Source organism: Stenotrophomonas sp. PD6 (assembly GCF_049199305.1).
GTDB lineage: Bacteria > Pseudomonadota > Gammaproteobacteria > Xanthomonadales > Xanthomonadaceae > Stenotrophomonas.
Map to the genome: position 1 here is coordinate 92,621 of NZ_JBLZQD010000005.1, position 51,734 is coordinate 144,354.

51 protein-coding genes and 1 riboswitch are annotated in these 51,734 nt (G+C 67.6%); of the genes, 28 read left to right on the forward strand and 23 right to left on the reverse strand.

Features of this window, described 5'->3' with window-relative positions; translation table 11 throughout:
• Positions 1-105: 105 nt before the first annotated feature.
• Positions 106-357, reverse strand: a complete 252-nt coding sequence (locus ACOZHM_RS09835; RefSeq protein ID WP_421569068.1) for a DUF3297 family protein — start codon at positions 355-357, stop codon at positions 106-108.
• Positions 358-493: 136 nt separating this feature from the next.
• Here ACOZHM_RS09835 and ACOZHM_RS09840 point away from each other — a divergent pair, with 136 nt between their 5' ends.
• Complete coding sequence (locus tag ACOZHM_RS09840; protein WP_421569069.1) at positions 494-1,036, forward strand: DUF6630 family protein; 543 nt, start codon at positions 494-496, stop codon at positions 1,034-1,036.
• Between the two features lie 126 nt (positions 1,037-1,162).
• Here the strand turns inward: ACOZHM_RS09840 and ACOZHM_RS09845 are convergent, their stop codons facing one another.
• From ACOZHM_RS09845 to msrB (ACOZHM_RS09865), 5 genes are all read right to left on the reverse strand, one after another.
• Positions 1,163-1,438, reverse strand: coding sequence for a DUF4031 domain-containing protein (locus ACOZHM_RS09845; RefSeq protein WP_421569070.1), 276 nt, complete (start codon positions 1,436-1,438; stop codon positions 1,163-1,165).
• Positions 1,439-1,452: 14 nt separating this feature from the next.
• A complete protein-coding gene (locus tag ACOZHM_RS09850) occupies positions 1,453-1,962 on the reverse strand; it encodes a hypothetical protein (RefSeq protein WP_421569071.1) in 510 nt (169 codons plus the stop codon).
• A gap of 55 nt (positions 1,963-2,017) precedes the next feature.
• On the reverse strand, positions 2,018-3,010 hold the full coding sequence (gene motB / locus ACOZHM_RS09855) for a flagellar motor protein MotB (RefSeq protein WP_421569072.1): 993 nt from the start codon (positions 3,008-3,010) through the stop codon (positions 2,018-2,020).
• 9 nt (positions 3,011-3,019) lie between these two features.
• Complete coding sequence (motA, locus tag ACOZHM_RS09860) at positions 3,020-3,874, reverse strand: flagellar motor stator protein MotA (RefSeq protein WP_421569073.1); 855 nt, start codon at positions 3,872-3,874, stop codon at positions 3,020-3,022.
• 134 nt (positions 3,875-4,008) lie between these two features.
• Positions 4,009-4,476 (reverse strand): peptide-methionine (R)-S-oxide reductase MsrB, encoded by a 468-nt coding sequence (msrB, locus tag ACOZHM_RS09865; RefSeq protein WP_421569074.1) that lies wholly within the window; start codon positions 4,474-4,476, stop codon positions 4,009-4,011.
• 129 nt (positions 4,477-4,605) lie between these two features.
• Here msrB (ACOZHM_RS09865) and ACOZHM_RS09870 point away from each other — a divergent pair, with 129 nt between their 5' ends.
• Positions 4,606-4,989, forward strand: a complete 384-nt coding sequence (locus tag ACOZHM_RS09870; RefSeq protein WP_421569075.1) for a classical arabinogalactan protein 4 — start codon at positions 4,606-4,608, stop codon at positions 4,987-4,989.
• A gap of 144 nt (positions 4,990-5,133) precedes the next feature.
• Positions 5,134-5,298 carry a hypothetical protein gene (locus tag ACOZHM_RS09875; RefSeq protein WP_421569076.1) on the forward strand — a complete coding sequence of 55 codons (165 nt, stop codon included), beginning with the start codon at positions 5,134-5,136 and terminating at the stop codon, positions 5,296-5,298.
• 64 nt (positions 5,299-5,362) lie between these two features.
• Here ACOZHM_RS09875 and ACOZHM_RS09880 read toward each other — a convergent pair whose 3' ends face one another.
• Positions 5,363-5,842 carry an Lrp/AsnC ligand binding domain-containing protein gene (locus ACOZHM_RS09880; protein ID WP_421569077.1) on the reverse strand — a complete coding sequence of 160 codons (480 nt, stop codon included), beginning with the start codon at positions 5,840-5,842 and terminating at the stop codon, positions 5,363-5,365.
• Positions 5,843-5,991: 149 nt separating this feature from the next.
• On the opposite strand from ACOZHM_RS09880, the gene ACOZHM_RS09885 reads away from it, so the two are divergent.
• Together ACOZHM_RS09885 and alr are read left to right on the forward strand one after the other, a co-directional pair.
• On the forward strand, positions 5,992-7,305 hold the full coding sequence (locus ACOZHM_RS09885) for a D-amino acid dehydrogenase (RefSeq protein ID WP_421569078.1): 1,314 nt from the start codon (positions 5,992-5,994) through the stop codon (positions 7,303-7,305).
• On the forward strand, positions 7,284-8,360 hold the full coding sequence (gene alr, locus ACOZHM_RS09890) for an alanine racemase (RefSeq protein ID WP_421569079.1): 1,077 nt from the start codon (positions 7,284-7,286) through the stop codon (positions 8,358-8,360). The genes ACOZHM_RS09885 and alr overlap by 22 nt, the downstream gene beginning before the upstream one ends.
• On the opposite strand, the gene ACOZHM_RS09895 is transcribed toward alr, so the two are convergent.
• Entirely contained in the window at positions 8,347-8,907 is a 561-nt protein-coding gene (locus ACOZHM_RS09895; protein ID WP_421569080.1) for a DUF3016 domain-containing protein, read from the reverse strand. The two genes, alr and ACOZHM_RS09895, sit on opposite strands and share 14 nt — an antisense overlap.
• A gap of 222 nt (positions 8,908-9,129) precedes the next feature.
• Between ACOZHM_RS09895 and ACOZHM_RS09900 the strand changes: the two genes are divergently transcribed.
• Positions 9,130-11,142 carry an ATP-binding protein gene (locus ACOZHM_RS09900; RefSeq protein WP_421569201.1) on the forward strand — a complete coding sequence of 671 codons (2,013 nt, stop codon included), beginning with the start codon at positions 9,130-9,132 and terminating at the stop codon, positions 11,140-11,142.
• Positions 11,143-11,314: 172 nt separating this feature from the next.
• Positions 11,315-11,620, forward strand: coding sequence for a DUF3247 family protein (locus tag ACOZHM_RS09905; RefSeq protein ID WP_421569081.1), 306 nt, complete (start codon positions 11,315-11,317; stop codon positions 11,618-11,620).
• 52 nt (positions 11,621-11,672) lie between these two features.
• Here the strand turns inward: ACOZHM_RS09905 and ACOZHM_RS09910 are convergent, their stop codons facing one another.
• The gene (locus ACOZHM_RS09910; RefSeq protein ID WP_421569082.1) at positions 11,673-11,936 is read right to left on the reverse strand and encodes a hypothetical protein; all 264 of its coding nucleotides are present in this window, start codon (positions 11,934-11,936) and stop codon (positions 11,673-11,675) included.
• A 153-nt stretch (positions 11,937-12,089) separates the two neighbouring features.
• On the opposite strand from ACOZHM_RS09910, the gene ACOZHM_RS09915 reads away from it, so the two are divergent.
• Genes ACOZHM_RS09915 through ACOZHM_RS09925 form a run of 3 tightly spaced genes read left to right on the forward strand, consistent with a single transcriptional unit; the run spans position 12,090 to position 14,604 of the window.
• On the forward strand, positions 12,090-13,208 hold the full coding sequence (locus ACOZHM_RS09915; RefSeq protein WP_421569083.1) for a class I SAM-dependent methyltransferase: 1,119 nt from the start codon (positions 12,090-12,092) through the stop codon (positions 13,206-13,208).
• On the forward strand, positions 13,205-13,924 hold the full coding sequence (locus ACOZHM_RS09920; protein WP_421569084.1) for a pseudouridine synthase: 720 nt from the start codon (positions 13,205-13,207) through the stop codon (positions 13,922-13,924). The genes ACOZHM_RS09915 and ACOZHM_RS09920 overlap by 4 nt, the downstream gene beginning before the upstream one ends.
• Positions 13,921-14,604, forward strand: coding sequence for an HAD family hydrolase (locus tag ACOZHM_RS09925; RefSeq protein ID WP_421569085.1), 684 nt, complete (start codon positions 13,921-13,923; stop codon positions 14,602-14,604). The genes ACOZHM_RS09920 and ACOZHM_RS09925 overlap by 4 nt, the downstream gene beginning before the upstream one ends.
• Positions 14,605-14,695: 91 nt before the next feature.
• On the opposite strand, the gene fabB is transcribed toward ACOZHM_RS09925, so the two are convergent.
• The gene (gene fabB / locus ACOZHM_RS09930; RefSeq protein ID WP_421569086.1) at positions 14,696-15,904 is read right to left on the reverse strand and encodes a beta-ketoacyl-ACP synthase I; all 1,209 of its coding nucleotides are present in this window, start codon (positions 15,902-15,904) and stop codon (positions 14,696-14,698) included.
• Positions 15,904-16,419 carry a 3-hydroxyacyl-[acyl-carrier-protein] dehydratase FabA gene (gene fabA / locus ACOZHM_RS09935; RefSeq protein WP_421569087.1) on the reverse strand — a complete coding sequence of 172 codons (516 nt, stop codon included), beginning with the start codon at positions 16,417-16,419 and terminating at the stop codon, positions 15,904-15,906. The genes fabB and fabA overlap by 1 nt, the downstream gene beginning before the upstream one ends.
• Before the next feature lie 242 nt (positions 16,420-16,661).
• Between fabA and dinB the strand changes: the two genes are divergently transcribed.
• A complete protein-coding gene (gene dinB, locus ACOZHM_RS09940; RefSeq protein ID WP_421569088.1) occupies positions 16,662-17,741 on the forward strand; it encodes a DNA polymerase IV in 1,080 nt (359 codons plus the stop codon).
• A 64-nt stretch (positions 17,742-17,805) separates the two neighbouring features.
• On the opposite strand, the gene ACOZHM_RS09945 is transcribed toward dinB, so the two are convergent.
• Positions 17,806-18,444: an NAD(P)-dependent oxidoreductase gene (locus tag ACOZHM_RS09945; protein WP_421569089.1), complete on the reverse strand. Its 639-nt coding sequence runs from the start codon at positions 18,442-18,444 to the stop codon at positions 17,806-17,808.
• 97 nt (positions 18,445-18,541) lie between these two features.
• Between ACOZHM_RS09945 and ACOZHM_RS09950 the strand changes: the two genes are divergently transcribed.
• Entirely contained in the window at positions 18,542-19,444 is a 903-nt protein-coding gene (locus ACOZHM_RS09950) for a LysR family transcriptional regulator (RefSeq protein WP_421569090.1), read from the forward strand.
• Between the two features lie 82 nt (positions 19,445-19,526).
• Complete coding sequence (gene gph / locus ACOZHM_RS09955; protein ID WP_421569091.1) at positions 19,527-20,183, forward strand: phosphoglycolate phosphatase; 657 nt, start codon at positions 19,527-19,529, stop codon at positions 20,181-20,183.
• Between the two features lie 44 nt (positions 20,184-20,227).
• On the opposite strand, the gene btuB is transcribed toward gph, so the two are convergent.
• Positions 20,228-22,069 carry a TonB-dependent vitamin B12 receptor gene (gene btuB / locus ACOZHM_RS09960; protein WP_421569092.1) on the reverse strand — a complete coding sequence of 614 codons (1,842 nt, stop codon included), beginning with the start codon at positions 22,067-22,069 and terminating at the stop codon, positions 20,228-20,230.
• Positions 22,070-22,191: 122 nt separating this feature from the next.
• A riboswitch (cobalamin riboswitch) is annotated at positions 22,192-22,415 on the reverse strand.
• 173 nt (positions 22,416-22,588) lie between these two features.
• Here btuB and ACOZHM_RS09965 point away from each other — a divergent pair.
• Complete coding sequence (locus ACOZHM_RS09965; RefSeq protein ID WP_421569093.1) at positions 22,589-23,179, forward strand: histidine phosphatase family protein; 591 nt, start codon at positions 22,589-22,591, stop codon at positions 23,177-23,179.
• 60 nt (positions 23,180-23,239) lie between these two features.
• Here the strand turns inward: ACOZHM_RS09965 and ACOZHM_RS09970 are convergent, their stop codons facing one another.
• Positions 23,240-23,602 (reverse strand): TfoX/Sxy family protein, encoded by a 363-nt coding sequence (locus ACOZHM_RS09970; RefSeq protein ID WP_421569094.1) that lies wholly within the window; start codon positions 23,600-23,602, stop codon positions 23,240-23,242.
• The gene (locus ACOZHM_RS09975) at positions 23,599-24,081 is read right to left on the reverse strand and encodes a GAF domain-containing protein (RefSeq protein ID WP_421569095.1); all 483 of its coding nucleotides are present in this window, start codon (positions 24,079-24,081) and stop codon (positions 23,599-23,601) included. The genes ACOZHM_RS09970 and ACOZHM_RS09975 overlap by 4 nt, the downstream gene beginning before the upstream one ends.
• Before the next feature lie 119 nt (positions 24,082-24,200).
• On the opposite strand from ACOZHM_RS09975, the gene bioD reads away from it, so the two are divergent.
• The gene (bioD, locus tag ACOZHM_RS09980; RefSeq protein ID WP_421569096.1) at positions 24,201-24,884 is read left to right on the forward strand and encodes a dethiobiotin synthase; all 684 of its coding nucleotides are present in this window, start codon (positions 24,201-24,203) and stop codon (positions 24,882-24,884) included.
• Here bioD and ACOZHM_RS09985 read toward each other — a convergent pair whose 3' ends face one another.
• From ACOZHM_RS09985 to msrB (ACOZHM_RS10000), 4 genes are all read right to left on the reverse strand, one after another.
• Positions 24,885-26,318 carry a PLP-dependent aminotransferase family protein gene (locus ACOZHM_RS09985; RefSeq protein ID WP_421569097.1) on the reverse strand — a complete coding sequence of 478 codons (1,434 nt, stop codon included), beginning with the start codon at positions 26,316-26,318 and terminating at the stop codon, positions 24,885-24,887.
• A gap of 249 nt (positions 26,319-26,567) precedes the next feature.
• Positions 26,568-27,305 (reverse strand): peptide-methionine (S)-S-oxide reductase MsrA, encoded by a 738-nt coding sequence (msrA, locus tag ACOZHM_RS09990; protein ID WP_421569098.1) that lies wholly within the window; start codon positions 27,303-27,305, stop codon positions 26,568-26,570.
• 14 nt (positions 27,306-27,319) lie between these two features.
• Positions 27,320-29,095, reverse strand: coding sequence for a cytochrome c biogenesis protein DipZ (locus ACOZHM_RS09995; RefSeq protein WP_421569099.1), 1,776 nt, complete (start codon positions 29,093-29,095; stop codon positions 27,320-27,322).
• Between the two features lie 123 nt (positions 29,096-29,218).
• Entirely contained in the window at positions 29,219-29,722 is a 504-nt protein-coding gene (msrB, locus tag ACOZHM_RS10000) for a peptide-methionine (R)-S-oxide reductase MsrB (protein WP_421569100.1), read from the reverse strand.
• A gap of 146 nt (positions 29,723-29,868) precedes the next feature.
• Here msrB (ACOZHM_RS10000) and ACOZHM_RS10005 point away from each other — a divergent pair, with 146 nt between their 5' ends.
• The 3 genes from ACOZHM_RS10005 to ACOZHM_RS10015 all read left to right on the forward strand — a co-directional run bounded on the left by ACOZHM_RS10005 (position 29,869) and on the right by ACOZHM_RS10015 (position 33,275).
• A complete protein-coding gene (locus ACOZHM_RS10005; RefSeq protein WP_421569101.1) occupies positions 29,869-30,591 on the forward strand; it encodes a response regulator transcription factor in 723 nt (240 codons plus the stop codon).
• The gene (locus tag ACOZHM_RS10010) at positions 30,588-32,060 is read left to right on the forward strand and encodes a sensor histidine kinase (protein WP_421569102.1); all 1,473 of its coding nucleotides are present in this window, start codon (positions 30,588-30,590) and stop codon (positions 32,058-32,060) included. Before ACOZHM_RS10005 ends, ACOZHM_RS10010 begins: the two co-directional genes overlap by 4 nt.
• Positions 32,061-32,153: 93 nt before the next feature.
• On the forward strand, positions 32,154-33,275 hold the full coding sequence (locus ACOZHM_RS10015; RefSeq protein ID WP_421569103.1) for an alpha/beta fold hydrolase: 1,122 nt from the start codon (positions 32,154-32,156) through the stop codon (positions 33,273-33,275).
• 189 nt (positions 33,276-33,464) lie between these two features.
• Here ACOZHM_RS10015 and queD read toward each other — a convergent pair whose 3' ends face one another.
• Positions 33,465-33,818, reverse strand: a complete 354-nt coding sequence (gene queD / locus ACOZHM_RS10020; RefSeq protein ID WP_421569104.1) for a 6-carboxytetrahydropterin synthase QueD — start codon at positions 33,816-33,818, stop codon at positions 33,465-33,467.
• 152 nt (positions 33,819-33,970) lie between these two features.
• On the opposite strand from queD, the gene ACOZHM_RS10025 reads away from it, so the two are divergent.
• The 5 genes from ACOZHM_RS10025 to ACOZHM_RS10045 all read left to right on the forward strand — a co-directional run bounded on the left by ACOZHM_RS10025 (position 33,971) and on the right by ACOZHM_RS10045 (position 43,640).
• Positions 33,971-36,637, forward strand: a complete 2,667-nt coding sequence (locus ACOZHM_RS10025) for a TonB-dependent receptor plug domain-containing protein (RefSeq protein ID WP_421569105.1) — start codon at positions 33,971-33,973, stop codon at positions 36,635-36,637.
• 30 nt (positions 36,638-36,667) lie between these two features.
• A complete protein-coding gene (locus ACOZHM_RS10030; protein ID WP_421569106.1) occupies positions 36,668-39,232 on the forward strand; it encodes a M14 family zinc carboxypeptidase in 2,565 nt (854 codons plus the stop codon).
• Between the two features lie 295 nt (positions 39,233-39,527).
• The gene (locus tag ACOZHM_RS10035; protein ID WP_421569107.1) at positions 39,528-40,322 is read left to right on the forward strand and encodes a DUF4198 domain-containing protein; all 795 of its coding nucleotides are present in this window, start codon (positions 39,528-39,530) and stop codon (positions 40,320-40,322) included.
• 25 nt (positions 40,323-40,347) lie between these two features.
• Entirely contained in the window at positions 40,348-41,205 is an 858-nt protein-coding gene (locus ACOZHM_RS10040) for an EF-hand domain-containing protein (protein WP_421569108.1), read from the forward strand.
• Positions 41,206-41,336: 131 nt separating this feature from the next.
• Positions 41,337-43,640, forward strand: a complete 2,304-nt coding sequence (locus tag ACOZHM_RS10045; RefSeq protein WP_421569109.1) for a TonB-dependent hemoglobin/transferrin/lactoferrin family receptor — start codon at positions 41,337-41,339, stop codon at positions 43,638-43,640.
• A gap of 55 nt (positions 43,641-43,695) precedes the next feature.
• On the opposite strand, the gene ACOZHM_RS10050 is transcribed toward ACOZHM_RS10045, so the two are convergent.
• Positions 43,696-45,102 carry a DEAD/DEAH box helicase gene (locus ACOZHM_RS10050; protein WP_421569110.1) on the reverse strand — a complete coding sequence of 469 codons (1,407 nt, stop codon included), beginning with the start codon at positions 45,100-45,102 and terminating at the stop codon, positions 43,696-43,698.
• Between the two features lie 411 nt (positions 45,103-45,513).
• On the opposite strand from ACOZHM_RS10050, the gene ACOZHM_RS10055 reads away from it, so the two are divergent.
• Both ACOZHM_RS10055 and maiA read left to right on the forward strand, forming a co-directional pair.
• Entirely contained in the window at positions 45,514-46,503 is a 990-nt protein-coding gene (locus ACOZHM_RS10055) for a fumarylacetoacetate hydrolase family protein (RefSeq protein ID WP_421569111.1), read from the forward strand.
• A gap of 8 nt (positions 46,504-46,511) precedes the next feature.
• Entirely contained in the window at positions 46,512-47,177 is a 666-nt protein-coding gene (gene maiA / locus ACOZHM_RS10060) for a maleylacetoacetate isomerase (protein WP_421569112.1), read from the forward strand.
• A 208-nt stretch (positions 47,178-47,385) separates the two neighbouring features.
• On the opposite strand, the gene ACOZHM_RS10065 is transcribed toward maiA, so the two are convergent.
• Together ACOZHM_RS10065 and ACOZHM_RS10070 are read right to left on the reverse strand one after the other, a co-directional pair.
• Positions 47,386-48,324 (reverse strand): S1 family peptidase, encoded by a 939-nt coding sequence (locus tag ACOZHM_RS10065; protein WP_421569113.1) that lies wholly within the window; start codon positions 48,322-48,324, stop codon positions 47,386-47,388.
• A 75-nt stretch (positions 48,325-48,399) separates the two neighbouring features.
• Entirely contained in the window at positions 48,400-49,530 is a 1,131-nt protein-coding gene (locus ACOZHM_RS10070; protein WP_421569114.1) for a PilT/PilU family type 4a pilus ATPase, read from the reverse strand.
• Positions 49,531-49,628: 98 nt separating this feature from the next.
• Here ACOZHM_RS10070 and ACOZHM_RS10075 point away from each other — a divergent pair, with 98 nt between their 5' ends.
• From ACOZHM_RS10075 to ACOZHM_RS10085, 3 genes are all read left to right on the forward strand, one after another.
• Positions 49,629-50,033, forward strand: a complete 405-nt coding sequence (locus tag ACOZHM_RS10075) for a DUF4398 domain-containing protein (RefSeq protein ID WP_421569115.1) — start codon at positions 49,629-49,631, stop codon at positions 50,031-50,033.
• Positions 50,030-50,926: a hypothetical protein gene (locus ACOZHM_RS10080; RefSeq protein WP_421569116.1), complete on the forward strand. Its 897-nt coding sequence runs from the start codon at positions 50,030-50,032 to the stop codon at positions 50,924-50,926. The genes ACOZHM_RS10075 and ACOZHM_RS10080 overlap by 4 nt, the downstream gene beginning before the upstream one ends.
• A 401-nt stretch (positions 50,927-51,327) precedes the next feature.
• Positions 51,328-51,546: a YdcH family protein gene (locus tag ACOZHM_RS10085; RefSeq protein WP_421569117.1), complete on the forward strand. Its 219-nt coding sequence runs from the start codon at positions 51,328-51,330 to the stop codon at positions 51,544-51,546.
• Positions 51,547-51,734: the final 188 nt, after the last annotated feature.

Below are 51,734 nucleotides of genomic sequence, written 5' to 3' on the forward strand. Positions count from 1 at the left end.
AACCGCGCAACCCTTTTTCCGTTTCCCCCCCCCCTTGGGGGGGGGGGGGGGGCTTTTATCAATTCCCCCCCCCCCTGGGGGGGCCTCTACGCCCTCGGCCCGAAATCAGGCCTCGGGCTTCTGATCCAGGTAATACGCCACCACGGTGCCCTTGACCTTGATGGTCATCGGGTTGCCGCGGCGGTCGCGGGCCTTGCCGGCCTGCACGCGGACCCAGCCTTCGCTGACCGAGTATTCCTCGACGTTGTCGCGCTCGACATCGTTGAAACGGATGCCCACGCCGCGCTCCAGCGCAGCGGCATCGTGGAAGGGGCTGGCCGGGTTGATCGCCAGGTGATCGGGAGGAGTATCGCTCATGGGTGCCGGATGCTGACGGCCACCACGGCCGTCTTCAGGCGCACAGGATAAACCGTAGCGGTGCCGTGGCCGAATTTCGCTTCCTGCCAACGCCCGCGCACGGCAGAATGCCTGCCTGTCTCCAGGAATACCGGCCATGCCCGACAACAGCGATTATTTCGACTTCGAGGAAGACGAGCGCGACTTCGACGAAGACGATTTCGAGGCACGGATCTGGAACCTGTTCGTGCTGATCAACCCCGGCGACGAAGAGCTGGGGCTGCAGCAGTTCAATCGCTGGCGCGAGGCGCTGCTGGAGAATGGCGAGGAGATCGACGAAGAGGCCGACTGGCTGCCGCCGTTGATGGCCGCCATTGCCTGGCAGTCCGGGTTCGAGGTGGACCGTGGCGATACCGATGCGCTGGTGTCGGCCGTGAACGAGCTGGCCGCGCGCTGGAACCTGCAGCTGGACTGGGGTGGCGACCTGGACGATGAGGACTTCGCCGCCGCCGTGGATGCGCCCCGGTTGATGGGCACCGCCTACGACCGCCTGCGCGAGAACAACTACTCGCTGTGGAGCGTGGACACCGGCAACGGTGGCCTGGCCGGCTGGATGGCGCTGCAGCGCGACGACGACGCCATGCTGGCGCTGTGCTCGCTGCTGGGCGTGGAAGTGCGGCCGGGGTCGGACCCGTTTTGATCCGTCATGAACGACTGACACGCGGTTCCGCTGGGGTCTAAACGCCGGTTGGATGTTCGGCGCTGCAATGCATCGGTTCCGGATGTTTGTGCCGCGCTGCGCGCGGTGTCCGGCCAACGGCCGGGGCTACCCGTCGAACTGCGTTCTCGCGTTGGCGATGACCGCCTTCACCAGGGCCCGGTCGGTATGCCTGGAAATCGCCGTCGCGCCCAGCGCGATGGCCTGCAGGCGCAGCGGGGCGGGCACGTCGTAGTGGGCGCCGCTGCGGCGGTTCTGGAACGCCCGCCGGGGAATGCCGAGCTGCGCCGCCATGGCGTGCAGCTCGGGCAGGGTGTCGGCCATCAGATGCGCCCAGCGCTCGCCGCGCCAGGGGTGTACCGCATCGTCGATATAGACCGTCACCGGGTGGCCGTGGCTCAGGCCTGCGGCTTGTCGTCGCTGGCGGCCGGGGCGGCGTCGCCCTCTGCGGCAGCGGCGTCGTCGGCAACCGCGGCGTCTTCGGCGGTGCTGTCGGCGTCGTCGGCGTCGTCGCCTTCCTCACCTTCCACGCCTTCGAACTCGGAAACCAGCTTGGTCAGGTAGTCGTCGGCGGTGGTGCCTTCGTCGGCGGCCAGGTCGTCGATCAGCTGCTGCAGCTGGGTCGAGTATTCCAGGGTGACCTTGCGGCCTTCCTTTTCCTGCACGTTGGAGAGGTGCTTGAGCATGGCCAGCATCGGCACCGGGTTGTCGGCGTTGCCCATGGTCTGGCCGCCGATGGCCAGCAGCCATTCGTTGCCCTGCAGGCCGATCGCGGCGACCACCTGGCCTTCTTCGTTGGTCAGCACGGCATGGTTCTGCACCGACTGCTGGGCGTTGAGGCGGTTGATCGGGCGCTTGGGCTGGAGCTTCTTGCGCTTGTCGCGCTTGGCCTTGGACTGCTTGGACATGGGGTGTGGTCTTTCTGGATAACGGAAAGACCCATTGTAAAGGGCGGCGACCGCCTCAGGGCGAGGCGGCGGCGGGCGCGGCGGCCGGCGCCAGCACGGGCACCGGTACGGCCGGGGCGGCCTGGGTGGCGTGGATGTCCGGGTCCTGGACGGCGGGCGACAGTGCCACCTGCTGCCCCGAACCGGCCAGTGCGGCGGCCTCGGCGGCCTTGGTCATCACCACGATGCTGATGCGGCGGTTGATCGGGTTGTCCGGCTGGGTCTTGTCGAACAGCACCGAGGAGGACAGGCCGACCACGCGGGTGACCTTCTCATCGCTCATGCCGCCATCGAGCAGCGCGCGTCGGGCGGCATTGGCGCGGTCGGCGCTGAGCTCCCAGTTGCTGTAGCCGTGGGTGGCGTTGTAGGCGGTGGTGTCGGTATGGCCGGTGATGCTGATCCGGTTGGGCACGTGGTTGATGAACTGCGACAGCTCGCGCAGGATCTCGCGCGTGTACGGCTTGAGCGCCGCGCTGCCCATGTCGAACATCGGCCGGTTCTGCTTGTCCACGATCTGGATGCGCAGGCCTTCCGGGGTCAGGTCCAGCAGCAGCTGGTCCTTGAACGGCTCCAGCGCCTGGCTCTTGCTGATCGCCTCTTCCAGCTCCTGCTTGAGCACTTCCAGCTGCTTCTTCTCGCGCTCACGCTCGTCTTCCTGCGGCACCGGGCGCTCGGCCTGCTGATTCTGGAAGGGGTCGTTGCTGTTGCCGCGCGACACATCGGTGGCGCCGCCCAGCTTGATCATCGAGGTGCTGGCGCCGCCCGGGCCGGCCATGCCGGGGGCCGGGGTCGAGCTCTGCCCGGACAACGGGCTGGGGTTGCGGAAGTACTCGGAAATGGCCGCGCGTTCGGGCTTGGTGGTGGCCGCCATCAGCCACAGCACCAGGAAGAACGCCATCATGGCGGTCACGAAGTCGGCGTAGGCCACTTTCCACGCACCGCCATGATGGGCGGCGTGGCCGCCCTTCTTGACCCGGCGGACGATGACGGTGGGTTTGTTCTCGGCCATGGCGGTGCCTTACTTGACCGTCTTCAGGTGCGCTTCGAATTCGCTGAAACCCGGACGGACGTGCGACGGCAGGGTCTTGCGCGCGAATTCCAGGGCGATCTTCGGGTTGTAGCCGCGCAGGCAGGCCAGCAGGGCGGTCTTCACCGACTCATAGATGCGGCTGTCCTGTTCGGCACGCGCTTCCACGGCGGCGGCCAGCGGACTGACGAAGCCATAGGCCATCAGGATGCCCAAGAAGGTGCCGACCAGGGCGCCGGCGACGTGTGCGCCCACTTCCTCGATGGCGCCGCCGATCGAGCCCATGGTGATCACGATGCCCAGCACCGCGGCCACGATGCCGAAGCCGGGCAGGCCGTCGGAGACCTTGTTGAGTGCGGCCGAGGGCTGCATGGCCTCGGCGTGGTGCTTTTCCAGCTCCATTTCCAGCAGCGGCTCCAGCTCGTGCGGCTCGATGTTGCTGCCGATCATCAGGCGCAGGCAGTCGGTCATGAAGTCGACCAGGTGGTGGTCGGCCTGGACCTTGGGGTAGTTGGCGAAGATGGCGCTCTCGGCCGGGCGTTCGACATGGTCTTCCAGCGCCATGAAGCCTTCGCGGCGGGCCTTGTTGAGCAGTTCGTAGAGCAGGCTCAGGACATCGATGTAGTCCTGCTGCTTGTAGCGCGGGCCCTTGAACACGCCCACGCTGGCCTGCAGGGTCTGCTTGACGGTCTTGATCGGGGTGCCGACCAGGAACGCACCCAGCGCCGCGCCACCGATGATGACCAGCTCGTAGGGCTGCCACAGGGCGCCCAGCTTGCCGTGCGCGCCGACATAGCCGCCGAGCACGCTGAGGATGACGATGACGAAGCCAACAATGATGAGCATGGGGCCGACGCGGTGGAGGGGGATATCTCCATGTCGGCCCCGCGCGTACATTCTGAAGGGGGCGTTGGTCGGACGTCACAGTTTTGGCCGGCGCGTTGTACCCACCAACGGTGGGTACGCCGTTGCCGCGGCGCTCAGTCCGCCGGCTGGGCCTCGGCCCCGCCGCGCTGCAGCGGATCCGGATAGGCCTGGCCATTCGGGGTGAACGACAGCGACACCGAATTGAGGCAATGGCGCTCGAAGGTGGGCGGCGGGCCATCCGGGAACACATGGCCGAGATGGCTGTCACAGCGGGCGCAAACGATTTCAGTTCTCACCATGCCATGACTGACATCACGGATTTCGTGGACATGGGCCGCGTCGAAGGGCGCGAAGAAGCTCGGCCAGCCGGTGCCGGAGTCGAACTTGGTGTTGGAGCGGAACAGCGGCAGGCCGCACAGCCGGCAGCCGTAAACGCCGTCCTGCTTGTTGTCCAGGAACACCCCGCAGAACGGGGCCTCGGTGCCGTGGTGCAGCAGCACCCGCTGTTCGTCGGCGCTGAGCCCGGCGATCAGCGCCTGGCGCTGGGCGTCGCTGGGCGGGGAGAGGTCGAAGGCGGTCATGGGCAGTCCTCGTAGGGGTAGCGGAGAAATGGGGGCGGCCGGCGATGGGGGCAAGCGGCAGAGGCGTTCATGGTGCTGACACGCGTGCTGGCGCAGGGTGAATGCCTGTCCCGTCGTGAGCCTGCCGCCATGAACCGCCTTCCCTGGCTTGGCCTGTCGCTGCTGGTGCTGCTGCCGTTGGGCGCGGCCGCGCAGATTGCAGCGCCACGCAATCCCACCGATACCCGCCCGGTAAGCAGCCCGGTGGCCAGCCCTGCGCCGACGCCAACGCCCGTACCCACGCCGGCGCAGACCACGCAGCAGCTGCGCACCCACCCGATCCAGAGCCAGGGGCCGGCGCAGGTGGTGCCGCCCACGCCGCCGGCCACCACCGCGCCGCTGAAGGTCTACGACCGCAACGGCCGGATCGTGCCGGGCATGCAGCAGGCCGGTCCGAACCGCGTGCTCGACACGCGCACCGGCCGCTACTACGACGCCGTGCCGAGCGGCGATGGGCAGCGCATCAAACCCTGATGCATGAACGTTTCACAACCAACGCCCGCAGTCATGAGTGTCAACGCCACAACTCACTTCTATTTCGCCTGCGATTAACCGGATTCGGGAGACGCTGTACGTGCGCCGCAACACCGCGCATCCCCAAGCTAAGAAGGTGTAGTCATGTCTAATCAGCAAAAGGGCAATCCCGGCAAGATGCCGCAGGAACAGCAGGGCCAGCAGAACCAGAAGCCAGGCCAGCAGAACCAGCAGCAATGGGATCAGCAGAACCAGAAGGGTGGCAAACAGCAGGACCAGCGCCACCAGGACCAGAAACAGCAGCGTTGATGCGGCTGGTCGGCAGCTACACGGGCGGTGCGCGCAAGCGCGCCGCCTTTTGCGTTTGGGCGCCTTAATCCGGAATGGGCAGCGTCAAGGTTTCCTTGACCTCTTCCATCACGATGTAGCTCTTGGATTCGCGCACATGCGGCAACGTCAGCAGCGTGCTGCCGAGCAGCTTGCGGTACGAGGCCATCTCACTGATGCGCGCCTTCAGCAGGTAGTCGAAATCGCCCGACACCAGATGGCATTCCAATACGTTGGGCAGCTTCAGTGCGGCGCGGCGGAACTCCTCGAAGATGTCGCCGGACTTGTAGGCCAGGCTGATTTCGACGAACACCAGCAGGCTGGCCTTGAGGTAGTGCGGGTCCAGCCGGGCGTAGTAGCCGGTGATCGCGCCATCGCGTTCCAGCCGGCGCACGCGTTCGGTGCACGGGGTGGTGGACAGGCCCACGCGCTCGCCCAGTTCGGTGAAGGAGATGCGCCCTTCGTCCTGCAGGATGCGCAGGATCTTGCGGTCGATCTTGTCCAGCTCGCGGGCTTTCACGGCCATTCGCGTCAACCTGTCGGGGATGTTGCCGGGACAATACCCTGCCTTTGGTTCAAAAAACAGGAAAAACGATTGGTTTGAGCCGCATATACTTCCTCAATTATGGTCCCGGCACGCTCCAGTGCAGGGAATGATCGGGTCGGAGAGGTGAGATGCGCGTTCTAGTCCTTGGCAGTGGGGTGATCGGTACGACCAGTGCCTGGTACCTGCGGCAGGCCGGGTTTGAAGTCACGGTGGTGGACCGCCAGCCCGGTCCGGCGCTGGAAACCAGCTTCGCCAACGCGGGCCAGCTCTCGTTCGGCTACACCTCGCCGTGGGCCGCCCCGGGCGTGCCGCTGAAGGCGGTGAAGTGGCTGTTCTCCGAACACGCCCCGCTGGCGATCCGCCCGGGCCTGGACTGGCACCAGTACCGGTGGCTCGCGCAGATGCTGCGCAACTGCACCCATGAGCGCTATGCGATCAACAAGGCGCGCATGGTGCGCATGTCCGAGTACAGCCGCGACTGCCTGAACGAGCTGCGCGCGGAGACCGGGATCGAATTCGAAGGCCGCGACCTGGGCACCACCCAGCTGTTCCGCACCCAGCAGCAGCTGGACGCCTCCGCGCAGGACATCGAGGTGCTGGCCCAGTACGGCGTGCCGTACGAGGTGCTGGACCGCGCCGGCATCATCGCCCACGAACCGGCGCTGGCCGGCGTGGCCGACACCCTGGTGGGCGCGCTGCGCCTGCCGCGTGACCAGACCGGCGACTGTCAGCTGTTCACCCGCCGCCTGGCGCAGATGGCGATCGATGCCGGGGTCGAGTTCCGCTTCGACCAGGACATCGCCGGCCTGGAAACCGACGGCGACCGCATCACCGGCGTGCGTATCGACGGCAAGCTGGAAACCGCCGACCGCTACGTGGTCGCGCTGGGTAGCTATTCGCCGTCGCTGGTGGCGCCGCTGGGCATGCAGCTGCCGGTGTACCCGCTCAAGGGCTATTCGCTGACGCTGCCGATCACCAACCCGGCGATGGCACCGACCTCGACCATCCTGGACGAGAGCTACAAGGTGGCCGTGACCCGCTTCGACGACCGCATCCGCGTGGGCGGCATGGCCGAAGTAGGCGGGTTCGACCTGTCGCTGTCGCCGCGCCGCCGCGCCACCCTGGAAAAGGTGGTGCGCGACCTCTACCCCGAAGGCGGTGATCTCTCGCGCGCCGAGTTCTGGACCGGGCTGCGCCCGGCCACCCCGGACGGCACGCCGGTGGTGGGTGCCACTCCGTACCGCAACCTGTTCCTCAACACCGGCCACGGCACGCTGGGCTGGACCATGGCCTGCGGCTCGGGCCGCTACCTGGCCGACCTGATGAACGCGCGCCAGCCGCAGATCAGCACCGAAGGCCTGGATATCTTCCGTTACGGCGGCCACCACGCCGCCTCCGTCCAACACAGTGAACCTGCCCCATGCGTCCAGCCCGCGCGTTGATCGACCTGGACGCGTTACGCTCCAATTTCCGCCTGGCCCGTGAACTCGGTGGCGGCCGCAAGACCCTGGCCGCCGTAAAGGCCGATGCCTACGGCCACGGCGCAGTGGTTTGCGCGCGTGCGCTGGAGGGCGAGGCCGACGCGTTCGGCGTGGCCTGCATCGAAGAAGCGCTGGAACTGCGCCAGGCCGGCATCACCACGCCGATCCTGCTGCTGGAAGGCTTCTTCGACGCCGCCGAACTGCCGCTGATCGTGCAGCACAATCTGTGGTTCGCCGTGGCCGCCCCTTGGCAGGTAGACGCCGTGGAGGCCTTCCAGACCGAGGCCACGCTGCAGATATGGCTGAAGCTGGACAGCGGCATGCACCGGCTGGGCCTGTCGCCGGCCGAGTTCCGCGCCGCGCATGCGCGCCTGTCCGCGCTGCCGCAGGTGGCGCCGTTGGTGTTGATGAGCCACATGGCCCGTGCCGACGAGCTGGACAGCCCGCGTACCCGCGAGCAGGCCGCCACCTTTGCCAGCGCCATCGAGGGGCTGGCCGGCGAAACCAGCCTGTGCAATTCGCCCGCCCTGCTGGGCTGGCCGGACGTGCGCAGCGACTGGGTGCGCCCGGGCCTGATGCTGTACGGGGCCAACCCGCTGCAGGCGCATAACGCCTTCACCGAGCGCCTGCGCCCGGTGATGACGATGCAGTCGAAGATCTTCGCCACCCGCGAGATCGCCGCCGGCGAACCGGTAGGCTACGGCGCCCGCTTTGTCGCCGAACGTCCCACCCGGGTAGGCGTGGTGGCGCTGGGGTATGCCGACGGCTACCCGCAGTTCGCCCCGAACGGCACCCCGGTGCAGATCGATGGCCAACCCGGCCATCTGATCGGCCGGGTCTCGATGGACATGCTCACCGTGGACCTCACCGACCTGCCGCAGGCCGGCGTGGGCAGCACCGTGACGCTGTGGGGCGATGCGCCCCGCCTGGACGTGCTGGCCCCGCTGTGCAACGTCAGTGCCTACCAGCTGCCCTGCGCGGTGAAGCGGGTGGCGCGTGAGGTCAGCGGGCAGTAGACGGCAGCAGGCGGCGCAGCCAGTCGTCCAGCATCCGCTTCTCATACCGGAGCGGATCGCTGTCGCTGCGCAGGCCGATGTTGCCCAGGTAGTTCATGTCGATCAGCTTCTGCTCGCCCTCATTGATCACGCCGCCGCTGGCATCGCGCAGCACGAAGGTGAGGGTGATCCGCGGCGGATAGACGTCGCGCATGATCCGGATGTTGTTAGTGCGCGGGCCATGCTGTGGCTCGAAGTCGCCCGCGCGCTTGATGTCGGTGATCTGCACCTCCAGGGTCTGGCCCGGGGCCAGGCGCTTGGCCGCGCTGCTGCGCAGATACGACGCCAGCTCGTAGACCCAGTTGCCGCTTTGAGCCTCAAATCGGTTGGAGCTGCTGCGGATTTCGGTGAACTGGGCCGGATCGGTCCAGGTCACCTGCACCGGGCTCTCACCGGTGAGCGCGCGTGGCGCATCTGGGGCAGTGACCGTTCGCGGGGCTGCCGACGCACAGCCGACAAGCAGCATCAGACAGCCAAGAGCACCAGCCAGCAAGGGTTTGCGGTTCATGGCATTGCCTCGATCGGGGTTGTGGAAAGAAGACGATTTGGAGTGTGATCCTGATCACGCGGCAGAACAATTGCCGAAAACGATAGGCATGAATCGGGTTGGGGAGGAATTCACCTACACATTCAGCCCGCCGGATCCTGAAAGGAGTGCTTGACGCTACGAATACGCGCTCTGGAAGATGCTGTGTCCCTCCGCTCCGCCAGTTGCCCCCACTTGACGCCCTTGCCCAGCCTGCCCGCCTCAACCCTGGATCGCGCCGCCGCGTTTACGGCCCCGGCGCCTGACCCTGTCCTTCACCGCAGCGTGCTGGAAGGGCTCAGCGCGGGCTTCTGCATCATCGAGGTCATCCTCGAGGACGGGGTGGGTGTCGACTACCGCTTCCTGGAAGTCAACGAGGCCTTCGAGCGCAACACCGGTCTGCATGACGCCTCCGGGCGCCTGATGAGCGAGCTGCAGCCTGCGCACGAAGACGAGTGGTACCGCATCTACGGGCAGATCGCCTCGACCGGTCGCCCGCAGCGCTTCGAGCTGGAGGCGCGGGCGCTGAGCCGCTGGTATGCGGTGGAAGCGATGCGCGTGGGCGAGGCGGGCGAACGCCGGGTGGCGGTGCTGTTCTTCGACATCACCAACCGCAAGCAGATCGAAGTGGAGCTGGCCGAGAGCGAGGCGCGCTTCAGTGCCTTGGCCGACGGCCTGCCGATGCCGGTGTGGGTGCTGGACGAACGCGGCCACGCCCGCTTCGTCAACAGCGCCTTTACCGAATTCTATGGCGGCGACGAGCAGCGCGTTCCCGATGATGTGTGGCGCGGGCTGGTACATCCCGATGATGCCTCTGTGTTCGATTACGAGCTGCAGGAAGCCATGAAGGCGCAGCGTTCCATGCGCACGCTGGTGCGCGGCCTGCGTGCCGACGGCGAATGGCGCTGGCTGGAAATGAACGCCCGCCCGCGTTTCTCGCGCGTGGGCCGCTTCATCGGCCTGGCCGGCAGCAGCACCGACGTGACCGAACGCCGCGAAATTGAAATGGCGCGCGAGGAGCTGCTGCAGTCCGAGCGTGCCGCGCGCAGCGCCGCCGAGAACATGGCGCGGCTGAAGGACGAGTTCCTGGCCACGTTGTCGCACGAGCTGCGCACCCCGCTGACCACCATTCTGGGCTGGAGCGAACTGCTGCTGCAGCGCGTGGACGCGACCAGCCCGCTGTACAAGGGCCTGGGCGTGATCGCCAGCAGCGCCATGGCGCAGAAGCGGCTCATCTCGGACATGCTGGACCTGAGCAGCATGCTGCTGGGCAAGGTGCAGCTGGAAGTGGAAGTGCTGGACCTGCGCGCCCAGTTGACCGAGGCCATGCGCGCCCAGGAACTGGTGGCCGAGGGCAAGGCGCTGGATGTCAGCTTGGTCATGCCCGATGTCCCGGCGCTGGTGCTGGGCGATGCCACCCGGTTGCAGCAGGTGCTGTGGAACCTGTTGTCCAATGCGATCAAGTTCACCCCGGCGGCCGGCACGATTTCGGTCACGCTGGATACCGACGGCAACCACTGGTCGGTGACCGTGGCCGATTCGGGCGATGGCATCGCACCGGAATTCCTGCGTCACCTGTTCAGCCGCTTCCGCCAGGCCGACGGCACCACCACCCGCCGCCATGGCGGGTTGGGCCTGGGGCTGGCCATCGTGCAGCAGCTGGTGGAGCTGCATGGCGGCCAGGTCACCGCCAACAGCGAGGGCCAGGGGCGTGGCGCGGCATTCACCGTGCGCCTGCCGGCCTACCAGCCGCAGGCCGATGGGCGCCCGCTGCGCGAAGTGTTCAGCGGCCCGATCAGCGAACAGGTGATCGAGGCGTACCCGTTGAAGGGCCTGCGCCTGATGGCGGTGGAAGACCAGCCCGAAGTGCTGGAGTACCTGCGCCGGCTGCTGGAAGAGCAGGGCGCGCAGGTGACGGCCGCGGCCTCGGCCGGCGAAGCGCTGGAACTGCTGGACCAGGGCGGCCATGAAGGGGTGGACGTGCTGCTGACCGACATCGGCATGCCCGGCATGGATGGTTATGGCCTGGTGCGCACCCTGCGCGAAGACATTGGCGTGGATGAGAATCTGCTGCCGGCCGTCGCGGTTACCGCGCTGGCACGCGCGGACGATCGCAAGCGTGCGCTGGCGTCCGGGTTTCAGGAGCACGTGGCCAAGCCCTATTCGGTTGCGCAGCTGGTTTCGGCGGTCCGCAGCGTTCTTGCCGCGCGCCGCTGACGATTGCCACGCATGGCGTGGCACTACGCCATGCATCCCGTTGCCACGCATGGCGTGGCACTACGCCATGCACCCCGTTGCCACGCATGGCGTGGCACTACGCCATGCATCCGCAACGTCCGTAGAGCCACGCCATGCGTGGCTGCGTATCCCCACCGGCAAAGGAAACCCAATGTCCCGCTACGCCCCCACCATCCACACCGATCCGGCCGATATCGCGGCCCTCGAAGCGCTGCTTCCGCAGCTCAAAGGCCAGACCCAGGTCGAGATCACCCTGGACGACGGCAGCCGCCTGCTCGGCACCGTGGCCGTGCAGCCAACCGTGCAGCAGTATCGCGATGCGGACGAGAACGAAGGCAGCAACGGCCAGCTGCGGCTGGACGACCTGGATACACCCGCGCAGCAGCATGTGCTGTGGCTGGACCGGATCCGTGCGGTGCGTTCGCTGCCGCCGATAGAGCCAACAACCGCCGGCTAGCGCCGGGGCGTGTGCCGACAGGTACCGACCGGCGGCCGGTACCTGGGCTGCCTCAATGCTTGAACGTCTCCGGCGTGGCCTCGAAGCGGCGCGCATAGGCCCGCTCATCGGCTACCCGGGCCACTTCCTCGTCCACCATGCCGGGCGCGCCGTAGACCGCATAGGCCACGGTGCCATCGTCCTGCTTGCCTACCTGGTGCAGCCGGTAGCGCGAGTGACCGCCGCCGGTATCTTCGGGATAGTGCACCGGCGGTTGAGTTCCCTCGATGTCCATTTCGCTGTTGTCGACCACGCCACCGACGAACAATGCGCGCATGAGCTACCTCCGTTCCGAATGAGCCTTCACCCTGACCCACCGCATGTTGCGGTCGCATCAAGACCGCGTTGAATAAACGCAAATCGGGGGCAGAACGGGTGCGATCAGCCGAAACGGTAGAATGGCCGCCTCTTTTCAAGATGTGCCCCCCGCATGGCTGCCCAGCACGACGCCCCCCTGGAAACCCTGTTCCTGCCCTTCGCCGGTGCGCTGTCCTGGCCTGCCGGGCCGGTGCTGTTCCTGCGCGCCCGCGACGGCTGGCCGCTGCGCGAGTACGCGCAGCCGGCCCAGCTGGTCTGCGAACAGAGCTTCCGGCCCTTCGCCGACGCCCTGGAAGCCAGCGGCTGGACCGTGCGCGACGAGCAGCAGCTGGCCGACGCCGACACCCGCTACGCGGTGGTGCTGGTGCTGCCGCCGCGCCAGCGTGAAGAGGCCCGGGCGCTGTTCGCCCGGGCCCTGGCTCTGACCGCCCCGGGCGGCATCGTGGTGGCCTGCCAGCACAACAACGAAGGCGCCCGCTCCGGCGAAGGCGACCTGCAGCAGCTGGCCGGGCTGGGCGGCAAGATGACCAAGAACCACTGCCGCGTGTACTGGACCGCGCCGCTGGACGGCCAGCACGACGCGGCGCTGGCCCCGCGCTGGGCCACGCTGGATGCGCCGCGGCCGATCCTGGGCGGGCGCTTCCAGAGCCGCCCCGGCATCTTCGCCTGGGACCGCATCGACCCGGCCTCCGCGCTGCTGGTCGAACAGCTGCCGGCCGACCTGGCCGGGCGCGGTGCCGATCTGGGCGCCGGTTTCGGCTATCTCTCGGCCGAAGTGCTGGCGCGCTGCCCGGGCGTGACCGGTCTGGATCTGTATGAGGCCGAAGGCCGCGCGCTGGCGCTGGCGCGGGTCAACCTGGCCGCGCTGGGCAAGCCGGCCACGCTGGCCTACCACTGGCAGGACGTCACCGCCGGGATCGAGGCGCAGTACGACTTCATCGTCACCAATCCGCCGTTCCATACCCCGTCGCGCGCCGACCGCCCCGACATCGGCCAGCGCTTCATCGCCGTGGCCGCGCAGGCGCTGCGCCCGGGGGGGCGGATGTGGCTGGTGGCCAACCGCCACCTGCCGTACGAGCAGATCCTCAACGAGAGCTTCGGGCAGGTGCGCGTGGCCGCAGAGCGCGACGGCTTCAAGCTGATCGAGGCCACCAAGGCCAGCAAGAGCGCCACGCCGGCCCGGCCGCCGCGCAGCACCGAGCCCAAGTGGGGCCGCGGGGGTCGCCCGTGAAGCTGGTCAAGCTGCTCGCAAACCTGGGCTATGGCAGCCGCAAGCAGGTGCAGGGGATGTTCCGCGAGGGCCTGGTCACCGACGCCGAGGGCGAGGTGCTGTACGCCGACGACCTGGTCGCGCACGAAGCGATCCGGGTCGAGGGCGAGCCGCTGGACCCGCCGCAGGGGCTGACCCTGATGCTGCACAAGCCGCGCGACTACACCTGTTCGACCAAGGACAAGGGGCGGTTGATCTACGACCTGCTGCCGCCGCGCTTCCGCGAGCGTTCGCCGGTGCTGTCGTCGGTGGGCCGGCTCGACCGCGATACCAGCGGCCTGCTGCTGATGACCGACGACGGTGCGCTGCTGCACCGGATCGTGTCGCCGAAATCGCGCCTGGACAAGGCCTACCAGGTGACCCTGGCCGAAGACCTGCGCGGTGATGAGGCCGCGCGGTTTGCCAGCGGCGGGCTGATGCTGGAATCCGACGACAAGCCGTTGCTGCCGGCCGAGTTGCACGTGCATTCGCCGCGACAGGCCGAGCTGGTGCTGCACGAGGGCCGTTACCACCAGGCCCGGCGCATGTTCGCCGCCGTGGGCAACCACGTGCAGGCGCTGCACCGCAGCCGCATCGGCGGGCTGTCGCTGGGCGACCTGCCGGAAGGCGAGTGGCGCATGCTCGATGCGGCAGACCTGGAGACGCTGTTCACCGGGCACCTCACCGACGCGTCATGACCGCCATCGCCGCACTGCCGTTCCTGCCCGAGGCGGTCATCTTCGACATGGATGGCCTGATGATCGACAGCGAGCGCGTCTCGCTGGCGTGCTGGTCGCAGGAGGCGCAGGAGCTGGCGCTGCCGTTCACCGACGAGTTCTGGCTGGGCATGGTGGGGCTGGGCGACCGCGACTGCGAGCAGCGGCTGCTGCAGCACATCGATGCCGATGCGGTGGCCGCATTGTTCGCGCGCTGCCACGATCTGTACGAGGCGCGCACGCAGCAGGGCCTGCCGCTGCGCCCGGGCATCGTGGAGATCCTGCAGCTGCTGCAGGCGCACGGCATCCCGCGCGCGGTGGCGACGTCCACGCGGCAGCCGCGCGCCTCGCGCAAGCTGGCGGCGAGCGGGCTGCTGGGGTACTTCGACCACGTGGTGACCAGCAGTGATGTCGCCCATCCCAAACCGGCGCCGGACATCTACCTGCTGGCCGCGCAGAAGCTGGGCAAGGCGCCTTCGCGCTGCCTGGCGCTGGAAGATTCCCCGGCGGGCATCCGCGCGGCGGTCGGCGCGGGCATGACCGCGATCCAGGTCCCGGACCTGGTACACCCCGACGACGCGCTACGCGCGCTGGGTCATAGAATCGTGGATTCGCTGCAGGACGCGCAAGCGCTGCTGGTGCCGTTGTTGCGCAGGGCATGAGTGATGGAGCCGACTGGGTCGGCAACCACAGTCGGCATCAACGAAAAAACCCGGCACGTGGCCGGGTTTTTCATGTCAACGCCGCGCGGAATCACACCCGCCCGAACACCAGCGCCGCGTTGGTACCGCCAAAGCCGAAGCTGTTGGACATCACGGTATTCAACTGCACATCCTGGCTTTCGCGCACGATCGGGAAGCCCTCCACCGCCGGATCCAGTTCGCCGATGTTGGCCGAGCCGGCGATGAAACCGTCGCGCATCATCAGCAGGCAGTAAATCGCTTCATGCACGCTCGCCGCACCCAGCGAGTGGCCCGACAGCGCCTTGGTCGAAGACAGCGGCGGAATGGATTCGCCGAACACTTCGCGCACGGCCTTCAGCTCGGTCACGTCGCCCAGCGGGGTGGAGGTGCCGTGCGTGTTGAGGTAGTCGATCGGCCCGCTGACATTCTGCATGGCCATGTTCATGCAGCGCACCGCGCCTTCACCGGACGGGGCCACCATGTCGGCGCCGTCGGAGGTGACGCCGTAGCCGACCAGCTCGGCGTAGATGCGCGCACCGCGCGCCACGGCATGGTCGTAGTCTTCCAGCACCAGCATGCCGCCGCCACCGGCGATGACGAAGCCGTCGCGGTCCTTGTCGTACGGGCGCGATGCAGTGGCCGGGGTCTCGTTGAAGCGGGTGGACAGCGCGCCCATCGCATCGAACATGACGCTCATCGACCAGTGCAGGTCTTCACCGCCACCGGCGAACATCACGTCCTGCGCACCGTGGCGGATCAGGTCCGCGGCGGCGCCGATGCAGTGTGCCGAGGTGGCGCAGGCGGCCGACAGCGAATAGCTCAGGCCCTTGATCTGGAACGCGGTGGCCAGGCAGGCCGACACGGTGGAGCACATCGTGCGCGGCACCATGTACGGGCCCACCTTACGCACGCCACGCGCACGCAGGATGTCGGCCGATTCCACCTGCCACTGGCTGGAACCGCCGCCGGAGCCGGCGATCAGGCCGGTACGCGGGTTGGCGACCTGCGCTTCGTCCAGGCCGGCGTCGGCGATGGCGTCGCGCATGGCGATGTAGGCGTAGGCAGAGGCATCGCTCATGAAGCGCTTGAGCTTGCGGTCGATCTGCGCGTCCAGGTCCAGTTCGACGTTGCCGCCGACGTGGCTGCGCAGGCCGGCTTCGGCATGATCGGGCAGGGCACGGATGCCGGCGCGGCCTTCACGCAGTGCGGCGGACACGGTGTCCAGATCGTTGCCGAGGCACGAGGTGATGCCCATTCCAGTAATGACGACGCGACGCATCAGAAGTTCTCGGTGGAAGTGAACAGACCTACGCGGAGGTCTTTGGCGGTATAGATTTCGCGGCCATCCACCAGCATGCGTGCGTCGGCCTGGGCCATGACGAGCTTGCGGTTGATGACGCGGGTGATGTCGATTTCGTAGCTGACGCGCTGGGCGCTGGGCAGGACCTGGCCGGTGAATTTCACTTCACCGCAGCCGAGCGCGCGGCCGCGGCCGGGTGCACCCAGCCAGGTGAGGTAGAAGCCGGTGAGCTGCCACATGGCGTCCAGTCCCAGGCAGCCGGGCATGACCGGGTCGCCGATGAAGTGGCAGCCGAAGAACCACAGGTCGGGGCGGATATCCAGTTCCGCGCGCACGTAGCCTTTGCCGTGAGGACCGCCTTCATCGCGGATGTCGGTGATGCGATCGAACATCAGCATCGGATCATTGGGCAGGCGACCGCTGCCCGGCCCGAACAGTTCGCCACGGGCGCTGGCCAGCAGCTGTTCGCGCGAGAACGCGTTGAGACGAGTCATGGAAAACGCAATCCTGAAGAGGGTGACATCGGGGGACGCCGGCCGTGGGTCGGCGAATTGTTGCGGTTGAAAGTGCCCAAGAGTGCAGAGTATTTGGCATTCAATCAAACGTTTTAACCGTACGCTGGCGTAGTGTTTTCAGGTTGAAAAACGCATGTCGTTGTTATGAAAAGACCATACTCAAGCGTGTGGCTGTAATCTTGTTCATGTCTCCCCGCCGCTTCACGCCTTGAGCCACCGCCGTGTCCGCACAACGCAAGATCATCCACGTCGACATGGACGCGTTCTACGCGTCGGTGGAGCAGCGCGACAATCCGTCGCTGCGCGGCAAGCCGGTGGTGGTTGCCTGGAAGGGGGCGCGTTCGGTGGTTTGCGCGGCATCGTACGAGGCGCGGGTGTTCGGCATCCGCTCGGCGATGCCGGCGCTGCGCGCGGAGCGCCTGTGCCCGGACGCGGTGTTCGTGCCGCCGGATTTCGTGCGCTACAAGGCGGTGTCACGCCAGGTGCGCGAAATTTTCCTGCGCCACACGGACCTGGTGGAGCCGTTGTCGCTGGACGAGGCGTACCTGGACGTGACGGTGCACAAGGGCGGGATGACGGTGGCGACGGAGATTGCGGCGGTGATCCGCGCGCAGATCCGTGAGGAGACGCAGCTGACGGCGTCGGCGGGCATTGCGCCGAACAAGTTCCTGGCGAAGATCGCGTCGGACTGGCGCAAGCCGGACGGGCAGTTCGTGGTACCGCCGCATCGAATCGAGCAGTTCCTGACGCCGCTGCCGGTGAAGCGGGTGCCGGGGGTGGGCAAGGTGATGGAGGCGAAGCTGGCCGAGCTGGGCATTGCGACGGTAGGCGATCTGCGCGCGCTGCCGCTGGAGGCGCTGGAAACGCGGTTCGGCAGTTTCGGTGCGAGCCTGTACCGGCGCGCGCGCGGGATCGATGAGCGGCCGGTGGAGCCGGATCAACCGGTGCAGTCGATTTCGTCGGAAGACACGTTCGCGGAGGATCTTCCGCTGGACGCGCTGGAGCCGGCGATCGTGGAGCTGGCGGCGAAGACGTGGCACGCGACGCGCAAGACGGACCGGGTCGGGCACACGGTGGTGTTGAAGTTGAAGACGTCGCAGTTCCGCATCATTACGCGCAGTTTCACGCCGGAATCGCCGCCGGAAACACAGGAAGAGCTGCGCGATATCGCGCTGGCGCTGCGTGCGCGCGTGGAGCTGCCGTCTGAAACGCGCTATCGGCTGGTGGGCGTTGGATTGGGCGGATTCCGCGAGCGCGAACAGGTGAGCCAGATGGGGCTGTTTGACGCTTCCGAAGGGTAGAGCCACGCGATGCGTGGCTGTTCTCCGTTCCGGCATCCTGCAGCCACGCACGGCGTGGCTCTACTCAATACGCCACGGTCGCAATCGTCCGCACGTACTGCGGCTTCTCGATCTCGCTCACGAACGCATCGGCGTAATCGGCGTAACTGATCCGGCTGTGGCCATCGGCGCCCACCAGGAACTGCTTGGCCTGGGTGCGGAAACCGCCCTTCTGCGGGCCCGGGCCGATTTCGGCCGCCGGGGAATAGAAGGTCCAGTCGAGGTCGTCCACGTTCTGCAGCAGGTTGAACGCCTGGCGCGCGGCGAGGGCGACGGGCTTGTACGCGTCGGGGAAACCTTCGGTGTCCACGAGCTGCACGCCGGGGGCGACTTCCAGGGTGCCGGCGCCGCCCACCATGAGGAAGCGCGGTACGCCGGCCTGGCGCGCGGCCTTGATCAGTTCGGCGGTGACGGTGGTGACGGTGGCCGGGTCGTCGCCCGGGCGCGGGCCGAAGGCACTGGCCAGGACGTCGTGGCCGGCGATGACGGCGGCCAGGGCGTCGGTGTCGCCCAGGGCGGCAATGGCCAGCTCGGCGCCGTCCAGTTCGGCCGGCAGGCCAGTATCGCGGCGGACGATGGCGGTGACCTGATGGCCACGGGCCAGGGCCTGGCGGGTGATTTCACGGCCGATGTTGCCGGTGGCACCGACGAGGGCGATCTTCATGGGGCGGGTTCCGTTGAGGGAGGAAGGCCAGCTTATGCGCCTGAAAGCGAACGAAAAACCGCGTATAACGGGCTAATTTGTTGCATGGAACGATCAAATGGATCGGCTGACGGCGATGAATGTGTTTGTGGAGGTGGCCGAGCGCGGCAGTCTCACTGCGGCGGCGGAGGCGCTGGATATGTCGCGGGCGATGGTGACGCGCTATCTGGCCGAGGCGGAGCGCTGGCTGGGCGCGCGGCTGCTGCACCGGACGACGCGCAGGATCAGTCTGACCGGGCCCGGCGAAGCCGCGCTGCTGCGCTTCCGGCAAATGCTGGCGATCGGTGATGAGCTGCAGGGCGAGCTGGCCAGCGACAACCCGGAGCCGCATGGCTTGCTGCGGGTGACGGCCAGTGTGTCGTTCGGGCAGCTGCACCTGGCCGCTGCGGTGGCCGAGTTCGTGCGTCGGCATCCGCTGACGCGGGTGGAGCTGCTGCTGGTGGACCGGGTGGTGAACCTGGTGGAAGAGCGGGTGGATGTGGCGGTGCGGATTTCGCGCGCGATCGACCCGAGCCTGATCGCGCGCTGGCTGGCGCCGTGCCGTTCGGTGCTGTGCGCGGCGCCTTCGTACCTGGCCGAGCGTGGCACGCCCACGAGTGCGGATGCGTTGGCGGGACACAACTGCCTGACCCACCACTATGTGGGTAAGAGCGTGTGGCAGCTGCAGCGGCATGGCCGCGCGATCTCGGTGGCGGTGGGGGGCAATATCAGCGCCAATGAGGCGTCGTTGTTGCTGGAAGCGGTGCGTGCGGGGGCGGGCATCGCGATGCTGCCCAGGTACCAGATCGCGCCGCTGCTGCGCTCGGGCGAGCTGGTGGAGGTGCTGCACGAGTACCAGGTGGAGGAGATGGGCATCCACGCGGTGTACGCCTCGCGGCGGCAGCTGCCGGCGCTGATGCGCAGCTTTCTGGATTTTCTGGTGGAGCGGTTTGCGGCGCCGGAGTTTGTGGCGCGGATTTGATGCGGGCCGATGCCGGCATTGCGCGAAGCCACGCATGGCGTGGCTCTACAATGTACTGCCCCCCGTTTGAAGCGAGCTTCCCTTGGCCTACCCCTATCCGCTGGTGATCTTCGACCTGGACGGTACGCTGGTCGACAGCGCCGGCGATATCGCCGAAGCGCTCAACCGCACGCTGGAAGACTGGCAGCTACCGCGCGTGCCCGAAGCCACGGTGCTGACCTGGATCGGTGATGGCGTGCGCCGGCTGGTGGAGCAGGCGTTCACCGCCGCACACAGCGACATCGACCTGGACCGGGTGATGCCCGGCTTCATGCGCCACTACGAGGAATGCCTGCTGCGCAGCCCGCGTCTGTTCGATGGGGTGGTGCCTGCATTGCAGGCGCTGCGCGAGCGCGACGTGGTGATGGCCATCTGCACCAACAAACCCTCCGCGCTGGTGGCGCCCCTGCTGGCACACCTGGGTGTGCAGGACTTCTTCGCGCTGGTGCTGGGCGGCGATTCGTTGCCCGAGCGCAAGCCCAGCGGCGTGCCGCTGCGGCACATCGCCGAGGCGTTCAAGGTTGCGCCGGCGGCGGCGTTGATGGTGGGTGATTCGATCACCGATTACCGCGCCGCGGTGGATGCGGGCATGCCGGTGGCGCTGGTGCGCTACGGGTACCCGCGTGGGTTGGATCTGGATACGGTGGACGCGGTGGCGGTGGTTGATGACCTGCGGGAGCTGATCGCACCCATCCGTTAGCGCCGGCCGTTGGCCGGCACCTCACGATGCCGGCCAACACACGCTTATTTCGGCTGGTAACGCACGCTCAGGCGGTACTCGCGGCCCGGCTGGTTGTACCAGGCCACCGTTTCGTAGTCGCGGTCGAACACGTTGCTCACCCGGCCCAGCAGCGACCAGTCGCGGCTGAGCGCGTATTCCAGGCGCAGGTCCAGCGTGCCGTAACCGGCCAGGCGGACGGTGTTGTCGGCGTTGTCGTAGCGCTTGCCGGCACCGAACGCGGTGACGCCGGCACGGAAATCGCCGAAGCGGCGGTCGATGTCCAGGCGCGCGGTGTCCTGCGCACGGCGCGCCAGCCAGTTGTCGAACTGCGCACTGCCATCGGTACGGTTGCGCGGATCGGTGTGGCTGAGCTGGGCACTGAGGTCGAAGCCGGCCACGGCGAGCGAACCGGTCAGTTCCGCGCCGCGGATACGTGCCTTCTCCACCTGCGTCATCATGAAGGTGGTGGCGTCGTAGGTGATCAGGTCGTCGATGCGGGTCTCGAACACGTCCAGGCCCCAGCGCCAGCCGTCGCCCTGCTGGGCGATGCCCACGTTCGCGCTCTTGGATTTCTCCGGGTCCAGGCCCGGCACGCCACTCCACGGGTCGTACAGGTCGCTGAAGGTCGGTGCCTTGAACGCGGTGCCGTAGCTCGCGTTGAGGCGGAAGCCGCCGCCCAGCTCCATGCCCCAGCCGAGGCTGCCGGTGGTGTGGTTGCCGAACTGCTCGTTGTCGTCGTTGCGTACGCTGGCCTGCAGGTGGTGCGCGCCGAAGCGGCCCTGGTACTGCACGAACACGCCGGTGTTGTCACGGCTGTCGACCAGGTAACCGGCACTGCTGCCGTCCAGGTTGTCCTGGCTCCAGTCGACGCCGGCGCTGAGCAGCTGGCCGTCGGCGATGCCCACATCGGCCTGCACCGAGGCGCTGTCGCGGTGGGTCTGCGCCGCGCCCAGCCAGGTGCTGTCGTTGTAGTTGTCGGACTCGTTGTCGGCACGGCCGACGTTCACCGTGAGGTTGAAGCGTTCGCTGGGCGTGTAGCGCAGCTTGCCGCCCAGCACCTGCTGCAGCGTTTCCGAGTAGTTGTAGTAACCGTCGTAGTGGTTCTCGCCTTCGGCGCGCAGCGCGGTGCCTTCCACGCTCAGCGTGTCGGTCAGGGTGTAGCCGCCGCGCAGGCTCATCGACAGGTTGCGGTAGCCATCGCGGTCGGGCTCGTCGGCGCCGCAGCCGGCGAAGGTGACCGGGTCACCGTTGCAGGCATTGATGCCGTCGGTGTGCTGGTAGGCGATGTCGGTGCCGAACCAGCCGCGTGCGCCGGTACCGCCGAAGCCGCCGCTCGCCTCACGCAGGCCGTTGCTGCCGCCACCCAGCTGCAGGTGCGGCGCGAAGTCGCCCGCGTTGCGGCGGGTGAAGATCTGGATGACGCCGCCGATGGCATCGGCACCGTACAGGCTGGACTGCGGGCCGCGCACGATCTCGATGCGCTCGATCTGCGCCAGCGGCAGGTCCTGGATCATCGCCAGGCCCAGATCGCCCGTGTTGATGCGCACGCCGTCCACCAGCACCAGCGTGTGGGCCGAATTGGTGCCGCGCAGGAACAGCGAGCTCTGCTTGCCCAGCCCGCCGCTGTTGTTGAGGTTGATGCCCGCGCGGCCGCGCAGCAGGTCCTGCAGCGACGGCGCCTGGCTGCGCTCGATCTCGGCACGGTCGATCACCTGTGCGGGCGAAATGCTGTCCTGCAGGGCGATCGGGGTGCGGGTGGCGGTGACCAGGACCTGGTCGAGCGCGGTCGCGTCGTCCTGTGCGGCGGCCACCAGCGGCAATGCCGACAGCACGGCCAGGGAAAGAATGCGGATCTGCAGCTTCATCGTTGACTCCAAACACCGCGCACGCCCGCGCGGCTGGGGTAGGGGCGGCGGTCAACGGGAGCAGGGGACGGTGGGCGGGCGCAGACACGGCGCCGCTTGCCGCCGCCATGCCCGCCGCATCGCAACCAGTCGTCTTCCGGGCCGGTCTCCGGGCTCGCGGGCCGATGGCGGACCATCGCACCAGGCGCCTTCCCATGCACGAGCACAGTGGCGTATTGCCTGGCTTCCACGCTTACCGTTGCGGGGGCAGCGCCGGGCTGGCAGCAGGCAGGACCTGTTGCGTCACCGGCTTCCCGTTTCAACCTGCCGGCTTGCGCCGCAGGTCACCTGAAAGTGCGCGCAGTGTAGAGCAAAGCCTCGCGCCAGGTGCAGCCTGTGGCGGAGCGGCGCAGCCGAGCGGTTAGAATGCGCCTCGTTCTACGCAGTGGTTCGCATGAAACAGACGTGGTTGCAGCACCCTCGCCGGCACACTCGTGAAGATTCGCGGCTGCCCGCGGCCGCATGGCATGGGGTAGCGGCATGATCCTCGACCTGGTCCGGCACGCCAGCACCGGCCGCGATGGCTACCTCGACGGACGCAGCGACCCACCGCTGGAGGCGGGCACTACCGACGCGTTGTGCGAGCGCTACGCCGGGCTGCAGTGGGAACGCGTGCTGAGTTCGCCGCGCCAGCGGGCACTGGCCACCGCCGACGCGCTGGCGCTGCCGCGCGGACTGGAGGTGATCGCCGACGAAGAATGGGAAGAGCTGGATTTCGGCGATTGGGACGGCCAACCGCTGGACGCGCTGCCGATGCAGGCCTTGCAGGCGTTTCACCTGGACCCGCACACCAACCCGCCGCCGCACGGGGAAAGCTGGGGGCACTTCGAGCGCCGCATTTCGCGTGCATTGCATCGGCTGCTGGACGATCCCGAGCCGGTGCCGACGCTGATCGTGAGCCATGGTGGCCCGCTGCGCATGGTGCTGTCGCAGGTGTGCGGGCTGCCGATGGCGATGTGCTGGGCGCTGCGGATCGACCACGGCACGCGGCTGCAGCTGCGGGTGCAGCGGGAGGAGGGGGAGTTGTGGGGGGAACTGCTGGAGCTTCAGCAACCGGCATCGTTGCTGTAGAGCCACCCCATGGGTGGCTGCGCTTCGTTCCGGCACCGCGAAGCCACCCATGGGGTGGCTCTACCCCCGTTCTTCGTCGCTCTCGAACGGCGCTTCGTCGCCGTCGTCATCGTTGGCGACCGTGCGGTCATAGACCGGCCCTGACGCAGGCGGCGCCTTCTTCAGCGGCTTGTCGGCGATGATCGCCTCGTATTCGGCCACCAGCGCCGTGCGGCGCGCCTCGGGCAGTTCCTGCCAATGGCAGTCCAGCAGCGCGCCTTCCAGCGAGTACAGCAGGTTGAGGCTGGGCTTGAAGCCCGCGCGGCGGACCTTGACGAAGGCACCGACCGCACCGATGGCGGTCAGTTCCTCGGGCGTGCGCAGACCGACCTGACGCAGCCAGGCCGCGCTCTTCGGGCCGATGTTGCGCAGCTTGGTGCTCATCCCAGCGCCTCGACGAACACCGCGGCGATCGCTTCCAGGCCGGCCTGGTCCTCTGCGTCGAAACGGGCCAGCGACGGGCTGTCCAGGTCGAACACACCGATCAGGGTGTCGCCCTTGACCAGCGGCACCACCAGCTCCGAACGCGACGCCGAGTCGCAGGCGATATGGCCCGGGAAGGCGTCCACGTCTTCAATGCGCTGGGTGACACGCTGCGAGGCGGCCGCGCCGCACACGCCCTTGTTCAGCGGGATGCGCACGCAGGCCGGCAAGCCCTGGAATGGGCCCACCACCAGTTCGGTGCCGTCGAAGAAGTAGAAGCCCACCCAGTTCAGCTCGGGCAGTGCGTGGTAGACCAGCGCCGCAAGGTTGGCCGCGTTGGCGATCCGGTCGCGCTCGCCGTGCACCAGGGCGCGGGCCTGGGCCAGCAGCTGGCCGTACTGTTCCGGCTTGCTGCCGGTAAGCGTGGAAGTATCGAACATGGCCGCAGTCTAGCAAGCGCAGCCGGCGGCCGGACTGCCCGGCCATGCAACGCTGCGGTGCCGATGCGCCGGCGACCCCCCAGCGCCGATAATGGCGGCCCCTGTCCACCGGTCCGGCCATGTCCCTGCCTGCCTCCCTGCCCGCCGCCTTCTACGTCACCGGCACCGATACCGGCATCGGCAAGACCTTCAGCAGCTGCGCCCTGCTGCACGCGCTGCGCCAGCGCGGGCAGCGCGCGGTGGGCATGAAGCCGGTGGCGAGCGGCTGTGAACGCACGCCCGCCGGCCTGCGCAACGAGGACGCCACCGCGCTGCTGGCCGCCAGCGAGCCCACCCCGGCCTACGCCGACCTCAATCCGTATGCGCTGCCGCTGCCGCTGGCCCCGGAACTGGCTGCGGCGGCGGCGGGCGTAACCCTGGCGCTGGCGCCGATCGAAGCCGCGTTCGCGCGCCTGCAGGCGCAGGCCGACACCGTGGTGGTGGAAGGCGTGGGCGGCTGGCTGGCGCCGCTGTCCACCACGCTGGACCAGTCGCACCTGGTGCAGGCGCTGCAGCTGCCAGTGGTGATGGTGGTGGGGCTGCGGCTGGGCTGCCTGAACCATGCGCGGCTGACCGCGCAGGCGATTGCCGCCAGCGGCGCGACCTGCATCGGCTGGATCGCCAACGAGGTGGACCCGCAGATGGAGCGCATCGACGACAACGTGGCGCTGCTGCGCGCGCGCCTGCCGCTGCCGTTCTGGGGCCGGCTGCCGTACGCGCCGGGCGCCGATCCGGCGCAGCTGGCCCGGCACCTGCTGGGCTGACTACTCTCCGCGCGCCTGCGCCAGCAGCGCGGTGGCCAGCCGCCCGACGCTGGCGATGGCGCCCACGTAGCGCGCGTCCAGGTCCTGGCAGCACGACAGCCGCAGGCAGTGCCGGTAGCGTGCGCCGCGCGAATACACCTGGCCGGGCATGAACACCACGCCCTCGGCCAGCGCCTGTTCGAACAACACGCCGGTATCCACCCCTGCGGGCAACTCGATCCAGAGCAGGAAGCCGCCGCTGGGCTGGGTGGCGCGGGTGCCCGGCGGGAAGTGCTGGGCAACCAGCGCGCGCACGCGGCGCACCTGTTCGCGGTACAGCCGGCGCAGGCCGCGCAGGTGGTGTTCGTAACTGCCCGCTTCGAGAAACGCACCGACCGCCTCGCCCAGCAGCTGCGATTCGGCGCCGGTGGACTGGAACTTGAGCAGCTGGATATCGGCCGCGAAGCGACCGCCGTCGAGCCAGCCGATGCGGTAATCGGGCGCGAGCGTCTTGGAGAAGCCGTTGACCACGATCACCCAGCCGTCCTCGTCGAACGCCTTGAGCAGCGGCGCCAGTGGTTCCTGGTACTGCAGTTCGGCGTAGACCGCATCTTCGATCAGCGGCACGCGGTACCGGTTCACCAGCGCGGCCAGGCGCTGCTTGGCGGCCACCGGCATGGTGCAGCCCAGCGGGTTGTGCACGCTGGGCATGGCCACGATCGCGGCCAGCGCGCCCTGTTCCAGCTGCGCTTCCACCGCATCCACGTCCAGCCCCTCGCGCGGGTCGGTGGGCAGCTCGATCGCCTTCAGGCCCAGGTTGCCGAGGAGCGGGTACAGGTTGAAATACGACGGCGCCTCGATGCCCACCGCATCGCCCGGGCGGGTCACCGCGCGCAGGGCCAACTGCAGTGCCTCCATCGCGCCATGGGTGAGCACCAGCCGCTCCACCGTGGTGTGCAGGCCCAGCCGCGGACCGCGCCGCACGATCTGCTCCAGCAGGCGCTGCGCGCTGTTGGGGCGTGCGTAGGTGCGCACCATGGCCGGCGTGCGGCGCAGCACCTGGGCGGTGGCGCGCGCGAGTTTCGCGGCAGGGTAGAAGCGCTCGCCGCGCGGTCCCGCAAAGGCCAGGTCGACGATGCCCGGTTGCCGCTGTGCGGCCAGCACGCGGGCCATCATCAGCTGCTGGGTCTGGGTGGTGGCCAATGATGGCGCCTGGCGCAAAGAGCGCGTCGGCTCGGGCAGGCGCGCGCTGACCACGAACCCGGCCTTGGGGCGCGGCATCACCAGGCCGGCGTCTTCGAGATGACGGTAGGCGGCGATCACGGTGTTCAGGCTGAGCTGGCGCTGCGCGGCCAGGCCGCGCAGCGAGGGCAGCCGTGCCCCGGCCGGTAAGCGGCCGCTGTGGATGGCGTCGGCCATTTCGTCGGCCAGGGACTGGTAGAGATTGGCGGCCATGCGGGATCTGTAACCCTGAGGAACGCCGATATCGTGCGCTGTACCTGGCATGGCCGCAAGCTGGCGGGCACCGACTGGGTAAAACCGACTGGGTAGAGCCGACTGGGTAGAGCCGACTGGGTAGAGCCGACTGGGTAGAGCCGACTGGGTAGAGCCGACTGTTAGTCGGCTATCGCGCGCAGCGCGATGGTGTTGACGTCGCCGCCAGGAGCAGCCGACTAACAGTCGGCTCTACCCCGTCGTTTCCGCTCACCGCGCCGACAACGTCGACACCAACCGCGGCTTCTCCCGGTACAACTGCGGGTACATCCGCTGCAGCGCCGCCACCTTCGGCTGGTCGTTGATGCGGATGTACAGCGACTCCGGATGCAGGGTCAGGTAGTTCTGGTGATAGCCCTCCGCCGCCACGAACGGCTTGCCACCGTCCACCGTCGTCACCACCGGCGCCGCATACACGCGCGCCTTCTGCAGCTGCGCGATGTAGGCGCGGGTGGCATCCCGCTGCACGGCATCGTCGGCATACACCGCCGAACGATACTGCGTGCCGCGATCCGGGCCCTGGCGGTTGAGCTGGGTCGGGTCGTGCGCCACCGAGAAGAACACCTGCATCAGCTGGCCGTAGCTCACCTGGCTGGGGTCGTAGGTGACCTGCACGGCCTCGGCATGACCCGTGCCACCACCGCTCACGCGGTCGTAGCTGGCGTCGGCACGGCTGCCGCCGATGTAGCCGGACACCGCGTTGTCCACGCCCTTGAGGTGCTGGAACACGCCCTGCACGCCCCAGAAGCAGCCGCCGGCGAACACCACCTGCGCGCGCTTGCCGGGCAGCGCCGGGTTGGCGGGGCCGGTGGGCGCCGGCACCGCGACGACCGCCTCGGCGGCGGCCGCGTGCGCGGGCCCCTCCAGGCTGAACACCCCGCCGACGATCAGGGCGGCGATCGCGGCGGCAATGCCGCCGGCCACCAGTTTGTCGAGTGAAACTCGCATCTGCGTCTCCTGGTTCAACCGAAGGTGAAGGCGTAGGCGTGCACGCCCGGGTCGAGGAATTCGATCTCGAAGGTGCGTTCGCCAACCTCGCCGGACTGGCGGATCAACTGGTACAGCCGGTGTTCGTCCACCGTGCCGCTGCCGTCGGGCGCCACGTCGCCGCCCGCCGCCGCACCCGGTGCCTGGCCATCAATGCGCACGCGGAAACGCACGGGCTTGCCGTCTGCATCCGGCGCCAGCACCAGGTGCAGGTCGCGGGCATGGAAGCGGTAGGCGATGCGGCCGCCGGCCTGCTGCAGCTGCGCGTATTCGTTGCCTACCGTCCAGCGCCCGCCCAGCGCCCATTGATTCAAGGCCATCGTCGTCGGCACGGTGTAGTCGGCCGGCTGGTCGTTGCGCTGCCCGCCCGGCGAGGCGAAGTTCTCCGCCCGCGCGTGGCCCAGGTAGGTCTCCGGCGACTTGAGGTTGCGCATGTCGGCCTGCAGCTCCACCCCGTCGCGCGGGGCGGCGGCCTGCATCGCCATCGCCTGGGCCGGTTCGTCCGGCAGCGCATGGCCGGCCTCACGCAACAGCTGGCGGATGATCTGTTCGGACTGCGCGTAGTTGCCTTCGCCGAAGTGATGGGCGCGGATGCGCCCTTCGGCGTCGATGAAGTAGTGCGCGGGCCAGTAACGGTTGTTGAAGCCGCGCCAGATCGCGAAGTCGTTGTCGATCGCCACCGGGTAGGTGATCTTCAGATCCTTCACCGCGCGCTGCACATTGCCCAGGTCGCGTTCGAAGGCGAATTCCGGTGCGTGCACGCCGATCACCACCAAGCCGTGGTCGCCGTAGCGCTGCTGCCACTCGCGCACATAGGGCAATGCGCGCAGGCAGTTGATGCAGGAGTAGGTCCAGAAATCGACCAGCACCACCTTGCCACGCAGCGCTTCGGCGGTCAGCGGCGGGCTGTTGAGCCAACCGGTGGCGCCTGCCAGCGAGGGCAGCGTGCCTTCCACCGGCAACGGCGCCCCGGCCGGGACATTGGCCGCCATCATCATGGCGCTGCCGGCCGCGGGTTCCTGGCCGGGCAGGGCGTCCAGCAGACCCTGCTCCAGCCGCGCGGTGCTCACCGACGACAAGCGGGTCAGCACGCCGGTGTCCCAGCCCATGGCAATGGCCACCACCGCCAGCAGCGCGGCGATGCCGAGTGCGCGGCGGATCCACTCACCCGTGCCCATGCGCTGCTTGAGCGCGTTGAACACGCGCCCGCCGATCCAGATCGCCAAGCCCAGCGATGTCGCCGCGCCCAGCGCGTAGGCCAGCAGCAGCCCGCTGGTGCCCACACTGGCGCCCTGCAGCGCGGCGCCGGTGAGGATCAGCCCGAGGATCGGGCCCGCGCACGGTGCCCACAGCAGGCCGGTGGCCACGCCGATCAGCAGCGAGGTGCCCACGCCGCCGCGGCCGGCGTCGGTGGCCGCATCGGCCGATGCGCTCAACCGTGCGCCCAGCCGCTGGAACGGCGACAGCAGGCGGTTGGCCAGCGCCGGCCAGAGCAGCGCCAGCGCGAACAGGGCCATCACCACCAGCGCGATCCAGCGCCCGATCTGGTTGGCCTGCGCCACCCACTGGCTGCCCACCGCCGCGAGGCTCGCGACGACCGCGAACATCAGCGCCATGCCGATCAACAGCGGCAGGCCGCTGCGCAGGAACGGACGGTCGGAGCGCGCGAACACGAACGGCAGCACCGGCAGGATGCAGGGGCTGAGGATGGTCAGTACGCCGCCCAGGTAGGCCAACACAAGCAGGAACATGGAGAAATCCTTTCAATGACGATGGAGGGTACGGAACGCCTGCCGGGCAGAGCCCGGCGCTACGGTGGTGTGGAGCCCGGCGCTACGGTGGTGTGGAGCCCGGTGCTACGGTGGTGCGGCGTTTCACGCCGGCGTGAATTGCATCGCCACGCCGTTCATGCAGTAGCGCAGTCCGGTCGGGCGCGGGCCGTCGTCGAACACGTGCCCGAGGTGGCCGCCGCAGCGCCGGCAGTGCGCCTCCACGCGCAGCATGCCCAGCGTGGTATCGCGGTCCTCGGCGACCGCGTCATGCAGCGGTGCCCAGAAGCTCGGCCAGCCGGTGCCGCTGTCGAACTTCGTGGACGAAGAGAACAGCGGCAGCGCACAGCCGGCGCAGGTGAAGGTGCCGCGCCGGTGCTCCTTGTTGAGGGGGCTGCTGAAGGGGCGTTCGGTGCTCTGCTGGCGCAGCACGGCGTACTGCGCCGGGCTGAGCTGTTCGCGCCATTGCGCGTCGGTGCGCATCACTTCGAAGCGGCGCGTGGGGGCCGGCGCGGCGGGCGCCGGGCCACTGCAGGCGGTCAGGCCGAACAGGCCGGCAGCGGCGCCGATGGCGCCCATGCCGAGCAGTCTGCGACGGGTACAACGCATGGCGATCTCCCGGTCTGGATACGATGGGGCCATGCTGCGCCCGGGCCGGTCAACGAATCCTCACGCAGGGTTAAATTTTCCGTGACACATTCAGGTCCGGATCTGGCCACAATGCGATCACTTTCCTGCTGCCCGTCACCGTGCCAATGAGCAGTGCCAAGCGCGTCCTGATCGTCGAAGACGATGTGCACATCGCCAACCTGCTGCGCATGCACCTGCGCGACGAAGGCTATGAGGTCACCCACGCGGCCACCGGCGACGAGGGCCTGGCCCTGCTGGAAGCACAGCCGTGGAGCGCGCTGGTGCTCGACCTGATGCTGCCCGGCGTGGACGGCCTGGAAATCTGCCGGCGCGCACGCGGCATGGCGCGCTACACGCCGATCATCATCACCAGCGCCCGGGCCAGCGAGGTGCACCGCATCCTGGGCCTCGAACTGGGCGCCGATGACTACCTGGCCAAGCCCTTCTCCATGCTGGAGCTGGTGGCACGGGTAAAAGCGCTGCTGCGACGCGTGGAGGCAATGGCGCAGAACGCGCGCATCGACGCCGGCGAGCTGGCCGTGGCCGGGTTGCGCATCGACCCGGTGGCCCGCACCGCACAGGTGGAAGGGCGCGCGCTGGAACTGACCCCGCGCGAATTCGACCTGCTGTACTTCTTCGCGCGCCATCCCGGCCAGGTCTACTCGCGCATGGACCTGCTCAACCAGGTGTGGGGCTACCAGCACGACGGCTACGAACATACGGTCAACACCCACATCAATCGCCTGCGCAACAAGATCGAACGCGACCCGGCCTCGCCGCAGCGCATCCAGACGGTGTGGGGCCGCGGCTACAAGCTGGTCGATGGCAGCGAAGGCGCGCCGGCATGATCCGCCTGACGCTGTCGCAGCGGTTGTCCGTGGCCTTCTTCGCGCTGCTGCTGGTGTGCTGCGGCGCGCTGATGTGGATCCAGATGCGCAGCACCGCGGTTCACGAGCAGGAGACCGTGCAGCGGTTGTCGCGCGGGCTGGCCGAGCACATCGCGCGCAGTGGCGAACTGATGGACGGCGCGGGCATGCGCAACGGCGAAGTGCGTGCGCTGTTCGGCAAGCTGATGGCGGTCAATCCCAGTGTCGAGGTGTACCTGCTGGACGACCAGGGCCGCATCCTCGGCCACGACGCACCCACCGGCCACCTCAAGCGCGACCGCGTGGATCTGGCGCCGGTGCAGGCGCTGCTGCGCGACGAGCCGCTGCCGATCCTGGGCGACGACCCGCGCAGCGCCAACGGCCGCAAGGTGTTCAACGCCGCGCCGCTGTTCGTGCAGGGGCGCCAGGCCGGCTACATCTACGTGGTGCTGGTGGGCGAACAGCGCGAGGCGCTGGCGGCCAACATCGCGGCCAACGCCACGCTGCGCACCACGCTGTGGTCGCTGGCGATCGTGGCGGCGATCGGGCTGCTGGCCGGCGCGGTGGCGTTCCGCTGGGTCACCCGGCCGCTGCGCCAACTTACCCGGCGGGTGCAGTCGTTCGATGTGGACGCGGCCGCGCCGGCACAGGCCGTGCCGCCCACGCCGCTGCGCGAAGGTGAGCGCGACGAACTGGCGATCCTGCAGCACAGCTTCGGGCACATGGGCCAGCGCCTGGGCGAACAGTGGCAGCAGCTGCGCCAGCAGGACCTGCAGCGCCGCGAACTGGTGGCCAACATCTCGCATGACCTGCGCACGCCGCTGTCGTCGTTGCACGGTTACCTGGAAACGCTGGCGCTCAAAGACGCCGCGCTGAGCGCAGAGGAGCGCCAGCGCTACCTGGCCATCGCGCTGTCGCAGAGCCACAAGGTGGGCCGCCTGGCGCAGGCGCTGTTCGAGCTGGCGCGGCTGGAGCACGGCGGGGTGGTGCTGGACCGGCAGGTATTCTCCCTGCCGGACCTGGTCCAGGACGTCTTCCAGAAATTCGAGCTGGCCGCGCAGGCGCGCCGGCAGACGCTGGCGGCGCAGATTCCGCCCGGGCTGCCGGTGGTGGACGCGGACCTGGCGCTGATCGAGCGGGTGCTCACCAACCTGCTGGACAACGCGATCCGGCACACACCGGAAGGCGGCCGCATCACGGTGACGCTGCAGGCGGCGCAGGGCGAGGTGCAGGTCAGCGTGGCCGATACCGGGCCGGGCATCCCGCCGGCGCGGCGCGAGGACCTGTTCCACACGCCGCCGGCATTCGGCAGCCAGCGGCCGGACAGTGGCGGGCTGGGCCTGTTGATCGTGCATCGCATCCTGCAGCTGCACCAGCGCGAGATCCAGCTGCTGGACAGCCGCGAAGGTGCGTTGTTCGTGTTCTCGCTGCCGGCGGCGCGGGCTACCTGACGGTCCCCTGCCCAATGTCATGGCGACAACCGGCACTGGGGTAGCGGAGACCAACTGGCTGTAATGCTTTAGACACCAGCGAGGAGTGAGCACATGGCAATCGCACCGGGTTCTCATGGCCGCCTTCGCGGCGTAGTGTCGCTGCTGCTTGCGTTGGGTATGTCGTGGAGCGCCGCGGCCGCGGAGGTCTGCCCGGACACCGCGGCACTGGAACCGGCACGCGCCGTGGTGCGCGACCTGCAGCGGATCAGCACGCCCAATGGCATCCAGGAGCAGTACGCAACGCCGATCGGCGGCGTGCCGCAGTGGCTGACCATCCACGGCGAGGACCGCGCCAACCCGGTCATCCTGTTCGTGCATGGCGGCCCGGCCAGCCCGGTGACGCCGAGCCTGTGGCAGTTCCAGCGGCCGCTGGAGGAATACTTCACGGTGGTGGACTGGGACCAGCGCGGTGCCGGCAAGACCTACGCGGAGGCGCCGCCGGAGACCATCGCGCCGACGCTGACCATTGACCGCTACGTGGACGATGCCATCGAGGTGGCCGAGCACCTGCGCGCCCACCTGGGCCAGCGCAAGGTGATTCTGATGGCGCACAGCTGGGGCACCATCGTGGCGATGCAGGCGGCGCTGAAGCGCCCGGATCTGTTCCACGCCTACGTGGGCATCGGGCAGATCATCAACCAGGTGGAGAACGAGAAGATCAGTTTCGAGTACGGGCTGGCGCAGGCCAGGGCGCACGGCAACACCCAGGCCATCGCCGAACTGGAGGCCATCGCGCCGTACCCGGGCAACACGCCGATCACGCGCGAGCGGATCATCACCGCGCGCACCTGGCCGCAGTACTACGGCGGGCTGACGGCATACAGGGATGACTCGAAATACTACTTCGGGGCGGCAAAACTCTCACCCGACTACACGGATGCGGACCGCTGCAACATCGACAAGGGCAGCGTGCTGTCGCTGGGGCCGTTGCTGCCGCAGATGCTGAAAGTGGACTTCACTCCCATCACCCGCTTCCCGATTCCGGTGGTGATGTTCATGGGCCGGCACGACTACACCACCCCGACCGCACCGACCGAGCGTTGGTTGAACAACGTAGATGCACCGTTCAAGCAGGGCGTGTGGTTCGAGCATTCGGCGCACATGGTGCCGTGGGAGGAACCGGGCAAGACGCTGCTGAGCCTGGTGAACATCGTGCGGCCGTTGGCGCGGTAGCGGGCAAAAAAAAGACCCGACAGAGGGAGGGTTCTGTCGGGTCTTGGGATTGCGTGGGGGGAGGGACCCACGCAAATTCCGTTTGATGCAATGCAGCATACGCCGATCGTGGTGCATTGCAACAACAAATTGCCGAAATGGTCTGGATTCACGTAAAACCGTTCAGGAACAACCGGTTGGCGCTGGCGCTCAGCCGCGGTAGCGGCAGCCGGAGGTGCAGGTCTCGTGCACCGTCACCTCGCTCAGCGCCGGCAGCGCGGGCTTGAGCTCGTTCCAGATCCAGATCGCCAGGCGTTCGCTGGTCGGGTTCTCCAAGCCGGGGATGTCGTTGAGATAGTGGTGGTCCAGGCGGTCGTAGATCGGCTGGAACGCCGCTTTGACGTCGCCGAAATCCATGATCCAGCCGCTGCGTTCGCCCGGCTCGCCCTCCACCTTCAGCTCCACCCGGAACGAGTGGCCATGCAGGCGCGCGCACTTGTGGCCCGCCGGCACGTTGGGCAGGTGGTGGGCCGCTTCGAGGGTAAAGATTTTGAAGATTTCCATGGGCGCATTGTACGGCCATCCAACGAAAACATATCCATCCGGATGAAGAGATGTTACTTTTCGTTATATCCGCATGAAGCGATGTTATTGGCTCGTTAAGGGCCCGGCATGGACTACTGCGGAACTCGTCGTCCACCACCCCCATAGAGTTCATGCCCAAGCACACCCTTCTTGTGGCGGCCCTTTCCGCCGCTCTGGCTACGCCTTTGTCCGCGTTTGCCCTCGACACCGCCGCCGGCCCCGATGCCAGCCCCGACGCCTCCGCCAGCCGCGACAGCACCACCCTGGCGGCCGTGCGCGTCACCGGTTCCAACATCAAGCGTACCGACACCGAGACCGCCAATCCCGTGCAGGTGATCGGCCGGCAGGAGATCGAAGCGACCGGCAAGGCCACCGTGGCCGACCTGCTGCGCTCGATCTCGGCCAACACCGGCAACGCCAACAACGAGACCACCAACAACGGTTGGGCCTCCGGTTCGGCCGGCATCGGCCTGCGCGGCCTGTCGCAGAAGAACACGCTGGTGCTGCTCAATGGTCGCCGCCTGGCCAACTACGGCTTCCCGGCCGGCGGCCTGTCCGACACCTTCGTCAACCTCAACGCGCTGCCGATGGTCGCCGTCGAGCGCATCGAAGTGCTCAAGGACGGCGCGTCTGCCGTCTACGGTTCCGATGCCGTGGCCGGCGTGGTCAACATCATCACCCGGCAGAACTTCCAGGGCGCCGATCTCGGCGCCAGTGCCGGCACCTCCGACCAGGGTGGGCTGGACGAACAGAACCTGAAGTTCATCGGCGGCATCGGCGATCTCGACACCGACGGCTACAACATCCTGGTCAGCCTGGAAGGCTACAACCGCGAGCGCCTGGACCAGGACCAGCGCGACCTCACCAAGTCCGGCATCTACACCGACCAGCCCGGTGGCCGCTGGAACGGCTGGTCGGCCAAGGGCGCGCGCTTCCTGGTCAACGGCACCTCGGTGCCGATGCTGGACGCCAACGGCCAGTGCCCGGAAAACACCACGCTGGTGGCCAGCGCGCCGATCGATGGCCTGCCGGGCAACACCTGCGGTTACAACCTCGCCCCGTACACCACGCTCATTCCGTCCACCAAGCGCTACCAGGCCTACGTCAACGGCACCTTCAAGGTGAATGACAACGTGGAAGCCTTCGGCGAAGTGATCTACAGCGAGATCAAGGGCGTGTCGTGGTTCGGCAGCAGCCCGTTCTTCACCCTGGAAAGCGGCCGCTTCGCACTCAACGCCGATACCGGCCTGGCCGAGCCGGTGTCGTCCAACCTGCCGGCGAGCAGCCCGTTCAACCCGTATGGCCGCGCGATCCCGATCGAGTACACCTTCTTCAACCTCGGCCCCACCATCAAGACCAATCGCTCCACCGCGTACCGCGGCGTGTTCGGCCTGCGCGGCAGCCTGCAGGACTGGGATTGGGAAGTGGGCGCGTTCGGCGCACGCAGCAGTGAGCGCGAAACCGTCTCCGGCGGCTTCGCCAACCGCTGGACCCTGGCCGATGCGCTGGCCACCGGCAGCTACAACCTGCTCAATCCCTCGGCCACCCCGCAGTCGGTGATCGATGGCATCAACCTGAGCACCCTGCGCCCGGCCGAGTCGGTACTGCAGGGCGTGGACGCCAAGATCTCCGGCGGTCTGGGCAGCACCTGGGCTGGTCCGATCGGCTTCGCCGCCGGGCTGGAATGGCGCCGCGAGAAGCTGGATTCGGAAAACCCGTGGCAGATCGATGCCGGCCTGCAGATCCGCCCGGCCATCGCCGAAGTGCATGGCGAGCGCAAGGTCACCGCCGCCTACGCCGAAGTGAACGTGCCGCTGGCCGAGCGCCTTGAACTGCAGGCCGCCGCGCGCGCCGACCACTACAGCGATTTCGGCGACGCGTTCTCGCCCAAGCTCAGCCTGCGCTGGCAGCCGTTCGACGTCCTGCTGGTGCGCGCGGCGGCATCGAAGGGATTCCGCGCGCCGTCGCTGTCGGAGAACTCCAACAGCACCAGCATCGCCTACGGCAGCGTGATCGATCCGCGTGACCCGGACGTGCCCGGCTCGCGCCAGAACCCGACCTTCTTCACCGTCGGCAACAGCGACCTCAAGCCGGAGCGCACCAAGAGCTACAACCTGGGCGTGGTGCTGTCGCCGTGGACCAACACCAGCTTGAGCGTGGACTACTACCGCATCGAACTGGAGAACCTGGTCGGCACCAACAACACCCAGACCCTGGTCACCAACGACGTGCCGGGCGCGGTCACCCGCGATGAGCGCGGCAAGCTGCTGGCGGTGTTCAACCGCTACCAGAACCTCAGCGAGCTCAAGACCTCCGGCTTCGATGTGGAACTGCGCCAGCGCTTCCCGACCGAGCGTGCAGGCGACTTCGCGCTGTCCACCGCGTTCACCCACGTGCGCGATTACAGCCGTCCCACCGTGGTTGGCGGCCCACTGGTGGATTACGCCGGCAGCAACCTGGGCGCCACACTGCCCAAGAACAAGGCCACCACCACGCTGGACTGGTCCTATGCCGATTTCCGCACCGCGCTGACCTGGTACTACACCAGCGGCTACGACCAGAAGGCCAGCGCGGCGGCCACGGCGGTGCAGGACCGGGTGGATTCCTACAGCCAGTTCGATCTCTACCTGGCCTACACCGGGCTGGAGAAGCTGACCCTGTACGCGAAGATCCAGAACCTTGCCGACGAAGAGCCGCCGTACGACGCCTCGTTCCCCGGCATCCGCGCGCCGTACGACTTCAGCCAGTACGACCTGCGCGGCCGCTACTTCACCGTCGGCTTCGATTACCGCTTCTAAGAGGGGTTTGCTGTGTCCTTGTTCCGTGGTTTGTCGCGTCCCATCACCTGGCTGGTGGGTTCGCTGTGGTTGTTGGCCGCGCCGGCGTTCGCGCAGAGCGCCTACTTCTTCCCGCAGGGCGGTGATTTCGATCCGGCCATTCCCACCCCGCAGCAGTTCCTGGGCTACGAGATCGGCAGCCGTTACACCCGGCACGACCAGCTGGTGGCCTACTTCAACGAACTGGCCAAGCACTCGGACAAGATCAAGGTCGAGCAGATCGGCAGCAGCTACGAAGGCCGGCCGCTGTTGATTGCCACCGTCACCTCGGCGCAGAACCAGCAGCAGCTGGAAACGCTGCGCCGCCAGCACGTCACCCTGGCCGACCCGGCGCAGCCGCTGTCGGCCGCCGGCAACAGCCCGGTGGTGGTGTGGCTGGGCTACAGCGTGCACGGCAACGAGACCTCCAGTGGCGAAGCCGCGCTGCTCACGGCCTACTATCTGGTTGCCAACCGCAGTGCCGATACCGCGAAGTGGCTGCAGCAGGCGGTGGTGCTGTTCGACCCGGCGCAGAACCCGGACGGCCGCGACCGCGCGGCCAGCTGGCACAACGCGTATGCGTCGTCGCCGGCGTCGGCCGACCCGGCCGACAAGGAACACGTTGAGCCGTTCCCGCAGGGGCGCACCAACCACTACTTCACCGACCTCAACCGCGACTGGCTGGCACTCACCCAGCAGGACACGCGGCCGAAGATCGCCTACTTCCACCAGTGGTACCCCAACGTCCAGATCGACTTCCACGAGATGGGCAAGGACAGCACCTACTACTTCGAACCGTCCCCGGCGAGCATGCACAGCCCGCTGTTGCCGGCATCGTCCTACGAGTTCAACAAGACCCTGGCCAAGTACCACGCGCAGGCGCTGGATGCATTGGGCTCGCTGTACTACACCGGGGAGAACTTCGACAACTTCTCGCCCGTGTACGGCTCGACCTATCCGGACTTCCACGGCGCGGTCGGCGTCACCGTCGAGCAGGCCAGTTCGCGCGGCCGCGTGCAGGAATCGGTCAACGGCCTGCTGACCTTCCCGTTCACCATCCGCAACCAGGTGGCGACCGGGTTGGGCACCGTGCGCGGTGCGGTCACCGAACGCGATGGACTGCTGAAGCTGCAGAAGGAATTCTTCCAGTCCGCGCTGAAGCAGGCCGGCCAGCAGCCGGTGAAGGCGTTCGTGTTCGGTGATGCCAAGGATCCGGGCCTGACCCGGCGCCTGCTCGACCTGCTGCTGCAGCACCAGATCAGCGTGCAGGCGTTGAGCACGGCGGTGACCGTGGACGGCCAGCGCTTCGAACCGGGCAGCGCCTACGTGGTGCCCACCGAACAGCCGCAGTTCCGCCTGGTGCATTCGATCTTCGCCGAGACCCCGCCGATCAAGGGCGACGTGTTCTACGGCAGCACTTCCTATGCGATCGCCCCGGCCTACGGGCTCGCGTTCGCCGGAAGCCGCAGCCGTGTCGCCGGCGGTGAGCGCATCACCACCTTGCCGGCCGCGCGTGGCGGGGTGAGTGGTGGCCAGGCCGGCTATGCCTATGTGTTCGACTGGCGCGACTACAACGCCAGCCGCGCGCTGTATGCGCTGCAGGCCAAGGGCGTGCTCGCGCGCGCCGCGTTCCAGCCGTTTACCGCTGACACCGCGTCCGGTGAGCAGGCGTTTGCACGCGGCAGTGTGGTGATTCCGGTTGCCGGGCAGCCACTGGCCGGTGAGGCACTGTTGGCCGTCGTCGACGAGATCGCCCGTAGCAGCGGGGTGCAGGTGCACGCGCTGGCCAGCGGCCAGAGCCGCAGCGGCATCGACCTGGGCAGCGACAGCGTCAAGTCGCTGCGCAAGCCGGCGGTGGCGCTGGTGATGGGCGAGGGCGTGAGCGCCACCGAGATCGGCTCGGCATGGTTCCTGCTCGACCAGCAGGTGCAGCTGCCGGCCAGCAAGCTGGACCCGGCGCAGCTGGGCAAGGTCAACCTGGACCGCTACACCACCCTCGTGTTGTCCGGCGGCACCTACACCGGTGTGGATGCCACTGCGGTGGCCGCGCTCAAGCGCTGGATCAATGCCGGCGGTTCGCTGGTGACCTACGGCAGCGCGGCCAAGTGGGCGATCGAGCAGAAGCTAAGCGATGAAGTGTTGGGTGCCGAAGAGAAGGAACCAGAAGGCGCGCGCCGCGCGTTCGGCGACCAGCGCGACATCGCCGCGATCGAGCGGGTCAGCGGCAACATCCTCAGTGCCGATGTGGATACCAGCCATCCGCTGGGGTTCGGCCTGCCGCGTACGCAGTTGGCGATCAACAAGGAAAACGGGATCAGCTTCAAGCCCAGCCGCAACGCGTTCTCCACCGTGGTGCGTATCGATGAGGCGCCGCGCGTGAACGGCTACCTGTCCGAGGCCAACCGCAGCCGCGTGGCCGGCGCCGCGTGGCTGCTGGTGTCGCCGCAGGGGCAGGGCAACGTGGTGCTGTTCGCCGATGATCCGGCGCACCGCAAGTACTGGCACGGTACCGAGCGGCTGCTGTTGAACGCCGTGTTCTTCGGCAACCTGCTCAACCCGACAAAACCCAGAGGATGACCCCATCCGTAGAGCCACGCCCTGCGTGGCTGAGCGGGATGTCCGACATCGGGGCGATGACCCCATCCGTAGAGCCACGCCCTGCGTGGCTGTGCGGGGCATCCGGCATCGCGGCGTCGCACCAGGAACAGCCACGCAGGGCGTGGCTCTACCGGGTGGCTGCATCCGGTGATGGCGGAATCCACCCGGAAACCGACCCACCACACCCCATGTGAAAATTCCGTATTGCGAATCATTCGCGATAAGAATACGATGTCGCCCGCCGGCCATCCCGCCGGTGCCGCGAGCATCCGCCATGTCCCTGCGCCCCGTTGTCGCCCTCCTGCTGGCTGCGCTGGCACTGCCCGCCGTCGCCCACACGCCGTACCTGGCCCCGGCCAGCTTCGAGGTCCGCCCCGACAGCACGGTCACCCTGGACGCCAGCTTCGCCGAGACCTTCTTCGTCCCCGAAGTCGTGTTCGACAACAGCGAGTTCGTGGTCACCGACCCGGACGGCCGGCAGCATGCTCCCGACACCGTGCAGCGCCTCAAAACCCGCGCCGTGGTCGAAACCACTCTTCCGGGCCAGAAGGGCACCTACCGCTTCAGCACCGGCAACCGCCTCGGCGCCGTGTTCCGCACCTGGGAACTCAACGGCAAGACCGGCTCCAGCCGCGACCCGGCCACGCCGTTGCCGGCCGGCGCCACGCTGACCAGCCACTACCAGAGCCTGTCGCGGTCAGAGGTGTACCTCACCGCCGGCGCGCCCACCACCACCGCGCTCACGCCCTACGGCACCGGCCTGGAACTCGTTCCGGTCACCCATCCCAACGACCTCTACCGGGGCGAACACTTCGACTTCGTGGTGCAGTACGACGGCAAGCCGCTGCCGAACCAGAAGGTTGAGATCCACCGTGCGCTCGGCGACGGCGTCGCCCAACCGGCCCCGCTCACGCTGACCACCGATATCGCCGGCAAGGCGCGCTTCGCGCTGGACCAGGGCGGCACCTACCTCGCGTTGATCCGCTATCGCGGCCCGGCACCGGCCGGCGCGGCGGCGCCGCAGTACGGCAACAACTACACGCTCACCTTCCGCGTTCTCGAACCGTAATCGCGTCCATTCCAGGGGGAATACCATGAAGACCACCTTGCTCACCGCTGCCCTGCTGGCGGCGGTGCTGGCCCCGGCTGCGCACGCGCAGGCCGGCGACAAGGCCGCCACCGCCTCGCCAACCGCCGCCGCGTTCCTCGCCCAGTTCGCCGATGACGACGCCGACAGCGTCAGCTGGGCGCAGTTCGAGGCGTTCCGCAAACAGCGTTACGCCGACACCGACCGCAACCACGACGGCACGGTGGACGAGCAGGAGTACGTGGACGAGTACCTGCAGCGCTTCGACGTGCGTCTGGCCACCGCGCGGGCGGGCCACCTCAAGCAGACCGACACCCGCTTCAAGGCCCTGGACCGCGACAAGGACGGTGCGATCAGCCGCGCCGAGTACGATGCCGCCGGCGAACGCACCTGGGCGGGCTACGAAAAATCGCAGGACGCGACCCGCGAGAGCGCGGCCGCCACCTCGCGCGACCCGCTGAAGATGCCGACCTCGCATACCGCCAACGGCATGCTCGAGCTCTATGACACCAACAAGGATGGCGTGGTCGACCGCGCCGAGTTCGACGCGGTGCGCGCCGCCACGTTCGCCGCGACCGACGCCGATGGCAACGGGGCGCTGTCGCTGGCCGAATACACCGCCGAATTCGAAGGCCGCCTGGACCAGCAGCGCACCCGCGTGCGCGCCGACGCCGAGCGCCAGGCGCGCGTACGCTTCGCTGCGTTGGATACCGACAAGGACAAGCGCATGACGTTCGCCGAGTACCAGGCGTCCGGCAAGCGCATGTTCACCCGCGCCGACAGCAACGGCGACGGCGTGGTCGATGCACGTGATCCCGAGCCGGCCGCCGGCGCGCATTCGGCCAACGGCAACCGCGCGCGATAGCCGGCCCGGCGGGTCACGACCAACGGTCGTGACCGCACTCTACCTGCGCCCCCCAGCCCCGCACGATCTTCTGATCGCCGCAGCCAGGAACGGCTTCCACCGCCTTTTCCTTCTTTCCTGCGGAGTTCCCCATGAAGTCGTCCCACACCCTGCTCGCGCTGGCGGTTGCCGCCTGCCTGTCCGCCCCTGCGCATGCCGAAGCCCCCGCCGACGCCAGCACCCTTGATACCGTGCGCGTGCAGGCCGAACGCGCGCGCCAGTCCAGCTCCGCCAACCAGAACGTCACCGTGCTCACCGCCGCCGATCTCGATGCGGAGATGGCCAACAGCATGGAAGAAGCCATCCGCTACATCCCCGGTGTCAGCATCGTGGACATGGGGCGCTTCGGCGACAACGGCTTCAACATCCGCGGCCTGGAAAGCGACCGTGTGGCGATCACCGTGGATGGTTTGAGCCTGGGCGAGTCGGTGGAAACCGCGCGCTCCTACGAGTTCTTCCGCAGTGGCCGCGGCGATGTGGACATCGACACGCTCAAGAGCCTGGCCGTGGTGAAGGGGGCCGATTCGATCAGCGCCGGCAGCGGGGCACTCGGCGGCGCGGTGGTGTTCACCACCAAGGACCCGGCCGACTACCTCACCCCTGCCGGCAACGACACCCATTTCGGTTTCAAGGCGGGCTACTCCGGCGCCAATGATGAGGCGATGGGCACCTTGACGGTCGCCAACCGCACCGGCATCGTTGAATCGATGCTGGTCTACACCCGCCGCGAAGGCCACGAGACTGAGTCGTACTACGACACCACCGTCGATCGTATCGGCGTCGGCCGGCGCACTCCGGACCCGGTCGACAGCACCCGCGACAACCTGCTGGGCAAGATCGACCTGCAGTTGAACGATGCCAACACGCTGGGCGTCATGGTCGAACGCGGCCGCGCCACCAACGACGTGGACAACCTGTCGCGCGTGTATGCACCGGGGTATCTGGAGCGTCGCGGCCACGACAGCAACGACCGCGACCGCTACGGCGTGCACTACGCGTGGGGCGCCAACACCCTGCTGTTCGACACCCTGGAAGCGCAGCTGGACCGCCAGGTCACCGACAGCCGCGGCATCACCACCATCCTGGCCGGCAGCGGTTGCCCGGGCGGCGCCATTCCCTGCCTGCGCAGCGAGAACCGCGCGACCAAGCAGACCCTGGACCGCGCGGCTGCCGATTTCACCAAGGTGTTCGCCACCGGCGCCGCCCAGCACGCGCTGGTGTATGGCCTGGCCTGGCAGCAGCGCGACGTGGACTTCACCGCCGTGGACACCCGCTGGAATGCCGCCGGTGCAGTAGCCAGCGTGGAAGTGGATCCACGCCAGGTGCCCAAGACGGACGTGCAGAACTGGAACGTGTACGTGCGCGACAGCGTGCGCCTGTTCGACGAGCGGCTGACCCTGAGCGCCGGTGCGCGTTATGACCGCTACGACTATTCGCCGCAGGTGGATGCCACCTTCGTGGACCGCACCGGCACCGTGCGCGATGTGTCGTTCGCCTCGCCGAGCTGGCAGGTGGGCGCCGAGTTCCGCTTCCTGCCGGACCATGCACTGTGGGCGCAGGTGGGCCGCGGCTTCCGCGCGCCGTCGGTGGCCGACATGTATTCGCCGACCAGCACCACCACGCTGATCAACGCGCAGAACGGGCAGCCGCTGGTGTTCAACGACACCGTGTCCAACCCGGACCTGTCGGCGGAGAAGAGCCTCAACGTGGAGCTGGGCTACCGCTGGAGCACCGAGCGCGCACAGCTGGGCCTGTCGGTGTTCCGCGACCGCTACGACAACTTCATCGAATACAGCAATCTGATGCAGTCCATCCCCGGTGGCTTCCGCACCACCGCCACCGGCCCCATCCTGTACCAGCGCGCCTACACCATGCCGACCAACGCCGGCGAAGTGACGGTGAAGGGCGTGGAGCTGGAAGGCCGCTGGCAGATCAGCGATGCGTGGTCCACGCGCCTGGCCGCCTCCTACAGCGAAGGCGAAAAGCGCAACGGCGACCCGCTGGAGAGCATCGTGCCGGCCAGCGCCGTGCTCGGCGTGCGCTACGCGCCGTCGCCGGTGTGGAACGTCACCGCGGCGGTCACCCATGCGGTGGCCAAGCATGCCGACGACGCCTACACCACCGCAGCCAACGGCACGGTCACCACCCCGGCGTTCGTCGACAAGGCCGACGGTTACACCGTGCTGGACCTGTACGGCAGCTGGAACATCACCCCACAGTGGCGGCTCAGCGCCGGCATCTACAACCTCACCGACCGCGAGTACTACCTGTGGCAGCGCGTGCGTACCGTCAACAAGGGCACCAACACGCTGTACGGCTACGTCAACGATGACGGCATCGGGCGCTACAGCGAACCGGGCCGGAACGCGCGGATGACCGTGGCGTACAGCTGGTAAACAAAAAAGGGCGACGCAATGCGTCGCCCTTTTCAGTGTTCACTCCGCGAACGGATCAGGCCGGACGGCCACCGCCGCCCTGGCCGCGGCCGCCACCGCCACGGCGCTGGCCCGACGGCGCACCGCCGCGCGGGGCACCGTTGCCGGCACCACGGCTCGCACCGCGGCCGGCACCGTCACGCTGGCCGCCCCCGGTCTTGGCACCGGCATGGGCGTGGCGCGGGGCCTCGCCGTGCGGACGGCGGGCGTGCTTGCGCGGCGTACGATCGCCACCCGGCACTTCCGCCTTGCCCGGCGCGCTGTTACCCCAGCGGATCGGGGTCTGCGGCTCGAAGCCCGGCACATCGCGGATGTCCAGGTCCTTGTCCAGCAGGCGCACGATCTGGCGCAGCAGCTTGGCCTCGTCCTGGGCCACCAGCGAAATCGCCTGGCCGGTGGAACCATTACGGCCGGTACGGCCAATGCGGTGCACGTAATCCTCGGCCACCATCGGCAGGTCGTAGTTGATGACCTTCGGCAGTTCGTTGATGTCGATACCGCGCGCGGCGATGTCGGTGGCCACCAGCACGGTCACGCGGCCGGCCTTGAAGTCACCCAGCGCACGCAGGCGCTGGCCCTGGCTCTTGTTGCCATGGATGGCCGCGGTCTTGATGCCGGACTTGTCCAGGAACATGGCCAGCTTGTCGCAGCCGTGCTTGGTACGGCCGAACACCAGGGTCTGCTCGCGGCTGTCCTGGGCCAGCAGGTGCAGCAGCAGCTCGCGCTTGCGCGCGCCATCGACCGGGTGCACGCGGTGGGTGATGGACTCGGCCACGGTGTTCTTCGGCGTGACCTGGATCTGTTCCGGGTCGCGCATGAACTCCAGCGCCAGCTGCTTGATGCTTTCCTCGAAGGTGGCCGAGAACAGCAGGGTCTGGCGGTTCTGGCGCGGCAGCTTGGCGAGGATCTTCTTGATCGACGGCAGGAAGCCCATGTCGAGCATGCGGTCGGCTTCGTCCAGCACCAGGATCTCGATGCCCGACAGGTCGACGCTGCGGCGCTCGATATGGTCGATCAGGCGGCCCGGGCAGGCCACCAGCAGGTCCACGCCACGGCGCAGCACATCGAACTGGTTGCCCATGCCGACGCCGCCGTAGATGCAGGCGCTCGGAATGCGCAGGTACTTGCTGTAGCCGCGCAGGCTGTCATGCACCTGGGTGGCCAGTTCGCGGGTCGGGGCCAGCACCAGCGCACGCGGCTTGCGCGGGCCGTTCACGGCCTGCGGGTTGGTGCCCAGGTGCTGCAGCAGCGGCAGGCCGAAGGCGGCGGTCTTGCCGGTACCGGTCTGTGCGCCGGCCAGCAGGTCGCGACCGGCCAGGGCGAGCGGAATGGCCTGCTCCTGGATCGGGGTGGGGTTGTCATAGCCCTGCTCGGACAACGCGCGCAGCAGGAACGGGGCAAGGCCCAGGTTTTCAAAAGACATCGGGTGGAAGCTCCAAAGACGAAGTAACGCCAGGCCAAATGGCCGGACGCGAGGCAGATCAAAGTGATCGGCTGACTCGGAGCGTTCCCGTAAACCGCGCTGCGAGAATTGGGTGCAGCCGGCGCGGTGCGCAGACTGGAATGCATGACGAATGGCGTCGGAGTGGGGGCGGGCGAGGGACGGAAATCCCGGTCGCCGGCGATCCCGAAGGGAAACGGACGGCCGCTGCAGACCCCGGCATTGTAGCGGAACTGGGACCGGCATAACAAATCGCCCGTTCAGGTTGGGGGAAGGCGACCACGCCAGCATCATTCGGATGGTTTATGTTCATTCTGCGGCAATGCGACTTGGATTGAGCGCGCATTTGGTTACACTCGAAACCTATTTTTCTGCGATCCCGGATACCCACCCATGAAGCTTGGTTCTTTGAAGGAAGGCGGCCGCGACGGCACCCTGATCGTGGTCTCGCGCGACCTGCGCCACGGCGTGCGCGCCACCGGGATCGCGGCCACGCTGCAGCAGGCGCTGGAAGACTGGAGCCACCTGGCGCCGCGCCTGAACGCCCTCTCCGAATCGCTCAATGACGGCAGCGCCGACGGCGTGTTCGACATCGACCTGCAGGCGCTCGCCGCGCCGCTGCCGCGTTCCTATGAGTTCGTCGACGGCAGCGCCTACCTGCCGCACGTCGAGCGCGTGCGCCGCGCCCGTGGCGCCGAAGTGCCGGAAAGCTTCTACACCGACCCGCTGATGTACCAGGCCACCAGCGCCGGCTTCCATGGCCCGCGCGATGCGGTGAAGGTCATCAGCGAGGAGTACGGCATCGACCTGGAGGCCGAACTGGTGGTCATCACCGACGACGTGCCGATGGCGGTCACCGCCGAGCAGGCCGCCGGCCACATCCAGCTGGTGGGCCTGGTCAACGACGTCTCGCTGCGCAACCTGATTCCGGGCGAGCTGGCCAAGGGCTTCGGCTTCCTGCAGTCCAAGCCGCGCTCGGCGCTGTCGCCGGTGTTCGTCACCCCCGACGAACTGGGCGAGGCCTGGCAGGACAGCAAGGTGCACCTGCCGCTGGTGACCCACGTCAACGGCGCCTGGTTCGGCGCACCGGAAGCGGGCGTGGACATGCAGTTCAACTTCGCCCAGCTGGTCGCGCACGCGGCCAAGACCCGCCCGCTGGGCGCCGGCGCCATCGTTGGCTCGGGCACCATCGCCAACGAAGACACCAGCAAGGGCGCCTCGTGCTTCGCCGAACAGCGCACCGTGGAAACCCTGCGCGACGGCAAGCCGAGCACGCCGTTCATGTCCTTCGGCGACGTGGTCCGTATCGAGATGTTCGATGCGGCTGGTGACAGCATCTTCGGTGCGATCGAACAGCGCATCGAACAGGCCCAGCGGCCCTGAGCGCCGTCATGAACGTGCCCGCGGACCGCATCGAGCTGTTCAGCTACTGGCGCTCCAGCGCCGCCTACCGCGTGCGCATCGGCCTGAACCTGAAGGGGCTGGAGCACGAGATCACCCCGGTGCATCTGGTCCGCGACGGTGGCCAGCAGCACAGCGAGGGCTATGCGGCACTCAACCCGCAGGAACTGGTGCCCACGCTGTGCCACGGCGAGCGGGTGCTGCATCAGTCCATGGCGATCCTGGAATACCTCGACGAGGTGTTCCTCGACCCGCCGCTGCTGCCCGACGACGCGCCGGGCCGCGCCCGCGTGCGCGCGCTGGCCCAGCTGGTGGCGTGCGACATCCACCCGCTCAACAACCTGCGGGTGATGCAGTTCTTCAGTGACACCTGGAACGTGCCGCAGCCCGAGCGCGAAGACTGGACCCGGCACTGGATGCGGGTGGGCTTCGATGCGATGGAGCGCATGCTGGTGGAATCGGTCGAGACGGGGCGCTTCTGCCACGGCGACAGCCCGACCCTGGCCGACTGCTGCCTGGTGCCGCAGCTGTACAACGCGCGGCGCTTCAACGTGGACATGACGCCGTATCCGACGCTGGCGCGGATTGATGAGGCGTGTTTGGCGTTGCCGGCATTCGATGCGGCGCGGCCGGAAAACCAGGCCGACGCCACCTAAAGTTGGCGTACCCGCTCCCGTCAGGCGCGGGTACTACGAAGATTCGCAAGCGATTCGTCGGTCTGTCGCGAAGAAGGCCTCGCTCTTAAGCCCTTGCTTGCCGATAGATGGAGGCTTCATGGGCCCTTCAGCGCGCACTGCAGGTGCAAGAACAAGCCACAATTGTTGTGGCAACAAATGACCAGTATGGATATGCGGCGCCCTAGAGCTAAGTAGATTTCGCTGCATTGAATGAGATGCCAGCAAGTTGGTAGGGCTGCCAACCCTTCGGGGCCAGCGCTGCGTCAACCAAACTTTTGATTTGATTGGCTGCAATTGCGATCCCCAGATTGTTCGGAATCCCAGTCACGGGTTGCACGGAAAAATCGCTGGGTGCGGGAATCGCCTCAAGCCTCCCTGTCGTATGATGAACATACACAGCTTGGTTGACTCCAATTAAGAGTAAGCGCGTCCCTACCACGATGCCTCCTCTAGATGCGTACGATCCTTCGTTGTATACGAAGACCGGTGATCCACTAGATCCCCCAAAGATTGCGGCATCAATGAGGAACTCATCCCTGCCTTGCCACCTGACGTGGGGTGTGGTCGCCGTAATGCCCCTGCGAAATATGGGGCGATTGTTGATGTGGTCCCAAAGGCCAGTTGGGTACCCAACTAGTACCACGTCAGAGAGTGGTGGGAGCTCCGCAAAAGTCTCAGTGCTGGGAATGATGCTACCGTCAAGCCACGTCATCTCAGCGGCGAGCGACTGCTGCTGAAGACTGGTGAGTGCACCAACGATCTTAAATGCCGCTAGATCGATGCCCTTTGGATGCGTTGTGATATCCAGTGCAGAGGCGGGGAATTCGAATGGGACATGCTGCACTTGGCCCATCGGATTCCTGGCAGACAGAACGAACTTGATGGAGGTAGCGCCGTCGATGACGTGCTTGTTCGTGATTACTAGCGGTGAAAAGGGCTTCCCCTCAACGGGAGGGCCTCCGTCCGGACCTACTGCGAAGAAGAATCCGGTGCCTACCGCACCAGAATTACTCTCAATTCGTACGGTGCATTGGTCCAATTGTTGAACCAACGTTCTTTCTGGAATCGCATTCGTAGGCATTGTTTTAAAGCCGTTCACAAAGGCGGGAATAAAACGGGCGATCAAGCACGGCGCTCGTGATCACATCAGAAGAACGATGACTAAGCAGCGGGTCCGCGTGGTTGCGCGGACCCCCGTCAATCAAAACCCGTGCGTGATCGCGGCCGGCGTAGCCGCCGAATAATCCGCATACGGGTCGTGCTCGCCGCTGCCGCCTTCGGAAAGGCGGAACTTCAGGGCCAGGCCATCGCGCGAATCGGCCGCACGCAGCGCCTCTTCCTGCTCGATGATGCCGCTCTTGGCCATCCGGAACAGGCACTGGTCGAAGCTCTCCATGCCTTCTTCCAGCGAGGCCTCCATGGCGGCCTTGATCTCGTGCACCTGGCCGCGGCGCAGCAGGTCGCGGATCATCGGGGTGTTGATCAACACCTCGGTGGCCGGCAGCCGGCGCCCGTCCTGGCCCTTGACCAGGCGCTGGGACACCACCGCGCGCAGGTTCAATGACAGGTTCATCAGCACGTTGCGGTGCGCGCTCTCGGGGAAGAAGTTGAGAATGCGCTCGATGGTCTGGTCGGCGTTGTTGGAGTGCAGCGTGGCCAGGCACAGGTGGCCGGTTTCGGCGAAGGCGATGGCAGCCTCCATCGTTTCGGCATCCAGGATTTCGCCGATCAGGATCACGTCCGGCGCTTCACGCATCGCGTTCTTCAGCGCGTTGTGGAAGGCGTGGGTGTCCAGGCCGACCTCGCGCTGGTTCACGATCGACATCTTGTGCTTGTGCAGGTACTCGATCGGGTCCTCGATGGTGAGGATGTGCCCGGTCGTGGTGCTGTTGCGGTGGTCGATCATCGACGCCAGCGAGGTCGACTTGCCCGAACCGGTCGAGCCCACCACCAGCACCAGCCCGCGCGGGGTCATGATGACGTCCTTCAGGACCTGGGGCAGGTTGAGCTCTTCGATGCTGGGAATCTTGCTGCGGATCGCACGGATCACCATGCCCACTTCGCCGCGCTGCTTGAACACGTTGACGCGGAAGCGTCCCGCGTCGGGCAGGGCGATGGCCATGTTGAGCTCAAGATCGCGCTCGAACTGGGGCACCTGGCCTTCGTCCATCAGCGAATAGGCGATTTTCTTGACCATCCCGGGCGGGAGGCCGGTGTTGCCCAGCGGGTAAAGCTTGCCTTCGATCTTGATGTACACCGGGGCTCCGGTGGTCAAGAACATGTCCGAAGCGTTCTTTTCGGTCATCAGCTTCAGGAAATAGCCGATATCCATGCGAAATGTTTCCCCAACAATCGGCGACTTGCCATTGCAAGCACGCCGCAGGCTTCCGACAATGGCCGCGCACCTTCTTCAGGCGAACGGCACCCCCAATGAATCCTAGCTTCGCACAAATGCGGCGTACCCCGTATGTAGTTTTGACGAGTTGCGTGATGGCGTGCGCATTCGCACTGGCCGGCCCGGCCCTGGCCCAGGACGGCGCGCTTGAGCTCATGCAGGCCCGCCAAGCCGTGGACAAGGCCACCCAGGCCGACGCCGACCAGTACGCCCCGGACCTGATCGCCGTGGCCCGCCAAGGCCTGGAACAGGCCCAGCGCGCCGCCGGCGACCGCCGCGAGCGCAAGAATGCGCCTGGCATGGCCCTGCGCGCGGCCGCCGACGCCGACCTGGCCCGGGCCCGCAGCGAGGAAGCCACCGCGACCGCCCAGCTGCAGCTGCGCCGCAACGAGGTAACCCAGCTCGAACGCCAGCTGGCCGCCGGGGAGAATGGCCGATGAAGACGACCGCTCTGCGCCTGTCGCCCCTGCTGCTCGCCGTCGGCCTGGCGCTTGCCCCGCTGGCCGGTGCCGCCGAAGACCCGGCCGTTGCCCAGCTCACCCAGCGCCTGATGGCGATCCAGGCCAACCCGGACACCACCGAGCTGGCCGCCTATGAGCGCCTGCAGGCCCAGCAGGCCGTGGCCGAGCTGGCCAAGGCCAAGCGCCGCGACCTGGACCAGGCCCGTTACCTGGCCGACCGCCGGGTCGAGATCGCCGAGACCAGCGTGCGCGCCGGTCTGGCCAAGCGCGAGGTGGCCACCCTGGAGCGCACCCGCAGCGACCTGCTGATCGAAGCCAACCGCCGCGATGCCCAGCGCGCCCGCCAGGAGATCGAGCGCCTGCGCACCCAGGCCCAGATCCAGGCCGAGGAATCCGAGCGCCTGAGGCTGGCGGCCGAACAGGAGGCGCTGGCCCGCCAGGACGCCGAAACCGCGCTGACCAGCGTGGCCGGCAAGCAGACCGCGCGGCTGAGTGCGGCCCAACAGAGCGCGGCCAAGCTGGCGCGCGAAGAGGCCGAACTGGTCTCGGGCAGCAAGCTGCCGGGCTCGAAGTTCGACACCCGCGGCGAAGTGTTCACCTTCGGTGGCGATGCCTTCGCCAGCGGCAAGGGCGCCCTGTCGGGCGGTGCCAAGGGCCAGGCGAAGGCCTTGGCCGAGTATCTGAACATCGGCAAGAAGGGCCGGGTCCGGATCGAGGCCTACGACGCCGCAGCCGGGGTAGGGCAGCAGCGTGCCGACGCCCTGCGTGATGCGCTGGTTGCCGGCGGTGTCAGCGCCAGCCGCCTGCAGGCCAGCGGCAAGAAGGCGGCGGCGACCAAGGCGCGGTCGGCCGAGGTGATCATCGCGCCGTGAGACGGCCCGATCATTGCGATGGGTGGTAGGTCACGACCGTTGGTCGTAACTGCGTCCGAATGACGCAACCCCCTGTTTTTGTTTAAATTTCGTTGAAGTGCGTGTTCAGCCTGAACCCCGACTGGAGCGCACCGGCGATTTCAAACGAAACCCTTGAACCGGCCCTTGGGCAGGCGTAGGGTCGATTGTCCGGGTTGCCTTCCGCGACCCGGACGATTGGAGGGCCGGGCCGATGTACCGAGGGCACGCACCAGAGCAGTCAGCAGTCCGGGCTATCCCGGCTGTGGGTCTGGGCAGGCCAACGGTGGCGGTGGACGCCGGCGCTCCTCCCGAAGCAACGCCCCGTGCCGTTCCGGCCGGGGCGTTCTTGTTTGTGCAGTAAACGCGATAGGAGGTTCATCATGTTTGAAGGTCAGCCCCAGAGTGAAATCGACGCACGCCGCAAGCGTGACCCGGAATTCAAGGCGCTTTACGAACGGCACCAGAAGTTGAACAAGAAGTGTATGGATGCCGAACTGGGCGTACTTCCGATAGCGAGTTCCACCCTGGGCCAGATGAAACTTGAGAAACTCGATACGAAGCGGAAGCTGGAAAGGTTGTACGCCTCCCCCCTGAACTGAAAACCCTGGGTGCCGACCAACGGTCGGCACCTACCGTGAACGTGCCGGCCAAGGTCGGCATCCATCGTAAAAGTGCCCCCCGGCGGGCGGGCCCGGGCGCCAAACCCCCCCGGCGGGGGCCCGGGGCGCGGGGGCGGGCGCCCGCCGCCGCGGGGTGGTTTTGGGGGGGGGGCGGATTAAAACCCAGG

Bases quoted from the DNA above. Each gene is read 5' to 3' on its own strand.
- ACOZHM_RS09835 (WP_421569068.1), bottom strand. From the start codon at position 357: ATGAGCGATACTCCTCCCGATCACCTGGCGATCAACCCGGCCAGCCCC.
- ACOZHM_RS09840 (WP_421569069.1), top strand. From the start codon at position 494: ATGCCCGACAACAGCGATTATTTCGACTTCGAGGAAGACGAGCGCGAC.
- ACOZHM_RS09850 (WP_421569071.1), bottom strand. From the start codon at position 1,962: ATGTCCAAGCAGTCCAAGGCCAAGCGCGACAAGCGCAAGAAGCTCCAG.
- motB (WP_421569072.1), bottom strand. From the start codon at position 3,010: ATGGCCGAGAACAAACCCACCGTCATCGTCCGCCGGGTCAAGAAGGGC.
- motA (WP_421569073.1), bottom strand. From the start codon at position 3,874: ATGCTCATCATTGTTGGCTTCGTCATCGTCATCCTCAGCGTGCTCGGC.
- msrB (WP_421569074.1), bottom strand. From the start codon at position 4,476: ATGACCGCCTTCGACCTCTCCCCGCCCAGCGACGCCCAGCGCCAGGCG.
- ACOZHM_RS09870 (WP_421569075.1), top strand. From the start codon at position 4,606: ATGAACCGCCTTCCCTGGCTTGGCCTGTCGCTGCTGGTGCTGCTGCCG.
- ACOZHM_RS09875 (WP_421569076.1), top strand. From the start codon at position 5,134: ATGTCTAATCAGCAAAAGGGCAATCCCGGCAAGATGCCGCAGGAACAG.
- ACOZHM_RS09880 (WP_421569077.1), bottom strand. From the start codon at position 5,842: ATGGCCGTGAAAGCCCGCGAGCTGGACAAGATCGACCGCAAGATCCTG.
- ACOZHM_RS09885 (WP_421569078.1), top strand. From the start codon at position 5,992: ATGCGCGTTCTAGTCCTTGGCAGTGGGGTGATCGGTACGACCAGTGCC.
- alr (WP_421569079.1), top strand. From the start codon at position 7,284: ATGCGTCCAGCCCGCGCGTTGATCGACCTGGACGCGTTACGCTCCAAT.
- ACOZHM_RS09895 (WP_421569080.1), bottom strand. From the start codon at position 8,907: ATGAACCGCAAACCCTTGCTGGCTGGTGCTCTTGGCTGTCTGATGCTG.
- ACOZHM_RS09905 (WP_421569081.1), top strand. From the start codon at position 11,315: ATGTCCCGCTACGCCCCCACCATCCACACCGATCCGGCCGATATCGCG.
- ACOZHM_RS09910 (WP_421569082.1), bottom strand. From the start codon at position 11,936: ATGCGCGCATTGTTCGTCGGTGGCGTGGTCGACAACAGCGAAATGGAC.
- ACOZHM_RS09915 (WP_421569083.1), top strand. From the start codon at position 12,090: ATGGCTGCCCAGCACGACGCCCCCCTGGAAACCCTGTTCCTGCCCTTC.
- ACOZHM_RS09925 (WP_421569085.1), top strand. From the start codon at position 13,921: ATGACCGCCATCGCCGCACTGCCGTTCCTGCCCGAGGCGGTCATCTTC.
- fabB (WP_421569086.1), bottom strand. From the start codon at position 15,904: ATGCGTCGCGTCGTCATTACTGGAATGGGCATCACCTCGTGCCTCGGC.
- fabA (WP_421569087.1), bottom strand. From the start codon at position 16,419: ATGACTCGTCTCAACGCGTTCTCGCGCGAACAGCTGCTGGCCAGCGCC.
- ACOZHM_RS09945 (WP_421569089.1), bottom strand. From the start codon at position 18,444: ATGAAGATCGCCCTCGTCGGTGCCACCGGCAACATCGGCCGTGAAATC.
- ACOZHM_RS09950 (WP_421569090.1), top strand. From the start codon at position 18,542: ATGGATCGGCTGACGGCGATGAATGTGTTTGTGGAGGTGGCCGAGCGC.
- btuB (WP_421569092.1), bottom strand. From the start codon at position 22,069: ATGAAGCTGCAGATCCGCATTCTTTCCCTGGCCGTGCTGTCGGCATTG.
- ACOZHM_RS09965 (WP_421569093.1), top strand. From the start codon at position 22,589: ATGATCCTCGACCTGGTCCGGCACGCCAGCACCGGCCGCGATGGCTAC.
- ACOZHM_RS09970 (WP_421569094.1), bottom strand. From the start codon at position 23,602: ATGAGCACCAAGCTGCGCAACATCGGCCCGAAGAGCGCGGCCTGGCTG.
- ACOZHM_RS09975 (WP_421569095.1), bottom strand. From the start codon at position 24,081: ATGTTCGATACTTCCACGCTTACCGGCAGCAAGCCGGAACAGTACGGC.
- bioD (WP_421569096.1), top strand. From the start codon at position 24,201: ATGTCCCTGCCTGCCTCCCTGCCCGCCGCCTTCTACGTCACCGGCACC.
- ACOZHM_RS09985 (WP_421569097.1), bottom strand. From the start codon at position 26,318: ATGGCCGCCAATCTCTACCAGTCCCTGGCCGACGAAATGGCCGACGCC.
- msrA (WP_421569098.1), bottom strand. From the start codon at position 27,305: ATGCGAGTTTCACTCGACAAACTGGTGGCCGGCGGCATTGCCGCCGCG.
- ACOZHM_RS09995 (WP_421569099.1), bottom strand. From the start codon at position 29,095: ATGTTCCTGCTTGTGTTGGCCTACCTGGGCGGCGTACTGACCATCCTC.
- msrB (WP_421569100.1), bottom strand. From the start codon at position 29,722: ATGCGTTGTACCCGTCGCAGACTGCTCGGCATGGGCGCCATCGGCGCC.
- ACOZHM_RS10005 (WP_421569101.1), top strand. From the start codon at position 29,869: ATGAGCAGTGCCAAGCGCGTCCTGATCGTCGAAGACGATGTGCACATC.
- ACOZHM_RS10010 (WP_421569102.1), top strand. From the start codon at position 30,588: ATGATCCGCCTGACGCTGTCGCAGCGGTTGTCCGTGGCCTTCTTCGCG.
- ACOZHM_RS10015 (WP_421569103.1), top strand. From the start codon at position 32,154: ATGGCAATCGCACCGGGTTCTCATGGCCGCCTTCGCGGCGTAGTGTCG.
- queD (WP_421569104.1), bottom strand. From the start codon at position 33,818: ATGGAAATCTTCAAAATCTTTACCCTCGAAGCGGCCCACCACCTGCCC.
- ACOZHM_RS10025 (WP_421569105.1), top strand. From the start codon at position 33,971: ATGCCCAAGCACACCCTTCTTGTGGCGGCCCTTTCCGCCGCTCTGGCT.
- ACOZHM_RS10035 (WP_421569107.1), top strand. From the start codon at position 39,528: ATGTCCCTGCGCCCCGTTGTCGCCCTCCTGCTGGCTGCGCTGGCACTG.
- ACOZHM_RS10040 (WP_421569108.1), top strand. From the start codon at position 40,348: ATGAAGACCACCTTGCTCACCGCTGCCCTGCTGGCGGCGGTGCTGGCC.
- ACOZHM_RS10045 (WP_421569109.1), top strand. From the start codon at position 41,337: ATGAAGTCGTCCCACACCCTGCTCGCGCTGGCGGTTGCCGCCTGCCTG.
- ACOZHM_RS10050 (WP_421569110.1), bottom strand. From the start codon at position 45,102: ATGTCTTTTGAAAACCTGGGCCTTGCCCCGTTCCTGCTGCGCGCGTTG.
- ACOZHM_RS10055 (WP_421569111.1), top strand. From the start codon at position 45,514: ATGAAGCTTGGTTCTTTGAAGGAAGGCGGCCGCGACGGCACCCTGATC.
- maiA (WP_421569112.1), top strand. From the start codon at position 46,512: ATGAACGTGCCCGCGGACCGCATCGAGCTGTTCAGCTACTGGCGCTCC.
- ACOZHM_RS10070 (WP_421569114.1), bottom strand. From the start codon at position 49,530: ATGGATATCGGCTATTTCCTGAAGCTGATGACCGAAAAGAACGCTTCG.
- ACOZHM_RS10075 (WP_421569115.1), top strand. From the start codon at position 49,629: ATGAATCCTAGCTTCGCACAAATGCGGCGTACCCCGTATGTAGTTTTG.
- ACOZHM_RS10080 (WP_421569116.1), top strand. From the start codon at position 50,030: ATGAAGACGACCGCTCTGCGCCTGTCGCCCCTGCTGCTCGCCGTCGGC.
- ACOZHM_RS10085 (WP_421569117.1), top strand. From the start codon at position 51,328: ATGTTTGAAGGTCAGCCCCAGAGTGAAATCGACGCACGCCGCAAGCGT.